Raw genomic sequence first — 57,671 nt, 5'->3', positions numbered from 1 at the left:
CTACGACGTGTCCGCGTGGGTCCGCTTCGCCGACGGCGCCGCGCCGGGTGACATCTGGCTCAGCCTCGCGCACACCAGCGGCGGCGAGACGACGTACGACACGCTCGGGCAGTTCGACGGCATGTCGAGCACGTCGTGGCAGCGGGTCACCGCGAGCTTCACGATGCCGTCCGCCGACGACGCCCTGCTCTACCTCGAGACCGCCTACAACGGTGAGAACCTCAGCGACTGGTACGTGGACGACATCGAGATCTCGATCCCGGAGCCGCCCGTCGTCGAGGACCTCACGCCGCTCCGCGAGACGACGGACTTCCCGGTCGGCGTGGCGATCGACGCGCGGGAGACCACGGGTCCGGCCGCGGAGCTGACGACGCACCACTTCGACCAGCTCACGCCCGAGAACCACATGAAGCCCGAGGCCTGGTACGACGCCGACGGGAACTTCCGCCGCCACCCCGACGCCACGGCCCTCATGGACTTCGCGGCGGCGCAGGACCTGCGCGTCTACGGTCACGTCCTCGCCTGGCACAGCCAGACCCCGGACCGGTTCTTCCAGGACGACGCCGGCGACCCCCTCCCGGCGGACGCCGCGGGCCGCGAGATCCTGTCCGAGCGCCTGCGGACGCACATCTTCGCCGTCGCGGAGAACCTCGCCGCGGACTACGGGCCCTTCGGCTCCGACACGAATCCGCTGGTCGCCTGGGACGTGGTGAACGAGGTCATCTCCGACAGCGGGGAGCACGCCGACGGCATGCGCCGCTCGGAGTGGTATCGCATCCTCGGCGAGGACTTCGTCGACCGGGCGTTCGAGTACGCGGACGAGGCGTTCAACGAGACGTACGCCGCCCCGCCGTCGGACACCGTCGCGGAGCGGCCCGTGGCGCTGTTCATCAACGACTACAACACCGAGCAGTCGGGCAAGCAGGACCGGTACCTCGCGCTCGTGGAGCGCCTGCTGGCGCGCGGCGTGCCGGTGGACGGCGTCGGGCACCAGTTCCACGTGAACCTGTCGATGCCGGTCAGCGCGCTGGAGACGGCCCTGGACCGGTTCGCCGGCCTGCCCGTGACGCAGGCCGTCACGGAGCTGGACGTCACGACGGGCACGCCGGTGACGCAGGCTTCCCTGATCGAGCAGGGCTACTACTACCGCGACGCGTTCCGGGTGTTCCGGGAGCACTCCGCCGGAATGTACGGCGTCACCGTCTGGGGCCTGACCGACGGCCGCTCGTGGCGGGTCGACAGCGGCGCGCCGCTCCTGTTCGACGACGCCTACCAGGCGAAGCCCGCGTACCACGGGGCGGCCGACGGCGAGCTGCCCGCCAAGCTCCGCACGGCGGACGTGTTCGCCGGTGACGTGCCGCTGGTCGAGGGGGCGACGAGTTCCCTGGAGTGGGACAAGCTCCCGCTGCACACGTTCACGGCCGCCGACGGGAGCGCCGCGTTCCAGCTCCGCTGGGCGCCCGACCACCTGACCGCCTACGTGTCGGTGGACGACACCACGGCCTCGGAGGACGCGGTGACCCTCGCGCTGGGCGAGACGAGCTACACGATCGCCCGCGACGGAGCCGGCGACGCGGACGCGGTGGCATCCGAACGCGACGGCGGCTACGACGTCGTCGTCCGGCTGCCGCTGGAGGCCGCCGCCGAGGGCGACACGCTCGGCCTCGACGTGCGGGTGTCCGACGGCGGCGAGGACGCCGGGGCGTGGAACTCGCCCGGCGCGCTCGGCACGCTGACGCTCGTCGAGGAGCTTTCCTGGACGGAGATCCCCGAGGCGACGACGGCCCCGGTGATCGACGGCGTGGCCGATGCGGCCTACGAGGCAGGCGAGCCGGTGGTGACCGCCAAGGCGATCCAGGGCGAGGACGGCGCGGAAGCTACCGTGTCGACCACGTGGCAGGACAGCACGCTGTACGTGCTGGCCGACGTGGCCGACCCGGTGATCGACGTGACGGGCTCCGACCCGTGGATCCAGGACTCCGTGGAGATCTACGTCGACGCCGGCAACGCGAAGAACGGCGGCTACCGCGCCGACGACACGCAGATCCGGATCTCGGCCGAGAACGTGGTGTCGTTCGGCACGGGCGACGAGGCGGACCAAGCCGCGCGCCTGACGTCGGCCGTGCGGCAGGTCGAGGGCGGCTACGTCGTCGAAGCCGCGATCGACCTGCTGGAGTACGGCGGTCTCGGTACGTTCCACGGCCTGGACTTCCAGGTGAACGACGCCACCGACGGCGCCCGGACCGCGATCCGCAACTGGGCCGACCCGACCGGGGCCGGCTACCAGTCCACGGCGCACTGGGGCGTGGGCCGGCTCGTCGAGGCGCCGGGGATCCGGAACACCGCGCCGCCGGAGATCACCGGGAAGGCGCGCCCGGGCCGGACACTCACGGCCGAACCCGGCGAGTGGTCGGTCGACGGCGTCACGTTCACCTACCAGTGGCTGCGCGACGGCGAGCCGATCGCCGGGCACCCCCACCCGAAGCACTCGGGAACCGGCAAGACCTACAAGGTCAAGCCGTGGGACGCCGGACACGAGCTGACCGTGGAGGTCGCCGCCGAGGCCGAGGGCTACGACCCGGTCACGGCCGCCTCGGAGCCGGTCACCGTCCGGCATCGGAGCCCCTGGCCGTGGATCTGGGGCTGGCTGCCGCCCTTCTGGCAGTGGCCCTGGCGCTGACGCCGCCGATCCCCGATCTGCCGAGGTAGCGGGCTGCCTCATCGCCCCGCTACCTCGGCACCGCACCACACCGCCGGGGCGGCGGCCCGCACGAGCGGGTCGCCGCCTCGGCATCGCGCCGGCCAGGCCCGCGCCCGGCGCACCGTTACCCAGCTTTTACTTGCATAAGTGCGCACTCATGCCAAAGTTACCGGTATGGCGCAGATCACCACCAGGATCACCGCGACCGCCGGCGTGGCCGCCGTCGCACTCACGCTCGCCTCCTGCAGCCCGAGCGACACCGAGGGCGGTGGCGACGACGGACCGGTCACCCTGGAGACCTGGATCAGCCAGGACATGGAGACCCTGTTCCCCGGCGACGCGGGCAGCTACGACAACATCAGCGTGCTCGACGTCGTCTACGACGGCCTGGTCCGGTACGACCCGGAGACCACCGAGCCCTACAACTACGTCGCCGAGTCCATCGAGCCGGACGAGGAGAACACGGTCTGGACCATCACGATCAAGCCGGACCTCGAGTTCCAGAACGGCGAACCCGTCGACGCCGAGGCGTTCGCGCGTTCCTGGAACTACACGGCCGACGGTGACAACGGCCTGTACTCCAACTACTTCTTCGGCATCATCGAGGGCTACGACGAGATGCAGCCCACCACGGACGACGAGGGCAACATCACCGCCGAGGGCGCCACGGACGAGCTGTCGGGCCTCGAGATCCTCGACCCGCTGACGCTCCAGGTCACCCTGACCTCACCGTTCGCCGGGTTCGCCACGATGCTGGGCTACACCGGCTTCTTCCCGGTCGCGCAGGAGTGCCTGGACGACGTCGAGGCCTGTGCCACGCAGCCCATCGGGAACGGACCCTTCCAGGTGACCGAGTGGCAGCAGAGCCAGGAGCTGACCGCCGAGCGGTGGGACGGCTACACCCTGGACGAGACACCCGACTACGACGCGATCCACTGGACCGAGTACGCCACGGGCGAGACCTCGAGCTGGGCCGACTTCAAGGCCGGTGACCTCGACCTCTCCTTCCCGCCGACGGCGGAGGTCGAGTCCGCGAGGAACGATCCCGAGCTCGCCGAGCGCTACGTCGAGCGCCCCGGCGCCGCCCTGACGTACCTCGGCTTCTCCGGCTACACCGACGGCCCCTGGAACGATATCGAGTTCCGCAAGGCGATCTCGATGGCGATCGACCGCGAGGGCATCATCTCGTCGCTCGGCAGCGGCCAGGCGACTCCGGCCGACTCCTGGGTGGTCCCGGGCGGTGTGCCCGGCGGCGAGGCGGGGACCTGCGAGTGGTGCGTCTTCGACCCCGAGGCCGCCCGCGACGCGCTGGAGCGGGCCGGCGGATGGCCCGAGGGCGAGAAGCTGCAGATCAGCCTGGGCGACGACGACGCCGAGGTGGAGTACTTCACCGCGATCGGCAACTCCGTCGAGGAGGTGCTGGGTATCCCGTACGAGCTCAACATCGACCCGGACTTCTTCACGACGCGCGCGGAGCAGGGCTACGACGGCATGTTCCGGAACAACTGGTTCCCGGACTACCCGCTGAACGAGAACTACCTCAGCTTCTACGCCTCGGGTGAGCCCGGCGCGGGGCACTGGGGCTGGTACAGCGAGGAGTTCGAGGCGAAGCTGGACGAGGCCGCGGCGGCGCCGTCGCTCGACGAGTCCGTGGCCCTCTACCAGGAGGCCGAGGCCATCCTCGCCGAGGAGTTCCCGACCATCCCGTTCCGCTGGGGCTTCAGCTCCACCTACTACAGCGAGCGCCTGGACAACGTGATCCTCAACCCGTTCTCGGGCGCGCCGATCCTGCGCGAGATCGAGGTCTCGGTCGGCTGAACCATGGGTCGCTACATCGCCAGGCGGGTGCTGCAGGCTGTCGGCACGCTGCTGCTCGTGATGCTCCTGCTGCATCTGCTCACCACGGTCGCCATCCAGCTCAACGGCAACCCGGCGCAGGCGTTCTTCGGGGACAAGGTGGCGTCGCCGACGCAGCTCGCCGCCGTCGAGCAGCGTTTCAACCTCGACGACCCGTGCTTCGACCAGGTGGGCAACCCGTGCCTCGGCCCGTTCGTCGAGCGGCTCGGCCAGTACGCGCGCGGCGACTTCGGCACGAACCTGCGGGGCCGCGAGGTCTCCGACATCGTCGCCGCGGCGGCGCCGAACACGCTGCGTCTGTTCTGCGTCGTGCTGATCACCTGGCTGGCGCTCGGCATGGTGCTCGGCTCGGTCGCGGCACGCCGGCGCGGGTCGACCGGTGATCACGGCATCCGGCTGACGTCGGTCCTCATCGACGCCTTCCCGGTCTTCGTGCTGCTGATCGTCTACCGGTACGTGGTCGCCGTGCCGCTGCACCGGTGGGCCGAGGAGACGTTCGGCGAAGACAGCTGGCCGCCGTACTGGTTCAAGCCCTCGTTCGACGCCGACCACCCATGGGCCACGGTGGTGGTTCCCGGCATCCTGCTGGGCCTGGCCGGGTCGGCCGCGTTCATCCGCCTGGTCCGGGCGGGGCAGCTCGAGGCCTACCAGGGCGATCATGTGCGGGCGGCGCGGTCGAAGGGTCTGGCGGAGCGACACGTCGTCGTGCACCACGTGGTCCGCAACTCGTCGGTGCCGGTGGTCACCGCCGTCGGCCTCACGTTCGCCGAGGCGCTCGGCGGCGCCGTGATCACGGAGGGCCTGATGAACATCTACGGGATGGGCGGCGTCCTGTGGGAGGCCGTCCGGAACGACGACGTCGGACTCGTGCTGGGCATCGTGACCCTGCTGGCCGCCGTGACCGTGGTGGTGATGATCGTCGTCGACATCGCCTACGCCGTGCTCGACCCGAGGATTCGTTATGACTGACCTCTCCACGCCCACGACGGCGGCACGCGCGCCGGCGCGCCCGGCGGCCGACGCCTGGCGCGCGCTCCGCCGTCGGCCCGACACCGTGATCGCGGCGGCGGTGATCCTGTTCTTCGCGGTCATGGCCGCGTTCCCGGGGCTGTTCACCGGCACGAGCCCGCGGGCCTGCCCGATCCGGGACGCCCGCCTGGACCCGCAGGGGTGGGGCGGCGCGCATCCGCTGGGCACCGACGCCCTCGGGTGCGACGTGCTGGCCACGCTGGTGCACGGCGTCCGGCCGTCACTGCTGCTGGCCGTCGTCGTGGTGGGCGTCTCGCTGTTCATCGGCGTCACGCTCGGCCTGCTCGCCGGGTACTACCTCGGCTGGGTGGACTACCTGGTGTCGCGGACCGTCGAGGTGTTCCTGGTGATCCCGCTGCTGCTGGCGGCGCTCCTGGTGCTGTCGCTGTTCCAGGGTGTCGACCTGGGCTCCGGGACGTTCGAGGTCATCCTGCTCCCGGCGATCGTGCTCATCCTGTTCGGCTGGATGCCGTACGCCCGCTACGTGCGGGCCAGCACCCTGGAGGCGAAGAACCTGGACTACGTCACCGCCGCCCGTTCGCTGGGCGCCTCCGACCTGCGCATCATGGTGCGGCACGTGCTGCCGAACGCCATCGGGACGGTCACCGCGCTGCTGCCCACGTCCGTGGCGGGCGTGATCAGCGCGGAGGCGGTGCTCTCGTTCCTGGGCATCGGGGTCCGTCCGCCGGCGACGAGCTGGGGGATCCAGATCGAGCAGGGGTCCGAGTGGGTGACGGGCGGCGCGCCGCACATCCTGCTCGCCCCGCTGATCTGCCTGGTCGCGACGGTGCTCGCGCTGGTGGTGCTCGGTGACGCCCTGCGCGACGCCCTCGACCCGAGGCTGGCCCGATGAGCGGCGACACGTCGGCTGCCGCGGCGTCGTCGGCTGCCGACCACGATGGCGTGGTCGGCCCGGGCACTCCGCTGCTCGAGGTGCGGGATCTGGCCGTGGAGTTCCGGACCCCCGAGGGGAACGTACGCGCGGTGGACGGGCTGTCGTACCGGGTGGCGGCCGGGCGGACGCTCGCCGTGGTGGGTGAGTCCGGGTCGGGCAAGTCGGTGTCGTCGCTCGCGGTGATGGGCCTGCTGCCGGACACCGCCCGGGTCACGCACGGGGAGGTGCTCCTGGCGGGCGAGGACCTGCTGAGCCTGAGCCGGCGGGAGCACCGCCGCCGGTGCGGCGAGCGGATCGCGATGGTGTTCCAGGACGCACTGGCCGCGCTCAACCCCGTGCACACCGTGGGATACCAGCTGACCGAGGCGCTGCGGAGGCGGCGCGGGATGTCCCGCCGGGACGCCGGGCGCCGGGCCGTGGAGCTGCTGGACCTGGTGGGGGTGCCGAACGCGCGGGGCCGGGTGAAGGACTATCCGCACCAGTTCTCGGGCGGCATGCGGCAGCGGGTCATGATCGCGACGGCACTGGCCCTGGACCCGGACGTGCTCATCGCCGACGAACCGACCACCGCGCTCGACGTCACCGTGCAGGCCCAGGTGCTGCGGCTGCTCGCCGAGATCCAGGCCGAGCGGCGGATGGGGCTGGTGCTCATCACGCACGACCTGGGCGTGGTGGCGGGCATGGCCGACGACGTGACCGTCATGTACGCCGGGCGCGTCGTGGAGCGGGCTCCCGTACGCGACACGTTCGGCGCCCCCGCCCACCCGTACACGCGGGCGCTGCTGCACTCGATCCCGTCGTCGGGCGCGGGTGGCGACGGCGAGGGGCGCCGCCTGCCGGTCATCCCGGGCCGCCCGCCGAGCCCGGCCGCGCTGCCGACCGGTTGCGCGTTCCACCCGCGCTGCGACACGGCTCGAGACGTGTGCCGGACCGATCCGCCGCCGCTGGAGGCGGTCGCCGTCGACCGCGCTTCCGCGTGCCATTTCGCCGCCGAGGTGCTGGCCTCGCACGACGTGCCGCCCCCGGTCGAACACGAGGAGGCGGCCCATGACTGAGCACGTGCTCGAGGTCCGCGACCTCGTCAAGCACTTCCCGGTGCGTCGCGGCCTGCTGCGCCGCACCGTCGGCACGGTGAAGGCCGTCGACGGCGTCTCGTTCGGCCTCGACCGGGGGCGGACCCTGGGGCTGGTGGGCGAGTCCGGCTCCGGGAAGAGCACGCTCGCGCGCGTGCTGGTCGGGATCGAGACGCCGACCAGCGGCCAGGTGCTCCTGGACGGGCAGGACGTGGCACGTCTGTCCCGGGCGGGCCGCAAGCAGTTGCGCCGCGACGTGCAGATGGTGTTCCAGGACCCGTACACGGCGCTGAACCCGCGGATGTCCGTGGGCGAGATCGTCGGCGAGCCGTTCGCCATCCACCGGGTCCGCCCGCCGGGTGGCCGGGCCGCCGCCGTCGGCGAGCTGCTGGAACTGGTCGGCCTCGACCCCGGCCACGTGAGCCGCTACCCGCACCAGTTCTCCGGCGGGCAGCGGCAGCGCATCGGCATCGCGCGGGCTCTCGCGCTACGGCCACGGATCCTGGTGTGCGACGAGCCGGTCTCCGCACTCGACGTCTCCGTGCAGGGTCAGGTCGTCAACCTGCTGCAGGATCTGCAGGACGAGCTCGGGCTCTCGTACCTGTTCGTCGCGCACGACCTGGGCGTGGTCCGGCACATCGCCCACGAGGTCGCGGTGATGTACCTGGGCCGCGTGGTGGAGCGAGGCCCGTCCGGCGCCGTCTACGACGGCGCCCTGCATCCCTACACCCAGGCGCTCCTGTCGGCCGCCCCCGTGCCGGACCCGTCCGTGCGGCTGGCCGGTCCGAGCGCAGCGGACGCCCCCGGCGGCGGCGCCATCGTGCTGGAGGGCGACCCGCCCTCCCCGACGGACCCGCCGGCGGGCTGCCCGTTCCACACCCGCTGCTGGCTGGCCCCGTTGCTCGGGGGCGGGCGCCGCATCCCCGAACCGTGCGCGGCAACCCGCCCGGCACTGGAGCCGCCGAGGGCCGACGGCGGACATCGCACCGCCACGCACGACGACGGCGAACAGCACGGTCACGAACACGCCCGTGATGAACACACCGGCGGCGGGCCGGCGCACCTGGCGGCGTGTCACTTCGCGCGCCCGCTCCCGGCCCCGGAGAGGGTGGGGTCATGACGCGCGTCCTCGTGGTGCAGAACTCGAAGGGCTCGGGCCCGCGGCGGCTCGGCCGCTGGCTCGCGGAGGCGCGCGTGGCCGCCGACGTCGTGCCGGCATGGGAGGGCATGCCGAAGAGCGTCGACGGGTACGACGGCGTCGTCCTGCTCGGCGGCGGCTACCTGCCCGACGACGACGCCGAGCACCCCTGGCTGCCGCGCGAGCGCGCGCTCACCGCCGAGGCGCTGGACCGCGAGGTCCCGCTGCTGGGCATCTGCCTCGGCGAACAACTGCTCGCCCACGTCGCGGGCGGCGAGGTGACCGCCAGGTCGGGCGAGACGGAACGCGGGATGTGCGCGCTGGAGGTCCTCCCGGCGGCAGCAGGCGACCCGGTGTTCGGCCAGTTCGCCGTCGTCCCCGGGCCGCTGTGGATGCTGGAGAACCACGAGGATTCCGTGACCGCGCTGTCGCCCGGAGCGACGCTGCTGGTCACGTCGCCGGAATGCCGGGTGCAGGCGTTCCGGGTCGGGCGGGCCGCCTGGGGTGTCCAGTTCCATCCGGAGGCGTCACCGGACGCGATCCTGCGCTGGGACGAGGCCGCCCTGGCGGACCAGGGCCTCGACCGCGCCGCCCTGGCGGCCGCCGCCAAGGAGCACACGGAGGAGAACGAGTCCCGGTCCCGCGCCCTGGTCCTGGCGTGGACCAGGCTGCTCAGGACAGTGGAACGGGGCTGATGGGAGGAGTCTCATGACACGGACCGGGAGTCACAGCGACGGCGTGCCGTTCATCGCCTTTCATGTGGCGCGGGCGTCGGGCGAGGTGATCGCCGCTCGCGAGGACGACGTCGTCGTCTACGCCGCCTCCACGGTGAAGCTCGCGGTGCTCGTGGCCGCCGCGCGGGAGCTCGACGCCGGGACCGCGTCGCTCACCGAGGAACTGGTCGCGACCCGGACGTTCACGTCGCAGGTACCGGGCGCGGGGCCGTTCACGATCGAGCCGGACGACACCGACGAAGGGCTCCCGCCGGACGGCACGCCCATGCCGCTGGCCGACGTCGCCGAGCGGATGATCGTGGTCTCGTCCAACGAGGCGACCAACATGATGATCGAGCGGGTCGGCTTCGCGGCATGCAACCGGGCACTGGCCGACGCGGGCTGCGCGGACTCGGTCCTGAGCCGCCTGTACTGCGATCTCGCCGCGGCGGGAACCGGCGGCCCGTCGCACCGGGTCACCGCACGCGACCTCGCCCGCCTGATGGGTGCGGTCGTGACGGGCCGCCTGGCGAGCCCGGAGCGGACGGCCTGGATGCTGGACCTGCTGTCGCGGCAGACGGACCGCCAGCTCACGGCGTCGTTCCCGGACGACGTCCCGTTCGGCTCGAAGTCCGGCTGGGTGGACGGGATCCGCCACGACGTGGCGTTCCTCGGCGAGCCGGGCCCGGACGCCCTGGTGGTCGCGGTCTGCACCCGTGGCTACGAGAACCATGACGCGGAGGAGGCCATCCGGGCGCTCGGCGCGATGGCGTCCGCGACGAGGGGGTTGCCCCGGGCAGCTTGAATGCTATTTCATTCATGCCCAACAGGACCGTAGGAGGACGCGTACCGGGGCGCCGCCTGTGACGCCGCCGTCTCCGCGCGGCCTTCCAGCCAAAGGGGGCATCGTGCCGACCGACGCGACGACGCCGACGTACACCGCCGACCTCGCCCAGGCAAGCAGAAGTGAGAACGTGTTCACCCAGGGGTTCCACCTCGTCCGGTCGGGGGTCCTGGCCCCGACGTCGCGCCTCGACCGGGATCTCCGCGCGGTCTGGCAGCTCCTCACGTGGGGGCCGTCGATCGCCGGCGGCTACCGCGCCGGCGCCGTGCGCGCGCCCGGGCAGACCGCCGTCGTCGACGAACACCGCAGCCTCACGTTCGCGGAGATCGACGAGCGGACGGACCGCCTCGCGGGCGCGCTGGAGGAGAACGGCGTCGGCCTGCGGACGCCGGTCGCGATCCTGTCCCGGAACCACGCCGGCCTCATCGAGGCGATGGTCGCGCTCGCGAAGATCGGCGCGCAGACGCTGCTGCTCAACTCCGGACTCTCGGCCGAGCAGGTCGGTACGGTCCTGGCCGAGCACTCCCCCGCCGTCCTGCTCGCCGACCGGGAGTTCCTCGACGCCCGTCCCGCGGTCCCCGCCGGCACGCGCGTCCTGAGCACGTGGGACGAGGACTCCGCGGGCCTCCCCACGGCCCCGGACCTGGACCTCCTCATCGAGGCCGGCACCCCGCGCCGGTCCCGCATCCCGGAGGAGCCGGGCCGCACCATCGTGATGACGTCGGGAACGACGTCGGCCCCGCGGGGCGCCCGCCGCCCCCAGCCGCACGGCCTCTCGGAGGCGGCGAGCCTGCTCTCCCGCATCCCGCTGCGGACCGGTGAGCGCCTGATGATCCCCACGCCGATCTTCCACACCTGGGGCCTGGCCGCCATGCAGCTCGGCATGGCCCTGCACGCGGAGCTCGTGCTGCGCCGCCGGTTCGACGCCGAGGCCACGCTCGCCGCGATCGAGGAGCGGCGGGTCACCGCGCTGATCGCGGTGCCGGTGATGTTGCAGCGGATCCTGGACCTCCCGCTCGCCGTGCGCGAGCGCTACGACACGTCGTCGCTGCACGTGGTCGCGTTCTCGGGCGCGGCGATGCCCGCCGACCAGGTGACCCGCTTCCTGGACGCGTTCGGCCCCGTCCTCTACAACCTGTACGGCTCGACCGAGGCGTCGTGGGTGTCGATCGCGGACCCGACGGACCTCGCCGCCGCCCCGGCAACGGCCGGCCGCCCGCCGCTCGGCACGCGCATCGGCATCCTCGACGACGACGGCGCCCCGCTCCCGCAGGGCGTCACCGGCCAGATCTGCGTGGGCAACGGGATGCACTTCGACGGCTACACCGACGGCGCGGGCCGGCCGATGTACGGCGACCTGATGGCCACCGGCGACAAGGGCTACCTCGACGCCGAAGGGCGGCTGTTCGTCGTCGGGCGCACGGACGACATGATCGTCTCGGGCGGCGAGAACGTGTTTCCCCGCCCCGTCGAGGAGGCCCTCGTCGCGATGCCCGACGTCGTCGAGGCGACGGTGGTCGGCGTGCCGGACGCGCAGTTCGGGCAGCGGCTCGCGGCCTACGTCGTGCCGCGAACCCGGGGCGAGCTCGACGCGGACACCGTCCGCGAGCGCCTGCGGGCGCGGCTTCCCCGCTTCTCGATCCCGCGTGACGTGTTCTTCCTGGACGGCCTGCCGCGCAACCCGACGGGCAAGGTCGTGAAGCGGATGCTGCCGGGGATGCCGGGGTGACGGGTGCCCGGTGTCCGGTGTCCGGCTGGACACCACCCGGGCGGCGGCCCGAGTCCCGCCTGGCGTCCACCCGGCATCCGCTCGGCGGCGCCTGGGCGAATAATGAACAGCACACTGTCCATTAGGGGCGACGACGGCTATCCTGGTGACCACAGTCCGAGCGGCGCGCCCAGACCGCCGTCGTCCAGAAAGCCCGACACCATGGCCCGCACGTCCCAACGAACGCACCGAGACCTCACCTCGATCGGAGAACACGTCCGCAACTGGCGCAAGATCCACGGCCTGACCGCGCAGCTCGTCGCGGATCGCGCCGGCATCACCCGCACCACCCTGCGCAACATCGAGAACGGCACCGGCACCGTCAGCCTGGAGAACACCCTCGCGGTGCTCCGGGTCCTGGGAGTGGCCGATGCCGTGGTCGGTGCGACCGACCCGTTGACCACCGAGATAGGGCGCTTCCACGCCGAACGCACCCTCCCGCAGCGCGTGAGGATTCCCGGCTGAGGGGCGCCGAACACTACGTGAGGAGTTGAGCCGCCGTGGCGATCCATGTCGAGGTCCATCTGCCCGGCGGCCGGCAGGTCCACGCCGGCGAGCTCGACCTGCACCTCAACACCGGTGGCGCGCTCGTCGGCAGTACGTTCCGGTACGCCGAGGCGTATCTGCGCACGCCCGGCGCCTACGCGTTGTGTCCGGAGCTGCCCCTGACGCCGGGGCCGATCCCGTCGGCGGGTGACCGGCCGATGTTCGGCACGTTCGCCGACTGCCAGCCGGACCAGTGGGGCCGCACGCTGTTGTTCCACGCGGAGCGGAACACCGCCCGCGCCGAGGAGCGCGCGTCGGTCCGGCTCACCGAGAGGGACTTCCTGCTCGGCGTACAGGACGAGACGCGGCTCGGGGCGCTGCGCCTCTCGCTCGACGGCGGCGAGACGTTCCTCGCGCCGCCGCGCTCGGACATGCCCGAGCTCGTGGACCTGCCGGCGCTGACGGACGCGGCGGAGGCCGTCGCGGAGCATCGCGGGTCCGACCGGGATCTGCGGTTGCTGGTCGCCGCGGGGACATCGATGGGCGGGGCGCGGCCGAAGGTCACGGTGCGGGACGCCGACGGCGAGCTGTGGATGGCCAAGCTTCCCCTGCGCACGGACCGGTGGGACGTGCAGGCGTGGGAGTACCTCACGCTGCGGCTCGCGTCGCGGGCCGGGATCGAGGTTCCCGTGGCCCGGTTGCACCGGGTGGACGGGGACCACGGCCGGCACAGCATCCTGCTGACCCGGCGGTTCGACCGGCTGTCCGACGGCCGGCGGGTCGGGTTCCTGTCGGCGGAGTCGCTGGTGCAGAAGGCGTTCTTCGAGACGATCGACTACCGCACGCTCGCCGAGACGCTCGCCGACCACTCCGGCCGGCCGAGCTCGGACGGCCACGACCTGTTCCGCCGGGTCGCGTTCACCCTGCTCGTGCGCAACGTGGACGACCACATGAAGAACCACGGCTTCCTGCGCCGCACCGAGGGTTGGTCGCTGGCGCCGCTGTTCGACGTGAACCCGGACCCGTTCTCCGTCGCCGAGTCGACGCCGCTGCGGCCCATGGGGAACCGGATCGAGCGCGAGATCCGCGTGCTGCTGGACACGTCCGCCTCGTACGGGCTGCGCCCCGACGACGCGCGCCAGGTGGTCGCCGAGGTCTCGGACGCGACCGCGGGCTGGGCGGACCTGGCCCGCGACATGAAGCTCCCGAAGGGCGAGATCACCCTGATGGCGGAGGCGTTCGAGAACCCGAACCGCACGGAGGCCCAGGGCCTGGCGGCATAGCTCGAGCCGCCGTCCCGACCGGCCCGGACCCGCAGCCCGTCCAGCACGACGTTTCCGTCGACAACCACGCTCCCACCAACGGAAAGGTCGTGCTCGGCCCGCGGCCGACCTGGTCAGCGGGTGGCGGCCTTGGCCGCCGCGGCGACCTCGCCCAGGACGACCGCGTCCACGAGCTGCCTCGCCCAGTCCAGGATCTCCGCGCCGCGCAGGGGGCGCCCGCCCAGGCGCGCCGTCGTCGGGAACGGGACGAGGAACGCGCGGATGCCCGGCTTGAGGACGGTGCCCGGGTACAGCCGCTTGAGGCGCAGCGTCTGGGACTCCGCGAGGTCCACCGGCGCGAACCGCACGTACTTGCCCTGTGCCGTGACGTCCGTGAGACCGGCCGCGCGGGCGTGGTTGCGGAACGCCGCGACGTCGAACAGCGCCGACGCGACGTCGGGCAGAGTGCCGTACCGGTCGGCGAGCTCCGCCCGCACCTCGCCGAGCTCGGCGTCGTCGTGCGCGGTCGCGATCTTCTTGTACGCCTCGAGGCGCAGCCGTTCGGTCGCGATGTAGGTCTCGGGCAGGTGGGCGTCGACCGGCAGCTCGATGGTGACCTCGGGGACCTCCTCCTCGCGATCGCCCCGGAAGGCCGCCACGGCCTCGCCGACCATCCGCACGTACAGGTCGAACCCGACGCCCGCGATGTGGCCCGACTGCTCGCCGCCGAGCAGGTTGCCGGCGCCGCGGATCTCCAGGTCCTTCATGGCGATCTGCATGCCGGCGCCGAGGTCGGTGTGGGCGGCCATGGTCGCGAGACGGTCGTGGGCCTGCTCGGTGAGCGGCTTCTCCGGCGGGTACAGGAAGTACGCGTACGCGCGCTCCCGCCCGCGCCCCACGCGCCCGCGCAGCTGGTGCAGCTGGGACAGCCCGAGGACGTCGGCCCGCTCCAGGATGAGCGTGTTCGCGTTCGAGATGTCCAGTCCGGTCTCGACGATGGTGGTGCACACCAGCACGTCGAGCTCCTTCTCCCAGAAGGAGCGGATGACCTGGTCGAGCTGGTGCTCGCTCATCTTGCCGTGCGCGACGCCGATCCGCGCCTCCGGCACGAGCTCGTTCAGCCTCGCCGCCGCGCGGTTGATCGACTCGACCCGGTTGTGCACGTAGAAGACCTGGCCCTCGCGCAGCAGCTCGCGGCGCAGCGCGGCGGCGATCTGCTTCTCCTCGTAGGCGCCCACGTAGGTGAGCACGGGGTGGCGCTCCTCGGGCGGGGTCGCGAGGGTGGACATCTCGCGGATCCCGGTCACCGCCATCTCCAGCGTGCGCGGGATCGGCGTGGCGGACATCGCCAGCACGTCCACGTTGGTGCGCAGCTGCTTGAGCGTCTCCTTGTGCTCGACGCCGAACCGCTGCTCCTCGTCGACGATCACCAGCCCGAGGTCCTTGAACCGCACCGCCCCGGTGATCAGCCGGTGCGTGCCGATGACGACGTCGACCGTACCCTTCCGCAGCCCGTCCACGACCTCCTCGGACTGCTTGTCGGACTGGAAGCGGCTCAGCGCCTTCACGGTCACGGGGAACCCGGCGTACCGCTCGGAGAAGGTCTCGAAGTGCTGCTGCACGAGCAGGGTGGTCGGCACGAGGACGGCGACCTGCTTGCCGTCCTGCACCGCCTTGAACGCGGCCCGCAGCGCGATCTCCGTCTTGCCGTAGCCGACGTCGCCGCAGATCAGCCGGTCCATCGGGACGGGCTTCTCCATGTCCGCCTTGACCTCGTCGATGGACGCGAGCTGGTCCGGCGTCTCGACGTACGCGAACGCGTCCTCCAGCTCGCGCTGCCACGGCGTGTCCGGGCCGAAGGCGTGCCCCTGCGTGGCCATCCGGGCCGAGTAGAGCCGGATCAGCTCGCTCGCGATCTCCTTGACGTGCTTGCGGGCGCGGGCCTTGGTGTTCTTCCAGTCGGCGCCGCCCATCTTGTTGAGGCTGGGCGCCTCGCCGCCGACGTACTTGGTGACCTGGTCGAGCTGATCGGTGGGGACGAACAGCCGGTCGCCCGGCTGGCCGCGCTTCGAGGAGGCGTACTCGATGACGAGGTACTCCCGCATGGCGCCGTTCGCGCCGCCGCCGAGACTGCGCCGCACCATCTCGACGAACCGGCCGACGCCGTGCTGCTCGTGCACCACGTAGTCACCCGCCCGTAGCTGCAGCGGGTCGACGACGTTCCGGCGCCGGCTCGGCATCCTGCGCATGTCCCGGGTGCCGGCGCCGCCGGCCCGACCGGTCAGGTCCTGGTCGGAGAAGACGGCGAGCCGCAGCTCGGGCGCGACGAAGCCGCGCCCCACCCCACCCGCCATGACGTGCACGACGGCGGCCTCGGGCTCGGTCTCCAGCGAGGACTCCAGCCGGGCCGCGGTGCCCGCCTCCGACAGCTGCTCGCTCATGCGCTTGGCCGGGCCGTGCCCCTCCGTGGTGAGCACGAGCGTCCAGCCGGACTTCTGGAGCGAGTCCACCTCCTTCAACGCGCGGGCGAAGTCGCCCCGGTAGGACTCGACGTCCCGCGCACCGACCGGGAAGATCTCGCCGGCCGGGTTGATCGGACGCTCGCCCGACGGCGCACCGGCGGTCGGCTCCCCGGGCTCGGTCCCGGCCAGCCAGCCCGGCAGGTGCGAGCTCGCGTCCGCGGCGGGCGAGGCGACAGGATCCGCCGGCGGGCCGGCCGAGACGCCGCCCGCGCCCGCCGCGCCGTCGTCGGACACCTGCGCGAGCTCCACGTCCTGGCCGAACGACGACAGCGTCCACCAGCCCAGGCCGCGCTTCGCGGCGACGGCCCGCGCCTCGGCGAGCGTCGCGAACGACGCCGCCGACAGGTCCGCCCCGCCGCCACCCGACAGCGGGACGGAGCCGCCCGCCGCGGCGCCCACCCAGGCCGCCTCGAGGAACTCCTGCGTCGTCGCGACGAGGTCGTGGGCCCGGCGCCGCACGCGCTCGGACTCGTTGAGGATGAGCAGCGCGTCGCCGGGCACGAGGTCGAGCACGGGGACCATGTGGTCCACCAGCAGCGGCGCGAGGGACTCCATGCCCTCCGCGGGCGTGCCGTCCGCGACCTTCTCCAGCATCTCCGCGGCGCCCGGCAACGACTCGGCGAGGCTCGCCGCGCGCTCCCGGACGGCGTCGGTCAGCAGGATCTCGCGGCACGGCGGCGCCCACAGGCCGCGCTCGGCGATCTCCAGCGAGCGCTGGTCCGCCACCGCGAACCAGCGGATCTCGGTGATCTCGTCGCCCCAGAACTCGCACCGCAGCGGGTGGTCCTCGGTGGGCGGGAACACGTCGAGGATGCCGCCGCGCACGGCGAACTCGCCGCGCCGCTCGACCATGTCGACGCGGGTGTAGGCGGCGTCCGTGAGCTGCTGGGCGATGTCCGTCAGGTCCGCCGTGTCGCCGCCCGCGAGCGCGACAGGGGCGAGCTCGCCCAGCCCCCCGACCACCGGCTGGAGCAGGGCGCGGACGGGCATGACGAGCACGCGGACCGGACCCGCCTGTCCGCGCTCCGCGGCCGGGTGGGCCAGCCGGCGGAAGACCGCGAGGCGGCGGGCGACGGTGTCGGCGCGCGGGCTGAGCCGCTCGTGCGGCAGGGTCTCCCAGGCGGGCAGCACGGCGACGTCGTCCTCGTGCCCCGCGGGCAGGTAGGCGCGCACCGCCGTGGCGAGTTCGTCGGCCTCCCGCCCGGTCGCGGTGACCACCACGAGGGGCCGCCGCTCGGAGGCGGCCGCGAGGAGGGCGGGGCGCACACCGACGGGCCCCACCACGTCGGCCTCGCCTCGCGCGCCGACGTGCTCGACGGCGGCCGCGACGCCGGGATCGGCGAGCAGGAGCGGAAGCAGACCGGTGAGATGCATCAGGGTCCTTAACGACGGTGCGGATGTGAGGTACGACGACGGCCGCCGGGCGGCGGAACGCGTCCGGAGGCGGGCCGGGCACACGACAACTGGCCCACTTCTTCCCCGGGGAGGGGTGGATGGGCTGAGAACAGCGTAGCGCCCGGCACCGACATCGCCCCGTGCGACCACTTTCACCCACGGCTTCCCCCGGCCGATACCATCGCAGGCGATGTCCACCCAGCCTCGCGAGTCCACCTCCAGGTCCGATGCCGCCGGCGGGGGCGGCGCGCGCCCGCGCATCACATGGGCCGACGCCGCGCGCGGCCTGGCGATCTGCCTCGTGGTGCTCTACCACTCGACGAACTGGACCGCCGGCACCGGGTACGACGTCAGCTTCCTGCGCGAGTTCAACGAGCCGCTGCGCAGCCTGCGCATGCCGCTCTTCTTCACCGTGGCCGGCATGTTCGCCACCAAGTGGGTGGCGACGTCCTGGTCCACGCTGCTGCGCGGGAAGCTCTTCTACTTCGCCTGGGTCTTCGTGCTGTGGGAGCCGATCACCCTGGTGGTGCGGCTGGTCACGGGCTACTACAAGGTCCCCGACGCCGACTGGTCCACGCTGGCCGGGCACCTGACCTGGTCGCTGCTCGTCCCCCGGTCGGAGCTCTGGTTCATCTGGACCCTGGCGGTCTTCTTCCTGGCCGCCCGGCTGCTGCGGCCGCTCCCGGCGTGGGTGCAGTTGCTCGCGGCCACCGGGGTGAGCGGCTGGGCGCTGGCCGGCTGGGAGCCCGAGAGCATCGCCTATCGCGGCGCGGCGCAGTTCATCCTCTTCTTCCTGATCGGCCTCCACCTCCGCCCGCTCGTCGAGGCGTACGCCGCCCGGCTGAGGTGGTGGTCGGGTCTGCTGGCCGTCGGTGCCTGGTACGGCGTGACGTGGCTGGTGGGGACGTACGACCTGGAGCCGACGCCCGGCCCGTACCTGCTGGCCAACGTCGTCGGGGCGATGGCCGGGATCGCGATCAGCGTGGCCCTCGCCCGGCTCGTCCCGGGGCTCGGCTGGGTCGGTGCCCGGACACTGCCGGTCTACGTCACGCATACGCCCCTCATCCACACGATCCTGTGGATCTACTGGTCGAACGCCGTCTGGGTGCCGGCTCCGGAGTCCCAGTGGATGCCGGTCTTCATGACGATGACGATCGTCGCGACGGCCCTGACGCTGGACGCCGCCACCCGGCGTATCGGCCTGGGCTGGATCTGGGGCCCGCCCCGCCGCTGGCTCGCCACCCCCTGACGATCCCCGCCCGCGACGGCGCCCCCGACGGCGCCGACCCCACCCACGACCGCCGTCGTACACCTTGTACGACTCTTCCGATTTGCCCAAACCCTTGTTAAAGTCTGGGTCAGTTACCGGACCGACAACGCCGTCGGCTCCCGTTCCGACCCAGGAGGCGACGTGCGACGTCCACGACGAACGGCAACGCCCGCCATCATGGCCCTGGTGACCGGCCTCGGTGCGGCGGCCCTCGCGGCGCCCGCGACCGGGGCCGTCGGGGCCTTCCCCGACCCCGCGCTCCCCGCGCCGGAGTCCGAGGTCAACATCACCGGCGAGCCCTTCACCGGCACCGCACCCGACGGCAGCGTGCGCGGCTACGTCGACGCGCACAGCCACATGTTCATGGAGGACGGCATCGGCGGCGCGGCCCTGTGCGGCAAGGCGTTCTCCGAGCACGGCATCGCCGACGCCCTCCAGGACTGCCACTCCCACGGCGCCCACGGCGAGACCGCCCTCCTGGAGAACCTCACCCGCCACGGCTCCCCGTTCGGCACGCACGACACCACGGGCTGGCCCACGTTCACCGACTGGCCGGCCTACGACTCGCTCACCCACCAGCAGATGTACTACCGCTGGGTGGAGCGCTCCTGGCGGGCCGGGCAGCGGGTCCTCGTCAACCAGCTCACCAGCAACGGCCTGCTGTGCTCGATCAACCCGGGCACGTACCAGGACTGCGACGAGATGGCGGCGATCCGCCTGCAGATCGACGACGCGTACGCGCTGCAGGACTTCGTCGACGCGCAGTACGGCGGGCCCGGCGAGGGCTGGTTCCGGATCGTCACGGACAGCGCCCAGGCGCGCCAGGTGATCGCGGACGGGAAGCTCGCGGTCGTGCTCGGGGTGGAGACCTCCGAGCCGTTCGGCTGCAAGCAGACGCTCCGGGTCTTCGACGGGTGCACCCGCTCGGACATCGAGGCGGGCCTCGACGAGCTGTACGACCTGGGCGTGCGGTCCATGTTCGTCTGCCACAAGTTCGACAACGCGCTGTGCGGGGTGCGGTTCGACTCCGGGTCCACCGGGACGTTCGTCAACGCCGGACAGTTCCTCAGCACCGGCACGTTCTGGCACGTCAGGTCCTGTCCGGCCGACGAGCCGCACGACAACAACCCCGGCAACGTCGAACTGCCCGAGGAACTCGACTGGCTGCCGGTCCCGCCGCGGTACCCGTCGGGCACGGTGTGCAACCGGTACGGGCTCACCGCGAAGGGCGAGTTCCTGGTCGAGGAGCTGATGGAGCGCGGCATGCTGATCGAGGTGGACCACATGTCCGCCAAGGCGGCCGACCGTACGCTCGACCTCCTGGAGGAGGCCGGCTACAGCGGTGTGCTGTCCACCCACTCGTGGACGGACGAACGGTTCCTGGACCGGATCTACGCCCTCGGCGGGTTCGCGACCATGTACGGGCACGACACGGAGGAATCGATCGCCGAGTACGAGCGCACCGCCGACGCCCGCGCCCGGCACGGCGTCGCGGGGGTCGGCTTCGGCTTCGACATGAACGGCTTCGGCGGCACGCCGGACCCGTCGGACGGCCGGGTCACCTACCCGTTCACGTCGCTCGACGGCGGTTCGACGCTGGACCGGCAGGTCACGGGCGAGCGCGTGTGGGACGTCAACACCGACGGCGTCGCCCACTACGGCCTGGTCCCGGACTACCTGGAGGACCTCCGCGTCTCGGCCGGCGAGCCCCTCACGTCCGACCTCCTCCGCGGCGCGGAGTACTACCTCCGCACCTGGGAGGCGGCGGAAACGGACGCGAGAGGCTGACCGCCGGACGCCCCGGAGCCGGCTGGCGGCCCTCAGGCCTTCGCCGCGTGGTACTTCCCCTGGGCGGCCAGGAGGCCCTCCGTGACCAGGAGTTCCACCGCGTCGGCGGCGTCGTCCACAAGGATCGGGAGGTCCTTGCGCTCGGTGCCCGTGAAGTCCCGCAGCACGTAGTCGGCCGTGTCCATCCGGCCCGGGGGCCGGCCCACGCCGACGCGGACGCGGTGGTAGTCGCGGGTGCCGAGCGCCTTGGTGATGTCACGCAGCCCGTTGTGGCCGCCCTCGCCCCCGCCGATCTTCAGCTTGATGGTGTCGAACGGGATGTCGACCTCGTCGTGCACGACGGCGACCCGGGCGGGCTCGATCCCGTAGTACCGGGCCAGCGCGTTCACCGGACCGCCCGAGACGTTCATGTACGTGGACGGCTTGGCGAGGACCACCCGGGGCCCCGGCCGGCCGCCGGGGAGCAGGCCGAGCCGCACCTCGGCGGTCACGGCCTGCGCCCGGCCGTGCCGAGCGAACCGGCCACCGGTCCGCTCGGCCAGCAGGTCGAGCACGATCTGGCCGACGTTGTGCCGGTTCCCGGCGTACTTCGGCCCGGGATTCCCTAGCCCGACGACAAGCCATGGCTGATCGGTCATGGATTCAGGCACCCCGAACGGGTCAGGCCTCCGGGGACTCCTCGGCGGACTCGGCCTCGGCGGCCTCCTCCTCCGGCGTGGCCTCGCCGCGCGGCTCGGTGATGAGGACGACGGCCTGCTCCGGGTCCGTCAGCAGCGTGGAGCCGGCGGGCAGCACCACGTCCTTGGCGTACACGTGCGAGCCGGACTCGAGGCCCTCGATCGACACGTCCACCGACTCCGGCAGGTGCGTCGCCTCGGCCTCGACCGACAGGCTCTGGGCCTCCACCAGGTGGATCGTGCCCGGGGCGGAGTCGCCGACGATGTTCACGGAGATGTCGACGGCGATCTTCTCGCCGGCGCGCACGACGAGCAGGTCGATGTGCTCGATGATGTTCCGGACCGGGTCGCGCTGCACGTCCTTGGCGACCGCGAGCTGGCCCTTGCCGTCCAGCTCGATGCTGAGCAGCGCGTTCGAGTGGCGCATCGCCAGCATCGACTCGTGACCGGGCAGCGTCACGTGGACCGGGTCGGTGCCGTGGCCGTACAGCACCGCGGGAATCTTGTTGTCGCGACGGATACGGCGGGCGGCGCCCTTGCCGAACTCGGTGCGGGCCTCGGCGACGAGCTTGATCTCGGACACGGGAGTACTCCTGAGGGGTGATGTCGAACTGTCTCGGGTGGGCGGCTGCGTCGGCGTGGGACATGTGACGGACGCGATGCGCGCGAAATCGCCGCGTGTGCGGATGGCCCAGTGGGTCACCGACTCACCGCCCAGTCGATCACGGACTGCGGCGCGTGCGGTGCGGAGCTCTCACCCGGAGGCGATCACCCGCGTCCGTCGCGGCCGTCCGACGTCCCTCGCCGAGGCAACCTGACTACTGTACCCGCTCGTCGGTGCTCGCCGCACCGAGGACGCCGTGGCCCGGCGGCGTCGGGAGCGCGTCCCCCAGCCGCGGCGGCGCCGTCCGCCGCGGCCGATAGACCCACTGGGAGTGGAAGACGAAGCGCAGCAGGAACGCCACGGCGAGCAGCGCGCCCTGCACCGGCACCGCCCAGAACCCGCTGAGCTCGACGATCAGCCCCAGCACCGCGGTGCGCACCACCGCCTCGGTCCCGTTGAACGTCACGGAGTGCGCGAGTCGCGACCAGAACCCGAACCGGCCCTGCCCGAGCAGGTCCCGGAACACGAACCGCTCCTGCAGCGCGAAGTTCACGCTGATCGTCACGGCCGCCGCGATCACCGCCGCGCCCAGGTAGTGCATGCCGAGCACCGTCAGCGCCCAGAGGATGAGCACGTTCCACACCGCGCCCATCCCGCCGATGATCGCGAACCGCGACATCCGCCCGAACCGCAGCGACGCGAGTTGCTCGAGATAGCGCAGGCCCATCCGCAGCGTCGCCTTGGAGCTGCCGCCGTGGCGCTCGCCGAACACGAACGGCTCCTCCCCGACGGCGAGCGCGCGCTTGCCCCGGGCCAGGATCTCGAGCAGGATCTTGAAGCCCCGCGGCCGCAGCGCGTCCAGGTCGAGCGCCCCCAGCCGGACCGCGAAGAACCCGGTCAGCGGGTCCGTCACGTTCCGCAGCCGCAACGGGAACATGGAGCGGGCGAGCAGCGCGGACACCGTGGACACGGCCCGCCGCCAGTGCCCGTCCAGTCCGCCCGCGTCCCCTCCGCCGATGTACCGGGAGGCGACGACGACATCGAGCCCGGCCTCCCGGCCCCGCGTCGCGAGCACCGTGGCGAGCTCGGGCGGGTGCTGCAGGTCGCCGTCCATCACGACGGCCCACTCGGTCCCGACCGCCCGCAGTCCTTCGACGACCGCGCCGCTCAGGCCGCCGTCGGCCACCTCGCGGTGGATCATGCGGACCGGGACGCCGCCGCTGGCGGCCTGCTCGGCGGCGACGCGTTCGATGACCGACGGCGTGTCGTCCCGCGAGTCGTCGACGAACAGCACGGAGGCGCCGGGCGTACCCTCCAGCGCCTCGTCGAGGCGCCGCACGAGCTCGGCGACGTTCGGCCCCTCGTTGAACGTGGGGACCACGACGGTGATGGACACGGAGCCTCCCGGACAAATCTGTGTCACAGAACGGTCCACCCTCCACCAGGTTCGAGTCAACTCCCGAGGTGGAACGAACCGTTTTGTTCACCCGGTGGTCGTCAGGCGTTCCCGTCGAACAGGCTGGTCACGGAGCCGTCCGTGAAGACCTCCTTGATGGCGGTGGCGATGAGCGGCGCGATCGACAGGACGGTCAGCGAGTCGAACCGCTTGGACGCCTCGATCGGCAGCGTGTCGGTCACCACGACCTCGGTGGCACCGCAGTCCGCGAGTCGCTGCGGCGCCGGGCCGGACAGCACGCCGTGCGTCGCGGCGACGGTCACCGAGCGGGCGCCCGCCGCCATGATCACCTTGACGGCCTCGGCGATGGTGCCGCCGGTGTCGATGAGGTCGTCGACGAGGACGCAGTCCTTGCCCTCGACGTCGCCCACCACGCGGTTCGCGACCGCCTGGTTCGGGCGCGTCACGTCGCGCGTCTTGTGCACGAACGCCAGCGGCCCGCCGCCCAGCTTGCTCGCCCAGATCTCGGCGACACGGATGCGGCCGGCGTCGGGCGACACGACCGTCACGTTGTCCACGTCCACGCGCGTGCGCACGTAGTCCACGAGGATCGGCATCGCCCACAGGTGGTCGACCGGCCCGTCGAAGAAGCCCTGGATCTGCGCGGTGTGCAGGTCCACCGACATGAGTCGGTCGGCGCCCGCGGTCGCCAGCATGTCGGTCATGAGGCGGGCCGAGATGGGCTCGCGGCCGCGCCCCTTCTTGTCCTGCCGGGCGTACCCGAGGAACGGCGCCACGGCGGTGATCGTGTGGGCGGAGGCGCGCTTCGCGGCGTCGACCATGAGCAGGTGTTCCATGATCCACTGGTTGATCGGCGCGGTGTGGGACTGGAGCAGGAAGATGTCGGCCCCGCGGATGGACTCGCTGAACCGGACGTACGTCTCGGTGTTGGCGAAGTCGTAGGCGCTGACCGGCAGCAGGTCGACGCCGAGCTCCTTGGCCACGTCCTGCGCCAGCTCGGGGTGCGCGCGCCCGGACGCGACGACGAGCGGGCGCTGGATCTGGCGGAGGGCGGTGCTGGGCATATCAGTGGGCCTTTCGTTCCTGATCAGGGTGTCCGGCATCGGCAGGGTGCCCGACGTCGGACGTGGTGCCGTGGTCTGTGGTGGTGCCTTCGGCATCGGCGGGCGCGGCCGACTGGGCGACCGCGTCGACCGGGACGCCCTCGGTGGCGGCCGCCGCGGCCTCCGCCGCCGCGGTGCCCGGCCGCCGGCGCGCGACCCAGCCCTTGATGTTGCGCTGCTCCGCGCGCCCGACGCCGAGCGCGCCCGGAGGCACGTCCCGGACGATGACGGAGCCGGCCGCCGTGTAGGCGCCGTCGCCCACGGTCACGGGCGCGACGAACATGTTGTCGGCCCCGGTGCGCGCGTGCGCCCCGATGACGGTGCGGTGCTTGTGCACGCCGTCGTAGTTCACGGTGACGGACGCCGCGCCGATGTTGGTGTGGTCCCCGATCTCGGCGTCGCCCACGTAGCTGAGGTGCGGCACCTTGGCGCCCTCGCCGATCGTGGCGTTCTTCGTCTCGACGAACCCGCCGATCTTGCCCTCGGGGCCCAGCACGGTCCCGGGGCGCAGGTAGGAGAACGGCCCGACGCTCGCGCCCGCGCCGATCACCGCGAGCTCGGCGTGCGTGCGCACCACGGAGGCGCCGTCGTGCACCTCCGTGTCCCGGAGCGTGGTGTCGGGGCCGATCGTGGCGCCCTCGCCGACCCGGGTGGCGCCGTGCAACTGCGTGCCGGGCAGGATCGTCACGTCGGGGGCGAGCTCGACGTCGACGTCGACCCACGTTGTGGCCGGATCCACGACCGTGACGCCCGCCCGCATCCACGACTCGAGGGTGCGCCGGTTCATCTCGGCGCCGAGCGCCGCGAGCTGCACCCGGTCGTTGACCCCCTCCACGGACATCGCGTCGTCGGTCACCATCGCGCGGACCGCGCCGCCCTCCTTGCGGGCGAACGCGACCACGTCGGTGAGGTAGACCTCGCCCTGGGCGTTCGCCCGGTCCAGGCTCGCGAGGCCGCGGCGCAGGGTGCCGGCGTCGAACACGTACGTGGACGTGTTGATCTCGCGCACCGCGAGCTGCTCGGGCGTGGCGTCCTTGTGCTCGACGATCGCCTCGACCTGCCCGTCCGCGCCCCGCACGATGCGTCCGTACCCCGTGGCGTCCGCGACGTGCGTGGACAGGATCGTCACCGCGTCGCCCGCCGAGCGGTGCGCGGCGAGCATCCGGCCAAGCGTCCCGCCGTCGAGCAGCGGGACGTCCCCGGCGAGCACGACCACGGCACCGTCGATCTCGCCGAGCGCCTCCATCGCGCACTCCACCGCGCGGCCGGTGCCGGGGATCTCGTCCTGGTCGACGACGCGCGCCGCCGGGTCCAGCTCCGCGATCGCGGCGGCGACGAGGTCCCGTTCGTGCCGGACGACGACGGCCAGCTCCGCCGGGTCCAGCTCGCGCGCGGCGGCGATCGCGTGCCCGACCATCGGCCGCCCGCCCACGGGATGGAGGATCTTCGGGAGGCGGGACCTCATCCGGGTGCCCTGCCCCGCCGCCAGGACGACGACGGCGGCCGGCCGATGTGTTTCCGTGCTCACGCTCCGCCCCCAGGGCTCGAACCTGGACCAAGGGCACCAAAAACCCGTGTGCTGCCGATTACACCAAGGCGGACCGGTGCGTCCGACGACGCGCACCCATGGGCCGGAGCAGGGGGCTCCACCGGTTCCGACAGGACTGTCGGGAGCGTGGAGAACCGCTGACCGTCGGGCGGGCCGCCGTCGTCGTGCACCGCGCCCTAGTCTGCCAGGTCGCCGGGGGTGCGTGCTGCGGGTCGCGGTTCCCTGCGCGGACACACGGCACAATGTTCACCATGGCACCCGACTCCCGACGCACTCCGCGACCCCGTATGACCGCGAGCCAGCGTCGTGAGCAGCTGCTCTCCGTGGCCCGCGAGCTGTTCGCCTCCAAGGGGTTCGACGGTACGAGCGTCGAGGAGATCGCGGCCCGCGCCGAGGTGTCCAAGCCGGTGGTGTACGAGCACTTCGGGGGCAAGGAGGGCGTGTACGCGGTGATCGTGGACCGCGAGGTGCAGGAGCTGACGACGGCGCTCACCGGCGCGCTCGACGCCCGCGGCCACCCCAAGGTGATGCTGGAACGGACGGCGCTCGCGCTGCTGGACTACATCGAGGACAGCGAGGACGGCTTCCGGATCCTGGTGCGCGACTCGCCGGTCGCGCAGGCGACCGGCACGTTCTCGAGCCTGATCGGCGACGTCGCGACGCAGGTGGAACGCATCCTGACCGAGCAGTTCCGGATCAACCACCTGGACCCCCGCACGGCCCCGCTGTACGCGAACATGCTCACCGGCATGATCGCGCTGACGGGTCAGTACTGGCTGGACCACCGCGAGACGAAGAAGTCGGAGGTCGCGGCGCACCTGGTGAACCTCGCGTGGAACGGGCTGAGCCGCATGGAGAGGAAGCCGGCCCTGCTGATGAAGTCGAGGTAGCGGCCGACGACGCCGGCCCGCCGGCCGACCGAGAGACTGCGACCGGTCAAGACTCTTGATGTCAAGACACTTCGGGTAGTCTCGCGCCATGGAGGAGTTCCCCAGCGGTGCTGTCCCGGAGCCGCACGACGACGGCGCCCCGGGCGGGACACCCGGCACGGCCGAGCCCCGCGCCGCCGAGTCTGGCGCCGCCGAGCCCGACGGTGCGCCGCACGACGAGGTCGACCGGATCGTCGCGGCCTGGCTGCGGGTGCGCCCCGACCTCGACCTGGAACCACTGACCGTGTTCAGCCGCATCTCACGGCTCGCCCGGCACCTCGACCTGGCCCGCCGGCGCGCGTTCGCCCGGCGCGACCTGGAGATCTGGGAGTTCGACGTGCTCTCCGCGCTCCGCCGCGCCGGCGAACCCTACCGCCTCTCCCCGGGCGCGCTCGTCCAGCAGACGCTCGTCACCAGCGGCACCATGACCAACCGCATCGACCGCCTCGCCGACCGCGGCTTCGTCGAGCGTCACCGCTCCCCCGACGACCGCCGCGGCGTCCAGGTCGAGCTCACCACCGCGGGGCTGAAGCAGGTCGACGCCGCGATGGCCGACCTCCTCGCCGTCGAGGCGGACGTCCTCTCCGCGCTCGACAAGGACGACCGCCCGGGCCTCGCGGCTCTCCTGCGCACCCTGGCGACCCAGTTCGAGGAATAAGCGGTCGACCCCTTGCCTGACGGCATTGACAGCCGACCGACCACACCGACGACCGGCCCGGCCGGATCGCCTACCGGCGTGAACCCGGAGGACGCCGCGCTCTGTTTCGCTTCCGGCGCGAGCGCGGAGAGATCCGCATGGTCGCGAGCGCCAGGGCCACGGCCATGGCGGTCAGCACGGCGAGGATCAGCGCCAGCGGGGCGGCCCAGCCGCCGGTGGCGTCGTGCACGGCGAACATGACCGACGGCCCCGTGAAAGCGACCACGTACCCGCACGACTGGACCGTCGCCGCCATGCGGCGCGCCGCGACCGGGCTCCCCGCTCGCTGCGCGACCAGGGTGAAGATCACGGCGAAGTTCCCGCCCTGCGCAAAGCCGGCCAGGGAGCACCAGATGGCCCACCAGCCCGGCGCGAACAGCAGCCCGAGCGGCAGGGACAACCAGCAGGCGGTCACGACGGCGGACGCCGCCCCGATGGGCAGCCGCAGCGCGTACGTGGCGGGCAGCACCAGCGACCCGAGGATCGCCAGCCCTTGGAACAGCGACGCCGCCGCGCCCGCCTCCGCGGGAGTGAACCCGATCCGGTCGCCGAGCAGCTCCGGCAGCGCGCCGGTCACCGCGAAGAAGGCGAACGACTGTCCCACGAACGCCACGGCCAGCATCCAAGTGATCGGCCGGCGCAGGACACGCTCGGCCGGGCGCGTGGACTCCGCCCGGGAGAGAGCAGCCCCGCGCCGACCCGCTGCCGCTTCCGGTCCTGCCCCCGCCGTACTCGACGTTGCTGCGCTCGACGCCTCCGTGTCCGGCGCCGCCCGTGGCCGCGCCGGGCGTTCTCGGTCGGACACCTCGCCGCGGGCGGGTACACCCCGGATCACCCACGCCCAGGTGACGAGCGCGACCACCGCCAGGACGGACCACGCCGCGAGCGCCGCCTGCCAGCCGAGCCAGGCCGCGAGCGGCACCGTGAGCGTGGTGGTGAAGACCGAGCCGAGGTTCAGCGACGCCGTGTAGAGGCCGGTGGCGAGGGCGGCGCGGCGGGCGAAGTCGTGGGCCACGATCACGGGCGCGGCGACGTTGCCCAGGGTGATGGCCGCGCCGATGACGGCGGTGCCGGCCACGGCGATCCAGACGCCGGCGGGCCCGGTGGCCGCGGAGCGCAGGAGGGTTCCGGCGAGCACGCCGGCGACGGCGAGCGTCATCGCCCGGTAGGGGCCGACCCGGCCGATGATCCAGGAGGCCACCGGAGCGAACAGGGCGAAGCAGAGGATCGGCACGCCGGTGAGCAGCCCGGCCTCGACCGACGACATGCCCAGACCGGTCGCGACGTCGGGCAGGACGGGCGGGAGGGCGGTGATCGGTGCGCGGAAGTTCAGTCCGACGACGAGCAGAGCGGCGAGGAGGGCACCGGCCGAGACGGTGCGGCGGGACGGGGAGGAGCTCACGATGGGCTCATTGTGTCCGACGACGCCGGCCGGCCGAGCCCGCGTCCACCGGCGTCACGACCGGGCCGATGGCCCCTGCTCCCCGGTCGTCGGCAAGGACCGGCCGGCCGCGCGGCCCTAGTTCGCGACCTGGGGAACGAAGGTCTGGCCGAGTGTCGTGTGGGTGGAGAGCCATGCCTCGTAGGTGGCCCGGCGGGCGGCGGGGGCGGAGTCGTCGAGGACGCGTTCGACGACGTCGGGCGGCGTGACGCCGGAGAGCTCCGCGACGACCTGCGCCGAGTGCGCCCCCCAGGCGGCGTGGATCTCGGGCGCCCCGGCGCCGGGCCCGAGCAGCACCGGGGACGACGCCCTCCGTGCGAAGGCCCGGAGCGCCGCGGTGTGCGCCTCGGCGAACGGCGCCTCCGCGATGACGCAGGCGATGTCCTGCAGGAGCCCGGCCGCGGCGACGGCCGCGCATCCCGCCCCGGCGCGGCCCAGCACGGCGACCCGCGAGGGGTCCACGCCCGGCAGGGACCGTACCTCCTGGACGGCGCGGACGGCGTCGGCCGAGATCTCGTGGTTGTACGGGTCCCGCGGGTCGCCGTCGTGCCGCAGTTCGACGACGAGGTGCACGTAGCCGGCCGACGCGAGCCAGGTGTGGTCACCCGCCGTGCCGAGGCCACCGGGCGGCACGAGCTCCACCACCCCGGGCAGCGTCCCGGGCCGCTCGGCCGGGGTGACGAACCAGCCGTGCAGCGGATGGTCGCCGAACCCGGGGAGAGTCACCACGTCGATCGTCAGGCCCCCGGCGTCCGACCGCTCCGGCTCGAGCCGCGTGGCGGCCTTGCTGCGCGACCGGACCAGCAGGTCGGAACGGAATTCGTCGAAGCCGGGCGGCTCGTCGCCGGCCGGCGGCGCGGCGGGCGCGAGCGCGACCGGGGGGATGTCGAACTCGGTCACGGTGGGGTCCCTCCGTCGGGAGTGTGGTGCGCTGGCAGCGTACTGCTCGTTCGCCGCCCTCCCCTACCCCGGCGGGGTCTACTTCAGGTGCTCGCGCAGGAATTCGAGGTGCCGCGCGAAGCGGTACTGCTCGCCGCCCTCGTGCCCGTTGTACGGGTAGACGTCGATCGCGGGCAGCTCCGTCGCCGCGGATCCGGACGTCGCTCCCCAGGCGTTCCGCGCGGCGTACACGGTGGAGGGCGGGCAGACGTCGTCCATCAGCGCGGTGGAGAACAACGCCGGCGCGTTCGCCCGGCGCGCGAAGGAGACGCCGTCGAGGTAGGAGAAGGTGCGCCAGGTGCGTTCCTCGACCTCCGGGGCTCGGTGGACGTGCAGGTAGCGGGTGATCTCGGCGTACGGCATGGCGTCGGTGATCCGCACGGCGCGCCGGTAGTGGCAGAGGAAGGGCACGTCGGGCATCGCGGCGGCGAGGTCGTCCAGCAGCCCGGCGACGGCGATCGTGATGCCGCCGCCCTGGCTGGTGCCGGCGACGGCCACGCGTTCGGGATCGATGCCGTCGATCGCGCGCACCGCGTCCACGGCGCGCACGCCGTCGGTGAAGACGCGCCGGTAGAAGTGGTCGTGCGGGTCCTCGACGCCGCGTGTCATGTACCCGGGGGCGGTGGGCCCCGCGCCGACCGGGTCCGGCGTCGCCCCGCCGCCGCCCCAGCCCGATCCCTGACCGCGCGTGTCCATCATGAGGTGCGCGTAGCCCGCGGCGGCGAAGCCGAGGTGCTCGTGCGGGAGGCCGCGGCCGCCGTTGTAGCCCTGGTACTGGACGACGACGGGCAGCGGTCCCTCGGCGTGCGCCGGGCGCGTGAGCCACGCCTTGATCGGGTGGCCGCCGAACCCCGGGAAGGTGACGTCGTCGACCGTGACCTGTGTCAGGCCGGCGTCGACGCGTTCGAGCCGCGGGGCTCCGCCGCCGGGCAGATCAGCCCCGGCGGCCCGGGCCTCGGCGATGGTGCGGGCCCAGAACTCGTCGAAGTCGTCGGGTTCGTCGATCTCGGGCGTGTACCGCTCGAGATCGGCGCGGGGCATGTCGAACTGGGCCACTGCTACCTCCTGCGTCCTTGCGGAAAGCGTTCTCTCTCGGCTCCTGCGCCCGCGAGCATATCCGGCGGCGGGCACCGGCCGGGCCGGTGCCCGGCATCGCGCCGGACCGGGCACGCGGCGGGGACGAATAACCTTGCAGGGTGGCACATCTTCTCGGCGCCGACGGCATCTCCCTCCGGATCGCGACCCGCACCCTGCTCGCCGACGTCTCCCTCGGGCTGGACGACGGCGACCGGGTGGGCGTCGTCGGCCCCAACGGCGCGGGCAAGTCGACGCTGCTGCGGATCCTCGGCGGCCGGTCGGAGCCCGACGCCGGCCGCGTGACCCGCGTGGGCGGCTCCCGGCTCGGCATGCTCGACCAGCGCGACGACGCCGGCGACGGCGCCACCGTGCTCGACCTCGTGCACGGCTCCGCCGACGTCCACGAGTGGGCCTCCGACGCCCGCATCCGCGCGATCCACGACGGCATGCTGGCCGACCTCGACCTGGACGCGCCCGTCTCCACCCTGTCCGGCGGCCAGCGCCGCCGCGTCGCGCTCGCCGGCCTGCTCGCCGACGACCCGGACGTCCTCCTGCTCGACGAGCCCACCAACCATCTCGACGTCGAAGGCGTGGCCTGGCTCGCCGAGCACCTCTCCGAGAAGTACGGCCGCTCGGGCGCGCGGGGCGCGCTCGTCGTCGTGACGCACGACCGGTGGTTCCTCGACGCCGTCTGCACGCGCACCTGGGAGGTCCGCGGCGACGGGTCGGGCGCCGTCGACGGGTACGACGGCGGCTACGCGGCGTACATCCTCGCTCGCGCGGAGCGCGCCCGGCTGGCCGCCGCGGCCGCCGAGAAGCGCGACAACCTGCTGCGCAAGGAGCTTGCCTGGCTGCACCGCGGCGCCAAGGCCCGCTCCTCCAAGCCGAAGTTCCGGCTCGACGCCGCCGCCGCGCTCATCGCCGACGAGCCGCCCCCGCGCGACCCCATGGAGCTCACGCGGATGGCGACGCGGCGGCTCGGCAAGGACGTGCTGGACCTGGAGGACGTCACCGTCGTCCTTCCGCCGCGGACGCCGGGCGAGGCCGCCGAGAACGCTGCCCCCGGCGGAGCGGCGGGGCGAGTGCTGTTCGACCACGTGACCTGGCGGCTCGGGCCCGGGGACCGGTACGGCGTCGTCGGCGTCAACGGCTCCGGGAAGACCACGCTGCTCTCGCTGCTCACCGGGCGCCGCGCCCCCGACTCCGGCCGCGTGCGGCGCGGCAAGACGATCGAGGTGGCGCAGCTCAGCCAGGAGGTGCGCGAGCTCGACGAGGTCGGGCACCTCACCGCCGTCCAGGTGATCGAGCGCGAGCGCGGCCGGATCGAGATCGACGGCAAGGAGCTCACCGCGGCGCAGCTCACCGAGCGCCTCGGGTTCACCCGCGAGCGGGCGTACGCGAAGGTGGAGAGCCTCTCGGGCGGCGAGCGGCGGCGGCTCCAGCTGCTCCGGCTGCTCGTGGGCGAGCCCAACGTGCTGCTGCTCGACGAGCCGACCAACGATCTCGACACCGACACGCTGGCGGCGCTGGAGGACCTGCTCGACGGGTGGGCGGGGACGCTGGTGGTCGTGTCGCACGATCGGTATCTGCTGGAGCGTGTGGCGGATCGGCAGGTTGCGCTGCTCGGGGATGGGCTTGTTCGGGATCTGCCGGGTGGAGTTGAGGAGTACCTGGCGTTGCGGCGAGGGGCTGGGGCGGCGGCAGGGTCGGGTGGGGAGCTGGGGGGCGGTGGGGTGAAGTCAGGGGCTCCGGTGCACTCACAGGCGGAGATTCGGGCTGCTCGGAAGACGATTTCTCGGATCGAGCGGCGGTTGGAGACAATCGCGGAGGAAGAGGCACAGCTGCACGAGGACATGGCGGCCCAGGCGACGGACTTCGAGGCCGTCGGCAGGCTGGACGCCCTGCTGAAGAAGCTCGCCACGGAGAAGGGCGAGCTCGAGATGGCCTGGCTCGAGGCTGCGGAGGTGGCCGGATGACCCTGGAAGACGACGTCGACCGCACGATCGTCAGTGCGCTGCGGGCGGACGGCCGCACCACGCTCGCCGCGCTCTCCGAGGCGACGGGACTGTCGCTCTCGGCGGTGCAGGTCCGGGTGCGCAAGCTGGAGTCGCGCGGCGTGATCTCCGGGTACCGCGCCGTGGTGGACCCCGAGGCGATCGGGCTGCCGCTCACCGCGTTCATCGAGATCACGCCGCTGGACCAGGCGCAGGAGGACGACGCGCCGCAGCGTCTGCGAGACCTGCCCGGGATCGAGGCGTGCTACTCGGTGGCGGGCAACGCGAACTACCTGCTGCTGGTCCGCGTGGCCTCACCGAGCCAGCTCGAGGGCCTGCTGGGCCAGATCCGCCGCACGGCCCAGGTCAGCACGCGCAGCACGATCGTCCTCCAGACCTACTTCGAGGGCCGCCCGGTCGAGGCCTTCTGACCCCGACGCCCCTGCGCGCGCCTGTTTCTTCTGCTCCGGGAGGATTGTTAGTCTCACCGCGACATAAGGGCATTCTTCCAAGGAAACCGGACCATGGTGAGCACGAGGACCTGGCTGCAGGTCGGGGGTGGCGTCGTCGTGGCCGCGCTGGTCACCGCCGCGTTCCTGCAGGGGCGCGTGGCGGAGGACACGTGGACCGCCAACGACCCCGTGGGCGAGTGCGGCACCGGCGCGCTGGGCGGCGAGATCGGTCACGACAGCGGCGGCGAGGTGCTGGCGATCCAGAACGTCCTGTCCGCGACGCACTCCCTGGGACCCGCGGACAGCACCTGGGACGCCGACACCGACAAGGCCGTCCGGGCGTTCCAGGCGTGGACGGGCCTGCCGGTGGACGGCTGCGTCAACACGAACACCTGGGTCACGATGCGGGCGCTCGTCGTGCCCGTGTGCGCACCCGAGTACAACTGCCAGGGCCCGGATCAGCTCCTGCACTGGGGTCCGGCCCGGGACTCCCGCGACGCCTGGTTCCTCGACGCGAACTGCGACTGGGCCTCGTGGGTGCTGCCGGGCGTCGCCCAGAGCCCGGTCGCCTCCAGGACGCCGTACGAGTTCTCGCGCGAGCCCCTCTCGGAGCTCCGGTGCGAGGGATGAGGCGCGGATCATGACGATGATCACCGACTACCGCAAGGCGACCCGGCGCAACGAGATGATCCTCGGCGGCGCAGTGGCGCTCGTCGTCGTTCTCGCCGTCGTCGCCGTGACGCTCCTGATCACGATGCGCGACGACCCGGAGCTGCCGCCCGACGACGCCGAGGACGCCCGCGAGCTCACCGCCGACACCTGTGCCGCCGGCGTGCGCCAGCCCGCCTGGGTGCCCGACAGCGTGATGCGCGCGGCCGTCGCCTGTCCGGAGGACATCTCGCGCCGCGTCGGCGACAGCACCTCGCCGGACCGCCTCGGCACGTGGATCGTCTACGACCTGCACGGCGCGCCGAACGAGGAGACCGTGCCGGGCGCCGCGCCCGGTTCGTGGCCGGACGCCGAGGTCGAGTCCGGCGCCATCCGCCCGGCCACCACGATCACCTACGTCGCGTACCCCGGATCGGAGCAGCTCGGTCCCGAGCTCGGCGGCGAGACGATCGAGGTCGCCTGGATGGACTTCCCCGAAGGCGGCGGTGACGCACGCGTGACCCGGGTCGAGAACAACGGCTACGGGCCTGTCCGCGTCGAGTGGACGGACGACGCCGGCTCGTACCTGCTCCTCACGGTCCTGGGCCGCACCCCGGAGGGCCGCTCGGGCGTGGAGGTCGAGGAGCTCCTGCGCATGGCGGGCAGCCTGGCCGGCTGACACCGTCGCGCCCGGAAGGAGCAGCCGCACCCACGACCGCCGTCGTACACAAAATTCTCCCGCTGAGTCCTGTACGGACAGAAACTTCTCCCGTACCGTGGCCACATGACCGAGACGATCCTCTCCCCCTCCGAGGCGCTCCCCACCCTTCGCGAGCACCTCCTGGTCGACGGGTTCGACCTTGTCCTCGACCTCGAGAAGTCCCGCGGCTCCACGCTCGTCGACGCGCGTGACGGCCGCGAGTGGACGGACCTGTTCACGTTCTTCGCCTCCTCGGCGCTGGGCATGAACCACCCCGCGCTGGCCGAGGACCCGGAGTTCCTGACCGACCTGACCCGAGCCGCCCTCAACAAGCCGTCCAACTCCGACGTCTACAGCGTCGAGATGGCGCGGTTCGTCGAGACGTTCGCCCGCGTCCTCGGCGACCCGGCTCTTCCGCACCTGTTCTTCGTCGACGGCGGCGCGCTGGCCGTCGAGAACGCCCTGAAGACCGCCTTCGACTGGAAGTCCCGGCACAACGAGGCGCACGGCCGCTCCCCCGAGCTGGGCTCCAAGGTGCTGCACCTCGAGCACGCCTTCCACGGCCGTTCCGGCTACACGATGTCGCTGACCAACACCGAGCCGGGCAAGGTCGCGCGCTTCCCCAAGTTCGACTGGCCGCGCATCCCGTCGCCGTACCTCGCCGAGGGCCGCGACATGGACGCCGTGGAGGCCGCCGCGCTCGACGCCGCGCGCGCGGCGTTCGAGGCGAACCCGCACGACATCGCCTGCTTCATCATGGAACCCATCCAGGGCGAGGGCGGCGACCACCACTTCCGCCCGTCGTTCCTGCGCGGCATGCAGGCTCTGTGCCAGGAGTTCGACGCCCTGTTCGTCCTCGACGAGGTGCAGACCGGCGTCGGCATGACCGGCACCCCCTGGGCCTACCAGCAGCTCGACGTGCGGCCCGACGTCGTCGCGTTCGGCAAGAAGGCCCAGGTCTGCGGGATCATGGCCGGCGGCCGCGTCGACGACGTGCCGGACAACGTGTTCGCCGTCTCCAGCCGCATCAACTCCACGTGGGGCGGCAACCTCGCCGACATGGTGCGCTCCCGCCGGATCCTCGAGGTCGTCGAGTCCGAGGGGCTCGTCGAGCGCGCGGCGCGCATGGGCGAGTCGCTGCTGACCCGGCTGCACGACCTCGCGCGCCGCCACCCGGGGCTGGTGTCGGACGTGCGCGGCCGTGGCCTCATGTGCGCGCTGAGCCTGCCGTCGCGCGAGGTGCGCGACGCCGTGCTGGCATCCGTCGCCGACGACGGCGTCCTGCTCCTGGGCTGCGGCACCCGCTCGGTGCGGTTCCGGCCGGCGCTGACGGTGGACGAGGCCACGCTGTCCCACGGCGTCGAGGTCCTGGACAAGGCCCTGACCGCCCAGCAGTCCTGACCCACGGCCGACTGCTCGGCCCCGGTGCGTCAGCCCGTGAGGCGGGCGCCCGGGGCCGGGCCCGTCGCCGTCCAGACCGAGTCCGCGACGCCGGCCGCCGTCCACGCCGCGGCGATCGCCAGAGCGTGGCGGCGGGTGCGCGCGAGGGCCGCGACCGTCGGGCCGGAGCCCGAGACGAGCGTGCCGAGCGTTCCCGCCTCCCGCGCGACCTCCATCACCCGGCCCAGCTCGGGGCGCAGATCCACGGCCGCCGCCTGCAGGTCGTTGTGCAGGGCCTCGCCCAGCGCGGTCGGGTCACCGGCGCGCAGGGCCGCCATGAGCCCGGCGTCGTCCCCGGGGTCGGGGCTGTGCGCCGGGTCGTCCGCCGACAGCTCGTCGAAGCGCGCGAACACCGACGGCGTCGGCAGGCCCTCGGCCTGGACCGCGAAGGCCCAGTGGAACTCGCCGCGGGCCAGCACCGGGGTGAGGACGTCGCCGCGGCCCGTGCCCACTGCCGTGTGGCCCAGCAGCGCGAACGGCACGTCCGCGCCGAGCCGCGCGCCGAGCATGGTCAGTTCCTGGCGGGACAGTCCCGCGTCCCACAACGCGTCGCAGGCCACGAGCGCCGCGGCCGCGTCCGCGGAGCCGCCGGCCATCCCGCCCGCGACGGGCACGCCCTTGTGGATGTGGAGGGCGACGTCGGCGTCCATCCCCGTGTGGTCGGCCACGGCCAGGGCCGCGCGCCACGCGAGGTTGGTCTCGTCGAGCGGGACGACGTCGGCCTGGGGCCCGCTCACCGTCAGGGAGATCCCTGCGCCGGGAGCCACGTGCGTCGCCGTGACCTCCTCGAACAGCGACACGGCCTGGAAGACGGTGGACAGCGGGTGGTAGCCGTCGTCGCGCACGGCACCCGACCGCAGCACGAGATTGACCTTGCCGGGTGTCCGGACGGTCGCCGACGGCTCCGGGGCGGCGTGCAGGTGGCCGCTCACGCGAGATGCTCCGCGATCCGGGCGAACTCCTCGACGGTGAGCGTCTCACCGCGCGCCCCCGGGTCCACCCCGGCCGCGCGCAGGGCCTCCTCGGCCGCGGCACCCGAGCCGGCCAGGCCGCTCAGGGCCGCGCGCAGGGTCTTGCGTCGTTGCGCGAACGCGGCGTCGATCACGCGGAACACGGCCTCGCGATGAGCGGTGGTCGGCGGCGGGTCGCGGCGCTCGAGCGCGACGAGCGCCGAGTCCACGTTCGGCACCGGCCAGAAGACGTTCCGGCTGATCGGCAGGGAGCGCCGCGCGTCGGCGTACCAGGCGGCCTTCACCGAGGGGATGCCGTAGACCTTGGACCCCGGTTTCGCGGCGATCCGGTCCGCGACCTCGGCCTGCACCATGACGAGCACGCGTTCCAGGGACGGGAAGCGCTCCAGGAAGTTCAGGAGGATCGGGACCGCCACGTTGTACGGAAGGTTCGCGACGAGCGCCGTCGGCGGGTCGCCGGGCAGCTCGGTGACGTCCATCGCGTCGGCATGGACCACCTCGACGTCGGCGCCCGGGACGTGCGCCGCGACCGTCAGGGGGATCTGGGCGGCGAGCACCGGGTCGATCTCGACCGCCACGACGGACGCGCCGGCGTCGAGCAGGCCGAGGGTGAGGGACCCGAGCCCCGGGCCGATCTCCACGACCCGTTCCCCGCCACGCAGGTTCGCGGCACGGACGATCTTGCGCACCGTGCCGCCGTCGTGCACGAAGTTCTGCCCGAGCGTCTTCGTCGGGCGGACACCAAGACGCCCTGCCAGGTCGCGGATCTCCGCGGGGCCCAGCAGGGCGCCTTGACGTGTATTCACGGGGACGAGCCTAACGGGTAGGCATCTGACCGCCAGCTGTCCACAGGTCGAGCACCGGGCCAACTACTCCCGAGCCAACCGGTCCTGACAACTCAGTACCAGCCAACTCAGTACCAGCCGACCGACTGCGAGTGGCCCCACGCGCCGCACGGCGTGCCGTAGCGGCCGGCGATGTAGCCGAGGCCCCACTTGATCTGGGTGGCCGGGTTGGTCGCCCAGTCGGAGCCCGCCGTGGCCATCTTGGTCCCCGGCAGCGACTGCGGGATGCCGTAGGCACCCGAGGACGGGTTCTGCGCGAGGTGGTTCCAGTTGGACTCCTTGGTCCAGAGCGCCTCGAGGCAGGTCCACTGCTCACCGGTCCAGCCTCGCGCGGCGGCCAGGCTCTGGCCGATCTCGCGGTTGGACCCGGCAGGGACCGGTGCCGTCCTGGTGGTGGACGGCGTGCTCGAGGAGGACGACGAGGAGCTCTCGCTGCTCGCCGCGGGCTCCGGCTCCGGGTCGGGGGCCGGGCGCTCCTTGGTGCCCTCGACGACGACCTCGGTGACCGGCTTGGTGGTCACCTTGTTCGAGATCAGCTCACGGTCCGTCACGACGCCGTCGATGGTGGTCACCCGGTACCTCTTGGTGCGCTCACCGTCCTTGCCGGCAGTCCTGACCGCGGGCTCGAGGTCCTCGTAGCGCGAGGAGTCCGAAACGGTCTTCGAGCGGTGCTCGATGGTGATGGTCCTGGTGACCTTCTTGGTCTCGACGCGCTCCACCTGGAGCGCCACGTCGACGTCGGACTTCTCGGCGACCTCGGCGACCTCGGCCTCCTTGACGGCCTTGCCGCCGTTCTCGGTCAGGTCCTCCACGGAGACCACGCTCACGCGGTCGTCCGCGCCGAGTTCGATGTCCAGGCGGTCCAGGATCGCGGCCACGCCGTCCCCGCCGGCACGGACCACGCGGGTCGAGCCGTCGGCCACGACGGCGACCGGGCCGTCGTCGTTCAGGCGCAGCGGGAAGTCGGCGCGCTCTCCGCTACGGGAGGCCACGAGCCGCACGTCCGTGCCGCGCGAGGCGAGGATCTCCAGCGCCTCGTTCGAGTCGGTGACGTTGAGCCACACGTCGGACTCCTTGCCGTCCGTGGCGACCGTCACCTGGCGGCCGTAGCGGACGACGACGTCGGAGCCGTCGCGCAGCGCGGTGTCGAGACCGGGTGCCACCTCGTCCTGGTCGTCGAGCCGGACGCCCTGGGCGGCGAGGAGGCCCTCGACGTCACCGGCGAACGTGCTCACGGAGGTGGTGGTGCCGTCCACGTCGAGTGCGACGGTCTTGTGCGCCTTGGCGAACGCGACGGTGCCGGACGCGACGATCGCGGCGGCCGCGACGCCGGCCACGAGGGGCCAACGGCGAGAGAGATGGTGGGTTCTGGGCTTGCTGGGAACGTTCGAGCCGGAGCTCTGTTCAGAAACGGTGTTCACTCGCGTCCAGTCTTCGGACTTCCCGGGCACGGGCGGCGAGAACGGGTGGCCACATCCGCGGGCACCCACCTCGACGACCGCCGTGTCACACGGCCGCACGCGGCCTGGCGGTCCACCCACGCGAGCGCGGGTGGTCGTCGGGGTCTCGACCGGCCGATCCGGCGGTCTGGCGCCGTCCGCACTCCTGTGGGAGCACACCGGGACCGCGCCATCCTGCTGCCGGGCGAACCGGACACTTACACCAATCCGACTCAGCACCGCAAGCAAGGACACTAGACCGTAACCGATCCGTTATTGATCTCGCGAATCTGCGGCGTGTGTTTCCCGTCACGGGTGAAAAATGTGCGTGACCTGTGCGTCGTCCTGCGGGACGAGTGCGTCACGGCACCGGGACAGCCCTCTGGGCCGCCGGAGCGGTTGCGAAATGCCGAGAGGGCGGTAGCCTCCCGCGGGTCTCCCGCGGGCCCTCAGCTCAGTACCAGCCCACGGACTCCGAGTGGGCCCAGGCGCCGCACGGGTTGCCGTAGCGGCCGGCGATGTACTCCAGGCCCCAGGAGATCTGCGTGGCCGGGTTGGTCAGCCAGTCGGAGCCGTGCGAGGCCATCTTCGACCCGGGCAGGGCCTGCGGGATGCCGTAGGCGCTCGACGACGGGTTGTCCGCGTTCCAGCGCCAGCCGGACTCCCGGTTCCAGAGCGCCTCCAGGCAGTTCCACTGCTCGCCGGTCCAGCCGCGCTCGGCCGCCATGGCCTTGCCCAGCGCACGGGCCGCGTCGGGGTCGGCCTGCGCATCGGAGATCCGCATGGTGCCGACGGCGACCACCTGGGTCACCGGCTCGCTGATGACCTCGCGCTTCAGCACCCTCTTCTCGACGACGGCGCCGCCGAGCTCGGTGATCGCGTACTTGATCCGCGCCTCGCCGGCCACGCCGGCGGTCTGCACGATCTCCTCGCCCTCGAGGAGATTCGGGTCCTCGACGGTCTTGGTCTCGAACGGGATGGTCTCGGTGACAGTGGTCTTCGACGACGCGTCCCGGCTGATCATGACGACCATGCCGTCCACGGCCGCGGCGCCCAGCGGGACCGACGACACGTCCTTGTCCTTCAGCACGATGCCGGCCTCGGCGAGCATGCCGCCGACGGTGGGCTGCGTCGACTTGACGGGAAGGGTCTCGCCGTCCACGGAGACGTGGACGGTCTTCATGGTCGAGACGCGGATGGGCTCGCGGCCGAGCGGCTCCGAGCGGGACGCCGAGGCGACCGCGCCCCTCCCCCGCTCACCGATGAGCGCGAGGAGCTCGCCGACGGTCCCGGCGGTGGTCTCCATGCGCGTGGTCTGGCCGTCGATCTCGACGTCGACCGTCCGCATGGTGCGCACCACGATGACGGAGCCGTCCTTGGCGTCCGCGTCGACGGCCGGCGTGACAACGTCGGCCCGGCCGGGGGTGATGTGCTGCGACCTGAGGATCTCGGCGACCGAGGTGCCGTAGGCGTCGACGGTCCGGACGTCGCCGTTGTAGTCGATGGTGACGGTCTTGGCCTGCGCGGCGTAGGTGCCGGTGACGGCGACCAGGCTACCGAGGACGGCGGTCTGCACGCCGATCCGCACCGGCGCCTTGGCCAGCCATTCCGGCGGCTTGATGCTCAGCGGCTCGGCGGGCGCCGCGTGCGCTCCCCTGGAGCGGCGGCGCGGGCCGTCGGACTGGCGCGGCTTGTCGCTCGACCAGGGACCGCCGGCGTTCCCGGCCGGTCGTCTGGGAGCCGCGGACGGGTCGGCGAAGCGCGCTGCGCCCAGCTCCCGCCGCGATCTCACGGTCGTATGGTCTGCCACGAGCACAAGACGGTAACGGAACGCGGGCCGTCTGGAAAGCCCGCCGAGGGGGACATGTCCCTCTGTCACCAATTGCCGTAGACAGCCTCCGAGGCGGCACTGATCTCCGAGCAGAGTTTTCCCAGGTCAGCGCCGAGAAAATCGGCCATGAAGCGGGCCGTGTGAACCGCCGCGAACGGAGCGTTCGGGCGGCCCCGAAACGGATGCGGGGTGAGGTAGGGAGCGTCGGTCTCGAGCAGGAGCAGCTCGCGCGGTGTCTCCGCGAGCGCCGCCCGCAGCCCGTCGTTCGGCCGGAAGGTGACCGGACCGGCGAACGAGAGGTACCAGCCCCGCTCGGCGCAGACGCGGGCCATCTCGGCGTCGCCCGAGAAGCAGTGGAAGACGGTGCGCTCGGGGGCGCCGTCGGCTAGGAGGACCTCGATGACCTGCGTGTGCGCGTCGCGGTCGTGGATCTGCAGCGCGAGTCCGAGTTCCTTGGCCAGCGCGATGTGCGCGCGGAAGGACTCGCGTTGCACCGCCTCGCCCTTCGGCCCGGTGCGGAACAGGTCCATGCCGGTCTCGCCGATCGCACGGATCCGTTCGTGGCGACGGGCGAGATCGGCGATCTCGGCGATCGCGTCGTCGAGGGACGTCCCGTGCCGCTCCTCGGACTCGGGTTCGAGGCCGTCAGGCCCGACCTCGTCCACCCCGGCGTGCAGGGTCGCCTCGTTGGGATGGATCGCCACGGCGCCGAGCACCTGGGAGACGTCCACGCGTGCCCCCGACCCGGCGGTCGACGGCGACAGGAGCGCCGCCGTCCAGCGCGCCGACTCCAGATCGCAGCCCACCTGGACGACCCGGTCCACGCCCGCGGCGGCCGCACGGGCGAGGTGCTCGGCCGGGGTGGGCGCCGGCACGTCGTCGGGCAGCACCGCGCCGATGTGATCGAGGTGGGTGTGGTTGTCGACGACGGGCACGGGCAACGGCTCGGGATCCGCGGGGAATCCGCGATCGCGCTTACGGGCCATGGTCCTCGGTCACTCCGCGCCGGTGCCGCCGAAGCGCTCGACGTACCCGGCGACGTCGTCGTCGGTCAGCTTCGCGAACAGGACCGGCGGGACCGTGAGAGAGGTACCGGCCGGGACGGCGTCGAGAGCCCGCGCCTCCTCGGGGCTGACCCATGTGGCGTCGTCGTCCAGGGCGAAGACGCCGCGGAGGGTCGCCGCCGTGGCCGGGACGAACGGCTCGGAGACGACGGCGTAGAGCCTGATCAGGTTCATCGCCGTGCGCAGAGAGAGCGCGGCGGCGTCCGGATCGGTCTTGACCTGCTTCCAGGGCTCCTTCTCGACCAGGTACGCGTTCCCGGCCGACCACAGGGCACGCAGGGCGGACGCCGACTTGCGGTACTCGAGTGCCTCCAGGTGCTCCTCGAGCTCCGCGAGCAGGCGGGACACCTCGGCGCCCAGCCGCTCCTCCGCCTCGCCCGGCGCCCCGCCGGACGGAACGGTGTCGCCGAACTTCTTCACGGAGAAGGTCAGCACGCGGTTGACGAAGTTGCCGAGGGTGTCGGCGAGGTCCTTGTTGACCGTGGAGGCGAAGTGCTCCCAGGTGAAGGAGGAGTCGTCGGACTCCGGCGCGTTGGCGATCAGGAAGTACCGCCAGTAGTCGCTCGGCAGGATCTCCAGGGCGGCGTCGGTGAAGATGCCGCGCCGCTGCGAGGTGGAGAACTTGCCGCCGTAGTAGGTGAGCCAGGAGAAGCCCTTGACGTAGTCGGTCATGGTCCACGGCTCGCGGACGCCGAGCTGCGTCGCGGGGAACATCACCGTATGGAACGGGACGTTGTCCTTGGCCATGAACTGCGTGTAGCGGACGTCGCCGGCCTCGTACCACCAGGACTTCCAGTCGCGGGTCTCGCCCTGCGGCGCGGCATCGGACCACTCCTTGGTGGCGCCGATGTACTCGATCGGGGCGTCGAACCAGACGTAGAAGACCTTGCCCTCGGCCGCCAGCTCGGGCCACGTGTCGGCCGGGACGGGGACGCCCCACTCCAGGTCGCGCGTGATCGCCCGGTCCTGCAGGCCCTCGGCGAGCCACTTACGGGCGATCGACGTCGACAGGAGCGGCCAGTCCTTGCTGTGCTCGTCGAGCCACGCCTCGACCTCGCCCTGCAGCTTCGACTGCAGCAGGAAGAGGTGCTTGGTCTCCCGGATCTCGAGATCGGTGGAACCGCTGATCGCCGAGCGCGGCTCGATCAGATCGGTCGGGTCGAGCACGCGGGTGCAGTTCTCGCACTGGTCACCCCGCGCCTTGTCGTAGCCGCAGTGCGGGCAGGTTCCCTCGACGTAGCGGTCCGGCAGAAACCGGCCGTCCTCCGGCGAGTACACCTGGCGGATGGCCCGCTCCTCGATGAAGCCGTTCTCGTGCAGCTTCCGTGCGAAGTGCTGCGTGATCTCCGCGTTCTGCTCGGACGAGCTGCGGCCGAAGTAGTCGAACCGCAGGCTGAAGCCCTCGTAGATCGCCTTCTGCGTCTCGTGCGCCTGCGCGCAGAATTCCGCGACCGGGACGTTCGCCTTGGCCGCGGCCAGCTCGGCGGGCGTGCCGTGCTCGTCGGTGGCGCAGATGTACAGGACGTCGTGGCCGCGCTGGCGCAGGTAGCGGGCGTACACGTCCGCGGGGAGCATCGAGCCGACCATGTTCCCCAGATGCTTGACGCCGTTGATGTACGGAAGCGCACTGGTCACAAGGTGGCGAGCCATCGCTGGAAGCTCCATTTCGTTCAGGCGGGAACGGCCGGAACCGGCCTCGCCCAATCCTATGGCCTGCACCACCCGGGAAGCTGCCGGTTGTCCACAGGCATCATCAGATCCAGCTCGGCAGCCACATCAGGCTGTGCCAGTAGTCGTAGGGCACCGGCATCGCCGTCCAGATCGGGTAGAAGAGCACGCTCACGCCCACGATCACCGCCGCCACCGCGCCCGTGACCCAGCCGACGGCGCGCCGGGCGGGCGGATCGTCCTCGGTCAGGTCCAGCAGCGCGCCGACGACGTGCACGATCGTCAGGATCAGGAACGGCGCGAACACGATCGTGTAGAACGTGAAGATCGTGCGCGACACCCCGCCGAGGAACTCGGCGACCGGCCACGAGTACAGGAACCACGGCAGCCAGCCCGCCGCGACCGCGGCCAGCGGGCCGGACGCCCGCCAGTCCCGCAGCATGATCGCCAGCACCAGCGAGACCAGGAGCGCGACCGCGCCGAGCCACCAGATGATCGGGTTGCCGAGCGAGGTCACGGCGGTCGCGCAGTCGTGCGTCACGTCCGCGGGGCACGGCCCCTGACCGGGGGAGAACCTTTCCCAGAAGAACGACGTCGGCCGCGACTGCACGATCCAGCCCAGCGGATGCGCGGCGTAGCTGTGCTCCGAGTCGAGCGTCGTGTGGAAACCCCACATCTTGTGGTGGTACTCCCACAGCGACCGGCCCGACTGCCAGGCGCCGTCGGCCCAGCCCGGCCACCAGCCGGGCGCCTCGTGCCCGTTCACCGCGGCCCAGTCCCGCATGTACGACATCCGGTTGGCGAACCAGCCCGTCCACGTCGCGACGTACACCAGGACGATGGTGGGCAGCATGATCAGGGCGGTCGGCACGACGTCGGACAGCACCCCGTCCTCCGACCACCGCCCGATGCCCGCCGTGCGCCGCGCGCCGAGGTCCCAGAACACGGTGAGCAGCCCGAACGCCACCACGAACCACAGCGCGGACCACTTCACCCCGCACGCCAGGCCCAGCGAGACCGCGGCCGCCAGCCGCCACCACCGGAACCCGATCCGGGGCCCGTACAGGCCGACGTCGCTCCCCGCGTCCACGAGATGCGCCACCCGCTCGGCCAGCCGCCGTCGTCCCCACTCCCGGTCCATCACCAGGCACCCGAACGCCACGAGCACCCAGAACATGAGGAACTGGTCCAGCAGGCCGGTACGGGAATGCACGATCGCCTCGCCGTCGACCGCGAACAGCAGGCCGGCGAGCACACCGAGCGCCGACGACGCGAACAGCCGCCGCGCGATCCGCACCAGCAGCAGCACCGCCAGGATGCCGACCACCGCGCTCGCGATCCGCCACTGCCAGGACTCCGTGGCACCGCCCGCCAGCCGCATCCCGAGCGCGATCATCCACTTGCCGATCGGTGGATGGACCACGTACTCGGCCTCGCCCGTCAGGTACGAGCTGACGTCGCCCGCCTCGAACGCCGGGTTCGGCTCCTCCGGCCAGGCGGCCTCGTAGCCGAGGCTCGCCAGCGACCAGCCCTCCTTGACGTAGTAGGTCTCGTCGAAGACCAGTTCCGCCGGCCGCCCCAGGTCCCACAGTCGCGCGAAGGCCGCCACGAGGACGACGGCCACCGTTCCGGCCCAGCCCCAGAAGCGATCCGCCAAGGTGACCCCCAGCCGCAGGCGGCGCGCGCCGAGCAGGTCGGCCAGGAGCCGCTCCCGCGTGGGGCGGCCGTCACCGACCGGAGCCGGAGGGAAGGCGACCTCGGCCGTCACCGCGGGCGCGGCGCCGGCCGTCTCGGTGGGAACAGTCCGGGGGTCTCTGCTCGCGTCGTGCTGGGGCACCGGGCCAGCATAGGGCGTGGGATCGTGGGCACCGTGACAACTTCGACAGGTTCACCGGGTACGACGTCGGACGGCGGCGCCCTGGTCCTCGCCGCCACCCCGATCGGCAACACCGACGACGCCTCCGGCCGCCTGCTGCGCCTCCTGGCCGACGCCGACGTCGTCGCCGCCGAGGACACCCGGCGCCTGCACGCGCTCGCCGGCCGGCTCGGGGTGAAGGTCGCCGGCCGGGTCGTCAGCTTCCACGAGCACAACGAGACCGCCCGCGCCGACGACCTGCTCGACACCGTCGCGTCCGGGGGCACCGTCGCCGTCGTGACGGACGCCGGGATGCCGTCCGTCAGCGACCCCGGCTACCGCGTCGTCGCCCGCGCGATCGAACGCGGGCTGCGCGTCACCGCGGCGCCCGGCCCCTCGGCCGTGCTCACCGCCCTCGCCCTGTCCGGCCTGCCCACGGACCGCTTCACCTTCGAGGGCTTCCCGCCGCGCAAGCCCGGCGAACGGGCCCGGAGCCTCGCCGCGCTCGCGACCGAGCCGCGCACGATGGTCTTCTTCGAGGCCCCGCACCGGATCGCGGACACGCTCGCCGCGATGGCCCGGGCATTCGGCGACGACCGCCCGGGAGCGGTCTGCCGCGAGCTCACCAAGACGTACGAGGAGGTGCTGCGCGGCGGGCTCGGGGAGCTCGCCGCCCGCGCGGACGGTACGCAGCTCCGCGGCGAGATCTGCGTGGTGGTCGCCGGCGCGCCGCCCGCTCCCGCGGCAAGCGTGGACGACGTCGTCGGCGAGGTGCTCGACCGGGTGGCGGGCGGTGAGCGGCTCAAGACGGCGGTCGCGGCGGTGGCGGAGGCGACGGGCCTGCCCAAGCGCGACCTGTACGCGGCGGCGCTGGCGGCGCGATGACTCCGCGGGCGTCGAAGGTGAAGACCATTCCCGAATGCAGCTTGACCAGGCAGATCGCACTGCCTTTGCTTTGACGTTCGCCACCCCTCGTCATGTAGGGGTGAAGTTTTATCACAGTCATATCTATGCGTTCCGCGAACACCGTCCTAGCGTCGGGTCATGGATGGTCACCCCGGATACTCCCTGGCAGCGGCGGGATTCTCGTACCAGTCCCCCTACGCGCGCCCGGGCTCGCTGGACGAGCTGAGCGGGCCCGTGTCGGGCACGGTCAAGGCCGGATCCCACATCACCGGCACCCGGTACGTGTCGTTCGACGTCGAGGACGAGTCCCAGCTCTGGGACCTGTACTCCGTCACGGTCCGCGACGGGACCGTGCGCGACCAGCGGGATCTCCTGAACAAGGAGGTCCTGATCCGTATGTGGCCGGTGCTCAACCTGCCGCAGGAGTGCCGCCAGGAGTGGGAGTCCCACTTCGCCGAGCTGCGCGTGCGGACGCGGTGGTCGTTCCTGTGACCGAGGGGGCTACCGCAGCCTGCCCCGCCGGTGGCAGGCTAGGTACATGGACGACATTCGGCCTCAGACCAGCCGCTTCGTGACGAGCAGGCCCCGTCGGGCACTCGTGGTGGTGGACGTGCAGCCCACGTTCTGCGAGGGCGGCGAGCTCGGTGTCGAGGGCGGCAACGCCGTGGCGGAGCACGTCGCCGCGTACGTCAAGGAGCACCGCGACCGGTACGACGCGATCCTGACGACGCAGGACTGGCACATCGATCCGGGCGAGCACTTCAGCGACACCCCCGACTTCGTGAACTCGTGGCCCCCGCACGGCGTCGCGGACACGCCCAACGCGGAACTGCACCCCGCCCTGGCCGACATCGACGCCGACGCCCACGTGAAGAAGGGCCAGTACGACCACGGCTACTCCGGGTTCGACGGCGCCGACGAGGCGGGGCGCTCGCTCGAGACGATCCTCACCGACGCGGGCATCGGTGCGGTCGACGTGGTGGGCCTCGCCGAGTCGCACTGCGTGAAGCAGACCGCGCTCGACGCGCGCCGCGGCGGCCTCGCGACCCGCGTGCTCACCGATCTCACCGCTCCCGTGTCCCCCGAGCAGGGCGAGCAGGCCCGCGCCGAGATGCGCGGTGCGGGCGTGGAGCTCTTGTCCAGCGCCGATTTGTAAAGACTACTTTCAGTATTCGGCGCTATGCTCGCCGCCTATGACGGACAACGACGTCGCCGCGGCGATCACCCCAGCCCCCGTCCGCGTCGAGCCGGGCCGGGGGGTGGTGGAGCTCGCGCGTGTCCGCGTGATCGTGCCCGACGTCGTACCGGGGGGTGACGGTTGCGCCGATCCCGGCCTCCGCTCCCTCGCCGCCGAACTGCTCGAACCCGCGGGCGTCACCGTCACGGAGACGTCACTCGCCGGTTCGTCCCCCGCTGTGCCGCTGGAGCTGCGCGTCGACGAGGCCGCCGGCCCGGAGACGTCGTCGCACCCCGAGCGGTACACGCTCACGGTGACCGCGGGCGGCGTCGTCGTGGCCGCCCCCGCGCGGTCCGGCCTGCTGCACGGCCTGCGGACGCTGGCCCAGATCGCCGGCGCGGCCCAGGCGGCGGGGCACCCGGGCGAGGTGACGGCCGTCGTCGTGCACGACGCGCCGCGATACGGGTGGCGCGGGCTCTCCCTCGACATCGCACGGCACTTCTTCGGGCCCGACGACCTGCGCGCCGTCGTCGACCTGCTCGGCCGGTACAAGATGAACCGCCTCGGCCTGCACCTCACGGACGACCAGGGCTGGCGCCTCGAGATCCCCTCGCGCCCGGACCTGGTGGCGCGCTCCTCGCAGGGCGCCGTGAACGGCGACCCGGGCGGGTACCTCGGCGTGGACGACTACGCGGAACTGCAGGAGTACGCGGCTGCCCGGGGGATCGTCGTCGTCCCCGAGATCGACCTGCCGGGGCACGTCAACGCGGCGACGCACGCCTACGGCGAGCTGAACCCCGACGGCCGGCCGACCGACACCTACGAGGGCATCGAGGTCGGATTCTCCCGCCTGTACCTCGACCTGCCGGCCACGGAGCCGTTCCTGCGCGACGTACTGGGCGACGTCGCGCGGATGACCCACGGCGAGTGGGTGCACTTCGGCGGGGACGAGGTCCACCGCATGGAGACCGAGGAGTACCTGGGGTTCGTGGAGCTGTGCCAGGAGATCGTCGCGTCGTCGGGCAAGACGCCGGCCGCGTGGCAGGAGGCCGCCGGTGCCGGGCACGGGGACGCGGAGACGGCCGCGGCGGCGCTTGCGGCGGCCGGCGGCGCGACGGCGGGCGGTGCGGCGGCGCTGCCGGCGAGCGGTTCGGCGGGGACGGTTGACCACGGCCCCGCGACCGCCGTCGTCGCCGATGACCTCCGCGTCGCCGCGGGCTCGCCCGTACACGCCGGGACGGTCCTGCACTACTGGGACCCCCGCGCGGAGCCCGACGCCTTCCTGCGCGCCGCCGAGGCGGGCGCCCGGTTCGTCATGGCCCCGGCGGAACGGACCTACCTGGACATGAAGTACACGCCCGAGCACCCGCTGGGCCTGCAGTGGGCCGGGTTCGTGGAGCTGCGCGACTCCTACGAGTGGGATCCGGCCGCGACGATCGACGGGCTGCCCGCGGAGTCCGTCGACGGCGTGTCCGCGTGCGTGTGGACGGAGACCCTGGTGACGCGGGACGACCTGTTCTCCATGCTGCTCCCCCGGCTCGCGGCCGTGGCCGAGACGGCGTGGACGCCGCAGGAAGTCAGGAACTGGGAGTCCTTCCGGAGCCGGATCGCGACCGAGGCGGCGGCATGGCGCCGCGACGGCGTCACCTACCACCCCACCCCGCAGGTGGACTGGTAGCGGGCAGCGGTCGCTAGTCCGTCGTGATCAGCAGCGGAGGGGCCGGATCGGACGGCGGGATCGCGCCCGTCGGCGGGCCCGCCCAGCCGGACGCCGCGCGGTCCGGCAGGTCGGTGACGACGTCGTACCAGACGCCGGTCGCCGTCGCTCCCCCGCCGGACGCGGCCGCGGCCGCGAAGACCGTGGCTACCTCGGCGCGCGCCTGCAGGGCACCCCGGTCGTCGACCGATTGCGCGCGCGACTGGTGCACCACGACCATCGTCTGCGGCAGCCCTTGCGTGGAGACGATCCCGGCGACCCGGTCCACCGCGGCCTGCAGCTCCGCGACCGGGACATGCCCGCCGAACTTGACGCCGTTGCCCGCGACCCGGAACTCGGGATGCAGCGCGAGGCCCACGCCCGGCGTCGCGAGGAGAGCCTCGAGCGGGCCGATCTGCTCCGCGAGGGGCCGGTTGCCCGGCACGACGTCGAGCAGGACCAGGGTCCCGGCGTCGCGCAGCGCGCTCACCACGGCCGTGAGGTCCTCGACCGGCGTGGAGGCGACGTAGTCCCCGTCCTCCCCCGGGCTCGACGACTTCACGCTCGCCGCGACCGAGACGACGGGCACCCCGCCGTAGGCGTCCGCGATCGCGCGGGCCTCGGTGGCCGCCGCCGCGGTCTCCGCCGGATCCGCCCCGGGCGGCACCGTGAACGACGTCGCGACGTACGTCTCGCCGGCCAGGCGCTGCGTGCCGTGCGGGTAGGTGACGCCCCGGCGGGCGGCGTCGACCTGCCACGCGAGGCGGTCCCGATCGGAGAAACCGGGGCCGATGGCGACGACGCCGAGCGGGTCCGCGGTCGTGATCCGGCTGATCGCGTCCTTGCGCGCCCCGGGATCGCCGCCCGGGACGACGAGCGGGACGGCGCCCGCGGCCCGCGCGGTCCCGATGGCCGCCTCCTGGCCTTCCGCCGGATCGATCAGGAGCATGACCTCGGAGAGCTGGTCCGGGTCCTCCACCTCCGGGACCTGCTCCCGCAGGGTCCGGAGCTGAGTGGTGTCGATCATCCCGGCCTCGGGCAGCCTGACCTCGGTCCCGGCCGACGACGATCGCACGGCCGCGCCGGTGACGGTGCCCGCTCCCGCCGTCGTACCCGACCCGACGGACGTCCCCTTGCCGCCCGACTGCACCGACTTGACGGCCTCCTCGGCCGCCTCGCTCACCGCGTCGGGGTCGAAGCGGACGACGTCGAGGCCGCCGGCCAGGGCTCCGGCGGCGGCGACGTCCTCCTCGTCCCCGACCACGACGAGCGACTCGGCGCGCAGCCGCTCCAGCTCGTTCCGCAGGCCGGCGTCGTCGATGACGCCACCGCCGAGCAGCACCGGTGCGGCGAGCGCCTCGCCGGTGGCGCCGGCGGTCATGCGGTCCGCGGCGTCGTCCACGGTGGCGAGCACGACCACGGGCGAGTGGTCGAACAGGGCCTGGCTGGCGTGGAGGGCGAGTTCGGCGGAGTCGTCCGAGTCGAGGGTGAGGACGCCGTCCTCGGGCGCGCGCACCGCGGCCGGCGGCTGTTCCGACGAGCTGCCGGAGCCCTCGGCACGGGGGACGGAGCAGCCGGCGAGCGCCGCGGCCAGCAGGCCGGTGATCAGGGCGGAGGCCGCGATGCGAGTTCTGACGAATCGGGCGTTCCGGTGATCCACGCGACATATCTTCGCGCACTCCAGGCGCGGGTGATCCCTGGCCAGGTGAAATGTGAGTGAAAGTTCGCGCTGGGACCCAACGCCTGACGTCAGCGGCGCAGCGTCAGGTGGGTAACCTCCGGCGTGTGCCGCGCCGTGGACTCCGAGAACTCGATGGGCGGGACGCCGTCGAAGACCCGGGTGCCCTCGCCCAGCGTGAACGGGACGATGTGCAGGCGCAGCTCGTCGACGTGACCGGCGGCCAGGTACTGGTTCAACGTGGTGGCGCCGCCCGCGATCGACACGTTGCGGTCCCCGGCGGCCTCCCGCGCCCGCTCGAGCGCCGACTCGATCCCGTCGGTGACGAAGTGGAAGGTGGTGCCGGTCAGCTCCAGCGGCTCCCGCGCGTGATGGGTGAGGACGAAGACCGGCGCGTGGTACGGCGGCTCCTCGCCCCACCAGCCCCTCCAGTCGAGGTCCCACTCGCCGCGCCCGGGCGAGAACATGTTGCGGCCCATGATGAACGCCCCGGCGTCGAGGATCGCGTCGACCTCGGCGCGGTGGTCGTCCCCGTGCTCGAACATCCAGGTGTGCAGGCGTTCGCCCGCGACCGTGCCGAACGGGTGGTCCAGCGACTGATCGTGTCCGGCGGGGATGAGGTCGGCGGACACTCCGATATCTGCGGTGACGATTCCCATGCCAGGTCCGACGACGGGGCGCGGGGAAACTCATCGGTGCGGCGGCGCGGCGGCACGACAACTCGCGGGCGCGGCGGGTGCCGGGGGCAGCGTGCTCGGTGAGCGCCCTCGCGGAAAGCTCCCGGGCGGCGGAGCAGACTGCCGTTGTGCCTCGCCGAGCGCGGCGGCGCATGCTGGGACCATTCACGGCAGCGGGCTCGCGGGCGACACAGCCGCGAGCCTCATCCGGACAACCGCGAGGAGAGGAAGCCGAGATGAGCACCACCGAGCAGGCAGAGGTCGTCGTCGTCGGGCTGGGGGTCGCCGGGGAGGCCGTCGGCGGCGCGCTCGCGAAGGCCGGGGTGGACGTGGTCGGGATCGAGGAGAACCTGGTCGGGGGCGAGTGCCCGTACTGGGGCTGCATCCCGTCGAAGATGATGATCCGCGCGGGCAACCTGCTCGCCGAGGCCCGGCGGATCCCCGGGATGGCCGGGCGTGCGGCGGTGACGTCGGACTGGGGTCCCGTGGCACATCGCATCCGCGAGGAGGCGACGGCGAACTGGGACGACACGATCGCCGTCGAGCGCTTCACCGACGCCGGCGGCCGGTTCGTCCGCGGCCGTGCGGAGATCCTCGGACCGGACCGGGTGCGGGTCGGCGACACCGAGTACGTCGCGTCGCGCGGCCTGGTGGTCTCCACGGGCACCGAGCCGGTGGCCCCGCCGATCGACGGGCTCGCGGACACGCCGTACTGGACCAATCGCGGCGCGATGGAGGCCGAGACGCTCCCGGCCTCGCTGCTCGTGCTCGGGGGCGGCGCGATCGGGCTCGAGATCGCGCAGGCGTTCGCGCGGTTCGGGGTGGAGGTGACCGTGGTCGAGGCGGCGGACCGCATCCTCCCCATGGAGGAGCCGGAGGCGTCCGAGCTGATCGCGGGCGTCCTGGAAGCCGAGGGCCTGACGGTGCACGCCGGCACCCCGGTCAGGCACGTCGCGTACGACGACGCCACCGGGTTCACCGTCACCGCCGACGGCGTGCCCGGCGAGCTGCGCGCCGAGAGGCTCCTGGTGGCGACCGGCCGCCGCCCGCGTCTGAGCCGCGAGATCCGCGCCACGCTCGGCGCCGCGCCCGACGGCGATCTGGTGGACGACCGGCTCCGGATCACGGACCGCGTGTGGGCGGCCGGTGACGTCGTCGGCAAGGGTGCGTTCACCCATGTCGCCACGTACCACGCCGACATCGTGGTGCGGGACGTGCTCGGCCAGGACGGCCCGCCCGCCGACCACCACGCGCTGCCCCGGGTCACGTTCACCGACCCGGAGGTCGGCGCGGTCGGGCTCACGGAGTCCGCTGCCCGCGAGGAGGGGCTCACGGTGGTGACCGGCTTCCAGCAGGCGTCGTCCACGACTCGCGGCTGGATCCACAAGGCCGGCAACGACGGCTTCGTCAAGCTCGTGGCCGACGCCGACGCCGGATACCTCGTCGGCGCCACGTCCGCCGGGCCGCACGGGGGCGAGGTGCTGGGGATGCTGGCGCTGGCCGTCCACGCCCGCGTCCCCCTCACCGAGCTGGAGTCGATGATCTACGCCTACCCGACCTTCCACCGCGGCATCCAGGAGGCCCTGAAGGACCTGAGGGCGGCTGGCTGACCTCGCTCTCGGGCATCAGAACGGCGGGTCGGTCGGGGCGTCCGGGAGCAGGGGGCCGGGCTCACCGGTCACGCCGGCTGTCCGCCGGCCGGCCTCCGTCGGGGGCCGGACATGCGTGTGCCCGCTCGGTGCGGTCCAGAACCTCTGAGCCTGTGGATAACTCGGCGCCCTGCGGGGAACGGCGCCCTCGCCGTCGGCGGACGGGGGTCTGACGTCATCGGACTGTAAGGACCGCTACCGACAATGCGCCCCCTCTCGGGCGGACACTGGTCCCATGCGTCGGATACTTGCGCCCTTGATCGCCAGCGCCCTGTTCCTCGCGGGCTGTGCCGCCGGGACCACCGCCGGGACGGAAGCCGGCGACGGCACCGGTTCGAGCCCGGAGTCCCAGGGCGGCACGGAAGCCCCCACCGGCACGGGCACCGACTCCGGCACGGCGTCCGGCGACGACGCCGGCGCCGGCTCGGAAACCCGGGTCGATACCGCCGCCTGGGACTTCTCCGCCGAGACGCTGGAGGGCGGCACGTTCGACGGCGCCTCCATCGCCGGCACCCCCACCGTGCTCTGGTTCTGGGCGCCGTGGTGCCCGACCTGCCGCGCCCAGATCCCAACCGTGACCAGCCTCGCCGAGGAGTACGACGGCGAGGTCGAGTTCGTCGGCGCCGGCGGCCTGGCGTCCGACGCGGAGATCCGCGAGCTGGCCGGCGACATCCCGCACGTCACCCACCTGATCGACGTCGACGGGGACGTCTGGGAGAAGTTCGGGGTCACCGCGCAGTCGACCTTCGCCGTGATCGACGAGAACGGCGAGATCGTCGCCGAGGGGTACCTGGACACCGGCGCCCTCACCGACCTCGTCGCGGACCTGGCGGGCTGAGATGCCCAGCACTGACGCCTTCGCCGTGGCGTTCGGTGCGGGGGTCGTGGCGGCCGTCAATCCCTGCGGGTTCGCCCTGCTGCCCGCCTACCTCTCGCTCTTCGTCCTGGGCGAGGACCGGTCACGCGAACGTTCGGCACGGCCGGCCGCCGTCGGGCGCGCGCTGCGGGCGACGGCGGCGCTGACGCTCGGGTTCGCCGGGGTGTTCCTCGTCTTCGGCCTGGCCGTCGCGCCGGTCGCCGCCGCGGTCCAGGCCTGTCTGCCCGCGTTCACCGTGGTACTGGGCCTGGTGGTCGCCGCGGCGGGCGGGTGGCTGCTGACCGGGCGGAGCCTGCCGTCGATCACGATCGGCCGCCGTCCCGGCAAGCAGGGCGCGCCGACGGCGGGCTTCGGCTCGATGACCGGTTTCGGCGTGTCCTACGCGATCGCCTCGCTGGGCTGCACCGTCGCACCGTTCCTCGCGGTCGTGGTGACGGCGTTCCGCGTCGACTCCCCGGTGGCAGGGGTGCTGCTGTTCCTCACCTACGCCGGCGCGATGGGCCTGATGGTCGGGACGGCCGCCGTGGGGGTCGCGCTGGCCCGGGACGGCCTGATCACCCGGGCGCGCCGCGCGGGCGGGCGGCTCCCGAAGGCGGGCGGCGCCCTCCTCCTGGTAGCGGGCCTGTACGTGGCCTGGTACGGCTTCTGGGAACTGCGCGTCCTGCACGCGGGCGCGGGCGCGGACCCCGTGGTGGAGGCGGCGGGTGCCATCCAGCGATTCCTCTCCGAGATCGCCCCGTGGATCGCCTACGCGGGTGTGGCCCTGATCGCGGTGACCCTCGTCGTCGTGGCGGTCCGGCGCGTGCGCCGTCGCGCCGGGGCGACCCGCGTCCCGCGGTGACGCTCTCCGGACAGCGGATCCCTCGTATCGTGGACCGCGACGACGAGGAGGCACTGTGGGTGAGGCGTTCGCGACTGCGAAAGAGGCGGCCGATGACGAGTCGGTGATCGCGTTCGGGCGGTTCCTGGGTGCGGCGAGCCGGCTGGAGCACGTGCTCGGCCGGGAGATCGAGGAGCGGTGCGGGATCTCGCACCTGATGTTCGAGGTGCTGCTGATCCTCGCCCGCGCCGGAGGGCCGGGCCTGTCGATGCGCACCATCAGCCACGAGCAGGTGCTCACCACCGGCGGCGTGACCAGGCTGATCGACCGCATGGAGGCTGCGGGTCTCGTCGAGCGCAGCGACAACCCCGCCGACCGGCGCGGCCGCATCGTGCGCCTGACGGCGGTGGGAGAGGCGAAGGCCGTCGAGGCGAGCGGCGTGCACCGGGCGAACATCCAGCAGTACTTCCTGGAACCGTTGCCCGCCGAGCACCGCGCCGCGTTCGCGGAGGATCTGCGGATACTCAGCCGCACCGCGGGCGAGGCGGTCGGCCGCCTGCGGTAGTCGGCGGGACTCGAGCGCCAGGGGACGGGCCGGCGGGTCGGCGGGTCGGGATCGCGGGTCGCGGGTCGCGGGAATATCTGATGCGTCAGATACTGTTCGGTCAGATGAACGCTCCGCATTCGCGCGGAGCCCGACCTGACACGAGGAGCACCCGTGACCGCACTCGAGTTCACCATCTTCGACCTGGACTTCCCCGCCGGGAACAAGGCCAAGACCGCCACGCTCGTCACCGGCGAGACCCAGGCGATGCTCGTGGACGCCGGCTTCACCCGCGCCGACGGCCACCGGCTCGCCGCCGCCGTCCTCGACTCCGGCAAGTCCCTCACCACCGTCTACATCAGCCACGGCGACCCCGACTTCTACTTCGGCGCCGAGGTTCTCGCGGACGCCTTCCCGCAGGCCCGGTTCGTCGCGACCGCCCCGGTCATCGAGCACATCCGGCACTCCTACGAGGGCAAGCTCCAGGCCTGGGCCGCCTCGGGCGCGAACCTGCCGACCCGGCTGATCGACCTGGAGGTCCTCGACGGCGACATCGACCTGGAGGGACACCGCTTCGAGCTCCGGGGCGGAGCCGCCGGCCTGGCGGACCGGCACTACCTCTGGCAGGCCGAGCAGCGGGCCGTGCTCGGCGGAGTCCTGGTCTTCTCCGGGCAGCACGTGTGGACCGCCGACACCGGTGACGCCGCACGCGCCGTCTGGCGCGACGTGCTCGACGAGATCGAGGGGCTCGACCCCGAACTGGTCGTGCCCGGCCACCGCGCGCCCGGTGCGCCCGCCACGGTCGAGGCCGTCCGCTACACCCGCGAGTACCTCGAGGAGTTCGAGGACGTCCTCGAGACGGCAGCCGACGGCGCCGCCGTGACCGCCGAACTCGTGCGGCGCCATCCCGACGCGGAGCTGCTCGTCGCCGCACAGATCGGCGGCAAGGTCGCGAAGGGCGAGATGGCATGGGGCTGAACGACATCGAGACCTCGACCGAGCCGCGTGACGTGGTGCGGCGCCAGTACCTGGCCTCCGCCGCCGGGAACCTGGAGGCGCTGCGCGCGACCCTCGCCCCGGACGTCGAGTGGACCGAGATGGAGGGCTTCCCGCTGGCCGGAACCTATCGCACACCCGAGGGCGTCACCTCGAACGTGATGGAGCGCCTGGGCGCGGACTGGACAGGCTGGACCGCCCACGACGACACCTACGTGGTCGAGGGCGAGAACGTGGTGGTCCTGGCCCGGTACACGGCGGTCAACAAGGCCACCGGGAAACCGATCGACGTGCGCGTGGCGCATCACTTCACCGTTCGGGGCGGGCTCATCGTCCGCTTCGAGCAGTTCGTCGACACAGCCCTGGTCCGTGATGCGATGGCCTGACCGCCCCGGCCGTCTCCCCCAAAGGTCGTAGGCCGATTTCCGACCTCCGCCAGTCGTGCGCGGCCGGGCCCGGCGACGACGCTGGGTGCACTCGAACCGAAGCCCCTGACCGGGCCGAGAGCATCCAGGAGGACCCATGCATCCCGTCACCACGGACCGCCGTCGAGCACCGAGAAGCCGACCG

At 72.6% G+C, this 57,671-nt stretch carries 48 protein-coding genes and 1 tRNA gene (1 of these 49 running past the window's edge); 30 read left to right on the top strand and 19 right to left on the bottom strand.

Translation table 11 applies throughout. The features are described 5' to 3' along the window. From IIE03_RS02900 to IIE03_RS26600, 11 genes are all read left to right on the top strand, one after another. Positions 1-2,680, top strand: the 3' portion of a protein-coding gene (locus IIE03_RS02900; RefSeq protein ID WP_192861220.1) for an endo-1,4-beta-xylanase. The gene continues 1,493 nt to the left of window position 1, outside the view; the window shows 2,680 of its 4,173 coding nt (coding positions 1,494-4,173); its start codon lies off the left edge, out of view; the stop codon is at positions 2,678-2,680. Between the two features lie 195 nt (positions 2,681-2,875). Then, positions 2,876-4,519: a peptide ABC transporter substrate-binding protein gene (locus IIE03_RS02895; RefSeq protein WP_192861219.1), complete on the top strand. Its 1,644-nt coding sequence runs from the start codon at positions 2,876-2,878 to the stop codon at positions 4,517-4,519. Between the two features lie 3 nt (positions 4,520-4,522). Next, positions 4,523-5,527: an ABC transporter permease gene (locus IIE03_RS02890; protein WP_192861218.1), complete on the top strand. Its 1,005-nt coding sequence runs from the start codon at positions 4,523-4,525 to the stop codon at positions 5,525-5,527. Next, a complete protein-coding gene (locus IIE03_RS02885) occupies positions 5,520-6,440 on the top strand; it encodes an ABC transporter permease (protein ID WP_192861217.1) in 921 nt (306 codons plus the stop codon). Before IIE03_RS02890 ends, IIE03_RS02885 begins: the two co-directional genes overlap by 8 nt. Beyond that, positions 6,437-7,537 (top strand): ABC transporter ATP-binding protein, encoded by a 1,101-nt coding sequence (locus IIE03_RS02880; RefSeq protein ID WP_192861216.1) that lies wholly within the window; start codon positions 6,437-6,439, stop codon positions 7,535-7,537. Before IIE03_RS02885 ends, IIE03_RS02880 begins: the two co-directional genes overlap by 4 nt. Beyond that, complete coding sequence (locus IIE03_RS02875; RefSeq protein ID WP_192861215.1) at positions 7,530-8,675, top strand: ABC transporter ATP-binding protein; 1,146 nt, start codon at positions 7,530-7,532, stop codon at positions 8,673-8,675. Before IIE03_RS02880 ends, IIE03_RS02875 begins: the two co-directional genes overlap by 8 nt. Further along, entirely contained in the window at positions 8,672-9,388 is a 717-nt protein-coding gene (locus tag IIE03_RS02870) for a type 1 glutamine amidotransferase (protein ID WP_192861214.1), read from the top strand. The genes IIE03_RS02875 and IIE03_RS02870 overlap by 4 nt, the downstream gene beginning before the upstream one ends. Positions 9,389-9,401: 13 nt before the next feature. Continuing rightward, on the top strand, positions 9,402-10,211 hold the full coding sequence (locus IIE03_RS02865) for a serine hydrolase (RefSeq protein ID WP_192861213.1): 810 nt from the start codon (positions 9,402-9,404) through the stop codon (positions 10,209-10,211). A 103-nt stretch (positions 10,212-10,314) separates the two neighbouring features. Continuing rightward, positions 10,315-11,979 (top strand): AMP-binding protein, encoded by a 1,665-nt coding sequence (locus tag IIE03_RS02860; RefSeq protein ID WP_318842768.1) that lies wholly within the window; start codon positions 10,315-10,317, stop codon positions 11,977-11,979. A gap of 201 nt (positions 11,980-12,180) precedes the next feature. Beyond that, the gene (locus IIE03_RS02855) at positions 12,181-12,483 is read left to right on the top strand and encodes a helix-turn-helix domain-containing protein (RefSeq protein WP_192861211.1); all 303 of its coding nucleotides are present in this window, start codon (positions 12,181-12,183) and stop codon (positions 12,481-12,483) included. A gap of 35 nt (positions 12,484-12,518) precedes the next feature. Beyond that, complete coding sequence (locus IIE03_RS26600) at positions 12,519-13,787, top strand: type II toxin-antitoxin system HipA family toxin (RefSeq protein WP_192861210.1); 1,269 nt, start codon at positions 12,519-12,521, stop codon at positions 13,785-13,787. 113 nt (positions 13,788-13,900) lie between these two features. On the opposite strand, the gene mfd is transcribed toward IIE03_RS26600, so the two are convergent. Further along, on the bottom strand, positions 13,901-17,662 hold the full coding sequence (gene mfd, locus IIE03_RS02845) for a transcription-repair coupling factor (RefSeq protein WP_192861209.1): 3,762 nt from the start codon (positions 17,660-17,662) through the stop codon (positions 13,901-13,903). A gap of 211 nt (positions 17,663-17,873) precedes the next feature. Between mfd and IIE03_RS02840 the strand changes: the two genes are divergently transcribed. Both IIE03_RS02840 and IIE03_RS02835 read left to right on the top strand, forming a co-directional pair. Then, entirely contained in the window at positions 17,874-18,932 is a 1,059-nt protein-coding gene (locus tag IIE03_RS02840; RefSeq protein WP_192861208.1) for an acyltransferase family protein, read from the top strand. 162 nt (positions 18,933-19,094) lie between these two features. Further along, entirely contained in the window at positions 19,095-20,741 is a 1,647-nt protein-coding gene (locus IIE03_RS02835; RefSeq protein WP_318842767.1) for a Coagulation factor 5/8 type domain-containing protein, read from the top strand. Between the two features lie 32 nt (positions 20,742-20,773). Here IIE03_RS02835 and pth read toward each other — a convergent pair whose 3' ends face one another. The 6 genes from pth to IIE03_RS02805 all read right to left on the bottom strand — a co-directional run bounded on the left by pth (position 20,774) and on the right by IIE03_RS02805 (position 26,143). Further along, a complete protein-coding gene (gene pth, locus IIE03_RS02830) occupies positions 20,774-21,379 on the bottom strand; it encodes an aminoacyl-tRNA hydrolase (protein WP_192861207.1) in 606 nt (201 codons plus the stop codon). Positions 21,380-21,401: 22 nt separating this feature from the next. Next, positions 21,402-22,001 carry a 50S ribosomal protein L25/general stress protein Ctc gene (locus tag IIE03_RS02825; protein ID WP_192861206.1) on the bottom strand — a complete coding sequence of 200 codons (600 nt, stop codon included), beginning with the start codon at positions 21,999-22,001 and terminating at the stop codon, positions 21,402-21,404. A 235-nt stretch (positions 22,002-22,236) separates the two neighbouring features. Beyond that, positions 22,237-23,418: a glycosyltransferase gene (locus tag IIE03_RS02820; protein ID WP_192861205.1), complete on the bottom strand. Its 1,182-nt coding sequence runs from the start codon at positions 23,416-23,418 to the stop codon at positions 22,237-22,239. A gap of 101 nt (positions 23,419-23,519) precedes the next feature. Next, positions 23,520-24,503 carry a ribose-phosphate diphosphokinase gene (locus IIE03_RS02815; RefSeq protein ID WP_192861204.1) on the bottom strand — a complete coding sequence of 328 codons (984 nt, stop codon included), beginning with the start codon at positions 24,501-24,503 and terminating at the stop codon, positions 23,520-23,522. Between the two features lies 1 nt (position 24,504). Then, positions 24,505-26,070 carry a bifunctional UDP-N-acetylglucosamine diphosphorylase/glucosamine-1-phosphate N-acetyltransferase GlmU gene (gene glmU / locus IIE03_RS02810; RefSeq protein ID WP_192861203.1) on the bottom strand — a complete coding sequence of 522 codons (1,566 nt, stop codon included), beginning with the start codon at positions 26,068-26,070 and terminating at the stop codon, positions 24,505-24,507. Between the two features lies 1 nt (position 26,071). After that, positions 26,072-26,143 (bottom strand) — tRNA-Gln (locus IIE03_RS02805). A 235-nt stretch (positions 26,144-26,378) separates the two neighbouring features. Here IIE03_RS02805 and IIE03_RS02800 point away from each other — a divergent pair. Together IIE03_RS02800 and IIE03_RS02795 are read left to right on the top strand one after the other, a co-directional pair. Then, positions 26,379-26,981, top strand: coding sequence for a TetR/AcrR family transcriptional regulator (locus tag IIE03_RS02800; RefSeq protein ID WP_192861231.1), 603 nt, complete (start codon positions 26,379-26,381; stop codon positions 26,979-26,981). Positions 26,982-27,069: 88 nt separating this feature from the next. Beyond that, positions 27,070-27,678, top strand: a complete 609-nt coding sequence (locus IIE03_RS02795; protein ID WP_192861202.1) for a MarR family winged helix-turn-helix transcriptional regulator — start codon at positions 27,070-27,072, stop codon at positions 27,676-27,678. A gap of 70 nt (positions 27,679-27,748) precedes the next feature. On the opposite strand, the gene IIE03_RS02790 is transcribed toward IIE03_RS02795, so the two are convergent. The 3 genes from IIE03_RS02790 to IIE03_RS02780 form a co-directional block, all read right to left on the bottom strand. Beyond that, on the bottom strand, positions 27,749-29,119 hold the full coding sequence (locus tag IIE03_RS02790; RefSeq protein ID WP_192861201.1) for an MFS transporter: 1,371 nt from the start codon (positions 29,117-29,119) through the stop codon (positions 27,749-27,751). 117 nt (positions 29,120-29,236) lie between these two features. Beyond that, on the bottom strand, positions 29,237-30,058 hold the full coding sequence (locus IIE03_RS02785) for an acetylxylan esterase (protein WP_192861200.1): 822 nt from the start codon (positions 30,056-30,058) through the stop codon (positions 29,237-29,239). A gap of 78 nt (positions 30,059-30,136) precedes the next feature. Beyond that, a complete protein-coding gene (locus IIE03_RS02780) occupies positions 30,137-31,153 on the bottom strand; it encodes an acetylxylan esterase (protein WP_192861199.1) in 1,017 nt (338 codons plus the stop codon). 140 nt (positions 31,154-31,293) lie between these two features. Between IIE03_RS02780 and IIE03_RS02775 the strand changes: the two genes are divergently transcribed. The 5 genes from IIE03_RS02775 (at position 31,294) to lat (ending at position 36,369) form a co-directional block, all read left to right on the top strand. Next, positions 31,294-33,150, top strand: coding sequence for an ABC-F family ATP-binding cassette domain-containing protein (locus IIE03_RS02775; protein ID WP_192861198.1), 1,857 nt, complete (start codon positions 31,294-31,296; stop codon positions 33,148-33,150). A gap of 2 nt (positions 33,151-33,152) precedes the next feature. Then, the gene (locus IIE03_RS02770) at positions 33,153-33,599 is read left to right on the top strand and encodes an Lrp/AsnC family transcriptional regulator (protein ID WP_318842769.1); all 447 of its coding nucleotides are present in this window, start codon (positions 33,153-33,155) and stop codon (positions 33,597-33,599) included. 93 nt (positions 33,600-33,692) lie between these two features. Beyond that, positions 33,693-34,250 (top strand): peptidoglycan-binding domain-containing protein, encoded by a 558-nt coding sequence (locus IIE03_RS02765; protein ID WP_192861196.1) that lies wholly within the window; start codon positions 33,693-33,695, stop codon positions 34,248-34,250. Positions 34,251-34,260: 10 nt separating this feature from the next. Next, the gene (locus tag IIE03_RS02760; RefSeq protein WP_192861195.1) at positions 34,261-34,947 is read left to right on the top strand and encodes a hypothetical protein; all 687 of its coding nucleotides are present in this window, start codon (positions 34,261-34,263) and stop codon (positions 34,945-34,947) included. 105 nt (positions 34,948-35,052) lie between these two features. Further along, the gene (gene lat, locus IIE03_RS02755; protein WP_192861194.1) at positions 35,053-36,369 is read left to right on the top strand and encodes an L-lysine 6-transaminase; all 1,317 of its coding nucleotides are present in this window, start codon (positions 35,053-35,055) and stop codon (positions 36,367-36,369) included. Between the two features lie 29 nt (positions 36,370-36,398). Here the strand turns inward: lat and IIE03_RS02750 are convergent, their stop codons facing one another. The 7 genes from IIE03_RS02750 to IIE03_RS02720 all read right to left on the bottom strand — a co-directional run bounded on the left by IIE03_RS02750 (position 36,399) and on the right by IIE03_RS02720 (position 46,063). Then, entirely contained in the window at positions 36,399-37,340 is a 942-nt protein-coding gene (locus IIE03_RS02750) for a 4-(cytidine 5'-diphospho)-2-C-methyl-D-erythritol kinase (RefSeq protein ID WP_192861193.1), read from the bottom strand. Beyond that, positions 37,337-38,185, bottom strand: a complete 849-nt coding sequence (gene rsmA, locus IIE03_RS02745) for a 16S rRNA (adenine(1518)-N(6)/adenine(1519)-N(6))-dimethyltransferase RsmA (protein ID WP_192861192.1) — start codon at positions 38,183-38,185, stop codon at positions 37,337-37,339. The genes IIE03_RS02750 and rsmA overlap by 4 nt, the downstream gene beginning before the upstream one ends. Before the next feature lie 107 nt (positions 38,186-38,292). Then, a complete protein-coding gene (locus tag IIE03_RS02740) occupies positions 38,293-39,561 on the bottom strand; it encodes an aggregation-promoting factor C-terminal-like domain-containing protein (RefSeq protein ID WP_319643986.1) in 1,269 nt (422 codons plus the stop codon). A gap of 556 nt (positions 39,562-40,117) precedes the next feature. After that, positions 40,118-41,455: an aggregation-promoting factor C-terminal-like domain-containing protein gene (locus IIE03_RS02735; protein WP_318842766.1), complete on the bottom strand. Its 1,338-nt coding sequence runs from the start codon at positions 41,453-41,455 to the stop codon at positions 40,118-40,120. Positions 41,456-41,538: 83 nt separating this feature from the next. Continuing rightward, positions 41,539-42,480 (bottom strand): TatD family hydrolase, encoded by a 942-nt coding sequence (locus IIE03_RS02730; RefSeq protein WP_192861190.1) that lies wholly within the window; start codon positions 42,478-42,480, stop codon positions 41,539-41,541. A 9-nt stretch (positions 42,481-42,489) separates the two neighbouring features. Beyond that, complete coding sequence (gene metG, locus IIE03_RS02725; protein ID WP_192861189.1) at positions 42,490-44,208, bottom strand: methionine--tRNA ligase; 1,719 nt, start codon at positions 44,206-44,208, stop codon at positions 42,490-42,492. Positions 44,209-44,311: 103 nt separating this feature from the next. Next, positions 44,312-46,063, bottom strand: a complete 1,752-nt coding sequence (locus IIE03_RS02720) for a dolichyl-phosphate-mannose--protein mannosyltransferase (protein WP_318842765.1) — start codon at positions 46,061-46,063, stop codon at positions 44,312-44,314. A gap of 33 nt (positions 46,064-46,096) precedes the next feature. On the opposite strand from IIE03_RS02720, the gene rsmI reads away from it, so the two are divergent. The 4 genes from rsmI (at position 46,097) to IIE03_RS02700 (ending at position 49,842) form a co-directional block, all read left to right on the top strand. Beyond that, the gene (rsmI, locus tag IIE03_RS02715; protein ID WP_408632821.1) at positions 46,097-46,966 is read left to right on the top strand and encodes a 16S rRNA (cytidine(1402)-2'-O)-methyltransferase; all 870 of its coding nucleotides are present in this window, start codon (positions 46,097-46,099) and stop codon (positions 46,964-46,966) included. Between the two features lie 159 nt (positions 46,967-47,125). Further along, on the top strand, positions 47,126-47,479 hold the full coding sequence (locus tag IIE03_RS02710) for a hypothetical protein (protein ID WP_192861187.1): 354 nt from the start codon (positions 47,126-47,128) through the stop codon (positions 47,477-47,479). Positions 47,480-47,525: 46 nt separating this feature from the next. Continuing rightward, on the top strand, positions 47,526-48,143 hold the full coding sequence (locus tag IIE03_RS02705) for an isochorismatase family protein (RefSeq protein WP_192861186.1): 618 nt from the start codon (positions 47,526-47,528) through the stop codon (positions 48,141-48,143). Between the two features lie 37 nt (positions 48,144-48,180). After that, complete coding sequence (locus IIE03_RS02700) at positions 48,181-49,842, top strand: family 20 glycosylhydrolase (RefSeq protein WP_192861185.1); 1,662 nt, start codon at positions 48,181-48,183, stop codon at positions 49,840-49,842. Positions 49,843-49,855: 13 nt separating this feature from the next. Here the strand turns inward: IIE03_RS02700 and IIE03_RS02695 are convergent, their stop codons facing one another. Together IIE03_RS02695 and IIE03_RS02690 are read right to left on the bottom strand one after the other, a co-directional pair. Beyond that, the gene (locus IIE03_RS02695) at positions 49,856-51,520 is read right to left on the bottom strand and encodes a hypothetical protein (protein WP_192861184.1); all 1,665 of its coding nucleotides are present in this window, start codon (positions 51,518-51,520) and stop codon (positions 49,856-49,858) included. 89 nt (positions 51,521-51,609) lie between these two features. Then, positions 51,610-52,197, bottom strand: coding sequence for a dihydrofolate reductase family protein (locus IIE03_RS02690; protein ID WP_192861183.1), 588 nt, complete (start codon positions 52,195-52,197; stop codon positions 51,610-51,612). A 254-nt stretch (positions 52,198-52,451) separates the two neighbouring features. Between IIE03_RS02690 and IIE03_RS02685 the strand changes: the two genes are divergently transcribed. From IIE03_RS02685 to IIE03_RS02660, 6 genes are all read left to right on the top strand, one after another. Then, the gene (locus IIE03_RS02685; protein ID WP_192861182.1) at positions 52,452-53,825 is read left to right on the top strand and encodes a dihydrolipoyl dehydrogenase family protein; all 1,374 of its coding nucleotides are present in this window, start codon (positions 52,452-52,454) and stop codon (positions 53,823-53,825) included. Positions 53,826-54,120: 295 nt separating this feature from the next. Then, positions 54,121-54,702: a TlpA family protein disulfide reductase gene (locus IIE03_RS02680; protein WP_192861181.1), complete on the top strand. Its 582-nt coding sequence runs from the start codon at positions 54,121-54,123 to the stop codon at positions 54,700-54,702. A 1-nt stretch (position 54,703) separates the two neighbouring features. After that, positions 54,704-55,582, top strand: a complete 879-nt coding sequence (locus IIE03_RS02675) for a cytochrome c biogenesis CcdA family protein (protein ID WP_192861180.1) — start codon at positions 54,704-54,706, stop codon at positions 55,580-55,582. Between the two features lie 55 nt (positions 55,583-55,637). Beyond that, the gene (locus IIE03_RS02670) at positions 55,638-56,126 is read left to right on the top strand and encodes a MarR family winged helix-turn-helix transcriptional regulator (RefSeq protein ID WP_192861179.1); all 489 of its coding nucleotides are present in this window, start codon (positions 55,638-55,640) and stop codon (positions 56,124-56,126) included. 153 nt (positions 56,127-56,279) lie between these two features. Further along, a complete protein-coding gene (locus IIE03_RS02665; RefSeq protein ID WP_192861178.1) occupies positions 56,280-57,083 on the top strand; it encodes an MBL fold metallo-hydrolase in 804 nt (267 codons plus the stop codon). Next, positions 57,074-57,487 carry a nuclear transport factor 2 family protein gene (locus IIE03_RS02660; protein WP_192861177.1) on the top strand — a complete coding sequence of 138 codons (414 nt, stop codon included), beginning with the start codon at positions 57,074-57,076 and terminating at the stop codon, positions 57,485-57,487. The genes IIE03_RS02665 and IIE03_RS02660 overlap by 10 nt, the downstream gene beginning before the upstream one ends. Positions 57,488-57,671 lie beyond the last annotated feature (184 nt).

Origin of the sequence: Myceligenerans pegani (assembly GCF_014892515.1) — a bacterium.
Lineage (GTDB): Bacteria > Actinomycetota > Actinomycetes > Actinomycetales > Cellulomonadaceae > Myceligenerans > Myceligenerans pegani.
This window is presented reverse-complemented; position numbering and strand designations above follow the sequence as displayed.

Bases quoted from the DNA above. Each gene is read 5' to 3' on its own strand.
- IIE03_RS02895 (WP_192861219.1), top strand. From the start codon at position 2,876: ATGGCGCAGATCACCACCAGGATCACCGCGACCGCCGGCGTGGCCGCC.
- IIE03_RS02890 (WP_192861218.1), top strand. From the start codon at position 4,523: ATGGGTCGCTACATCGCCAGGCGGGTGCTGCAGGCTGTCGGCACGCTG.
- IIE03_RS02885 (WP_192861217.1), top strand. From the start codon at position 5,520: ATGACTGACCTCTCCACGCCCACGACGGCGGCACGCGCGCCGGCGCGC.
- IIE03_RS02880 (WP_192861216.1), top strand. From the start codon at position 6,437: ATGAGCGGCGACACGTCGGCTGCCGCGGCGTCGTCGGCTGCCGACCAC.
- IIE03_RS02875 (WP_192861215.1), top strand. From the start codon at position 7,530: ATGACTGAGCACGTGCTCGAGGTCCGCGACCTCGTCAAGCACTTCCCG.
- IIE03_RS02870 (WP_192861214.1), top strand. From the start codon at position 8,672: ATGACGCGCGTCCTCGTGGTGCAGAACTCGAAGGGCTCGGGCCCGCGG.
- IIE03_RS02865 (WP_192861213.1), top strand. From the start codon at position 9,402: ATGACACGGACCGGGAGTCACAGCGACGGCGTGCCGTTCATCGCCTTT.
- IIE03_RS02855 (WP_192861211.1), top strand. From the start codon at position 12,181: ATGGCCCGCACGTCCCAACGAACGCACCGAGACCTCACCTCGATCGGA.
- mfd (WP_192861209.1), bottom strand. From the start codon at position 17,662: ATGCATCTCACCGGTCTGCTTCCGCTCCTGCTCGCCGATCCCGGCGTC.
- IIE03_RS02840 (WP_192861208.1), top strand. From the start codon at position 17,874: ATGTCCACCCAGCCTCGCGAGTCCACCTCCAGGTCCGATGCCGCCGGC.
- pth (WP_192861207.1), bottom strand. From the start codon at position 21,379: ATGACCGATCAGCCATGGCTTGTCGTCGGGCTAGGGAATCCCGGGCCG.
- IIE03_RS02815 (WP_192861204.1), bottom strand. From the start codon at position 24,503: ATGCCCAGCACCGCCCTCCGCCAGATCCAGCGCCCGCTCGTCGTCGCG.
- IIE03_RS02800 (WP_192861231.1), top strand. From the start codon at position 26,379: ATGACCGCGAGCCAGCGTCGTGAGCAGCTGCTCTCCGTGGCCCGCGAG.
- IIE03_RS02795 (WP_192861202.1), top strand. From the start codon at position 27,070: ATGGAGGAGTTCCCCAGCGGTGCTGTCCCGGAGCCGCACGACGACGGC.
- IIE03_RS02765 (WP_192861196.1), top strand. From the start codon at position 33,693: ATGGTGAGCACGAGGACCTGGCTGCAGGTCGGGGGTGGCGTCGTCGTG.
- IIE03_RS02760 (WP_192861195.1), top strand. From the start codon at position 34,261: ATGACGATGATCACCGACTACCGCAAGGCGACCCGGCGCAACGAGATG.
- lat (WP_192861194.1), top strand. From the start codon at position 35,053: ATGACCGAGACGATCCTCTCCCCCTCCGAGGCGCTCCCCACCCTTCGC.
- IIE03_RS02730 (WP_192861190.1), bottom strand. From the start codon at position 42,480: ATGGCCCGTAAGCGCGATCGCGGATTCCCCGCGGATCCCGAGCCGTTG.
- metG (WP_192861189.1), bottom strand. From the start codon at position 44,208: ATGGCTCGCCACCTTGTGACCAGTGCGCTTCCGTACATCAACGGCGTC.
- IIE03_RS02710 (WP_192861187.1), top strand. From the start codon at position 47,126: ATGGATGGTCACCCCGGATACTCCCTGGCAGCGGCGGGATTCTCGTAC.
- IIE03_RS02705 (WP_192861186.1), top strand. From the start codon at position 47,526: ATGGACGACATTCGGCCTCAGACCAGCCGCTTCGTGACGAGCAGGCCC.
- IIE03_RS02700 (WP_192861185.1), top strand. From the start codon at position 48,181: ATGACGGACAACGACGTCGCCGCGGCGATCACCCCAGCCCCCGTCCGC.
- IIE03_RS02690 (WP_192861183.1), bottom strand. From the start codon at position 52,197: ATGGGAATCGTCACCGCAGATATCGGAGTGTCCGCCGACCTCATCCCC.
- IIE03_RS02685 (WP_192861182.1), top strand. From the start codon at position 52,452: ATGAGCACCACCGAGCAGGCAGAGGTCGTCGTCGTCGGGCTGGGGGTC.
- IIE03_RS02675 (WP_192861180.1), top strand. From the start codon at position 54,704: ATGCCCAGCACTGACGCCTTCGCCGTGGCGTTCGGTGCGGGGGTCGTG.
- IIE03_RS02660 (WP_192861177.1), top strand. From the start codon at position 57,074: ATGGGGCTGAACGACATCGAGACCTCGACCGAGCCGCGTGACGTGGTG.